The sequence below is a fragment of the Mycobacterium sp. RTGN4 genome (genome assembly GCF_033804635.1).
GTDB lineage: Bacteria > Actinomycetota > Actinomycetes > Mycobacteriales > Mycobacteriaceae > Mycobacterium.
Genome location: NZ_JAPZLB010000005.1, coordinates 1 through 57,671 on the forward strand (window position 1 = coordinate 1; position 57,671 = coordinate 57,671).

Here is a 57,671-nt window from a genome sequence, read left to right on the forward strand (position 1 = left end):
GTTCTTTCTCAAGACGTCTCGCGTCGGGACCCAGCAGACGTCACCTGACAGCAGCCCTCACCAGGAACGACCCCGGTCTACGACCGGCACCAATCCCAACTACCGATTAGGGCGCTAGTTGGTCAGGATCCGGGGCCCGTCGGCGGTGACGGCCACGGTGTGCTCGCTGTGCGCGGCGCGGGCGCCGGTCGCGGTCCGCAGCGTCCATCCGTCGGAGTCATGGAGGTAATCGTCGGTGCCGTCGGCGATGAGCATGGGTTCGATGGCGATCACCAGTCCGGGCCGTAATTTCATGCCCTTGCCGGGCTTGCCTTCGTTGGGCACGTGCGGGTCTTCGTGCATGGTGCGCCCGATGCCGTGCCCGCCGTGGTGGGCGAGCAGTCCGTAACCGGCTCTGCGCGCGGTGGTCTCGATGGCGTGGCCGACGTCGCCTAGCGTGTTGCCTGGCCGCACTGCGGCAATACCGGCGGCCAGTGCGGCGTCGGTCGCGGCGATCAGTGCGGTGTCTTCGGGGCGCGCAGTCCCGATGACGAAACTGCGGGCGGCGTCGCCGCACCAGCCGTGCAGGACGGCCCCGAAGTCGACGGACACCAGGTCGCCCTCGCTCAGCACCTCGTCGGTGGGGATGCCGTGCACGACGGCGTCGTTGACGCTGACGCACAGCACTGCGGGGAACGGCGTCGGCGCCCAATTCGGGTGGTAGTTGAGGAACGGGGACGTTGCGCCGTGTGTTGCGAGCACGTCGGCGGCCACGTGATCGAGGTCGGCTGCGGTGCGACCGGGCGCGGCGTGCGCGATGACGGCGCGCAGGGCTTCGGCCACCACGGCGCCTGCGGATGCCATCGCGTCGAGCTCCGATGCGCTCTTCAACTCGACCATCTGGTGTGACCTACCTCACATGTGATGTGGATAACCCTGTTGGCGCACAGCTCCGAAAAGGCCCTGGTTAATTCCTGGGACCATGGGTACTGTGTTTAGACAGCAGACCGATAAATGTAAACCTCACGGGAGGCTTCTCATGGCTGTCAAGACTGCCAAGACCAAGATCATCAGGCGCTGGCGCAAGAACATGGACGTCATCGACGACACCGCGTACGTCGACACGTTGAACACCCTGTCCGAGGGGTCGGTGCGACGCAACTTCAATCCGTACACCGACATCGACTGGGACTCGCCGGAGTTTGCCGTCGTCCCCAATGACGAGCGGTGGATCCTGCCCAAGACCGACCCCATCGGTAAGCATTCCTGGTACCAGTCGCAGTCCAAGGAGCGGCAGATCGAGATCGGCATGTGGCGCCAGGCCAACGTCGCCAAGGTCGGACTGCACTTCGAGTCGATCCTCATCCGCGGCCTGATGGAGTACGCGTTCTGGACGCCCAACGGCTCACCGGAGTACCGGTACTGCCTGCACGAGGCCGTCGAAGAGTGCAACCACACCATGATGTTCCAGGAGATGGTGAACCATATCGGGGCCGACGTGCCCGGTATGCCGCGGTTGCTCAAGTGGATCCAGCCAGCCATCCCGCTGGTCGCAGGGCCGCTGCCGATCCCGTTCTGGTTCGGCATCCTCGCCGGCGAGGAGCCCATCGACCACACCCAGAAGAACGTGTTGCGCGAGGGCAAGACCCTGCACCCGATCATGGAACGCGTGATGGCCATCCACGTGGCCGAGGAAGCGCGGCACATCTCGTTCGCGCATGAGTACCTGCGCAAGCGCGTGCCCCACCTGCCGCGCCGCAAGCGGTTCTGGTTGTCGCTCTATGTGCCGGTCGTGATGCGGGTGCTGTGCTCGGCGATCATCGTTCCGCCGCGTGCGTTCTGGAAGGAATTCGACATCCCGCGCTCGGTGCGCAAGGACATCTTCTTCGGCTCGCCCGAGGCTCGCTTGATGCTCCGTGACATGTTCGGCGACGTCCGGATGCTGGCACACGACACCGGCCTGATGAACCCGCTCGCCAAGTTGATGTGGCGGATCTGCCGCATCAACGGCGCCCCCAGCCGCTACCGCAGCGAGCCTGCGCGCCAGCACCTGGTCTCGGTCGCGTAGGCACATGCCTCATGTGATCACCCAGTCGTGTTGCAGCGACGGGTCCTGTGTCTACGCATGTCCGGTGAACTGCATCCATCCGTCACCGGATGAGCCCGGCTTCGCCACGGCGGAGATGCTGTACATCGACCCGGTGGCATGCGTCGACTGTGGAGCTTGCGTCTCGGCGTGTCCCGTTGGCGCCATCGCCCCCGCCACGAAGCTCGAGCCGGTGCAACTGCCGTTCATCGAACTGAACGCGTCCTTCTATCCGAAGCGCGAGGGCAAGCTGCCGCCGACGTCCAAGCTGGCGCCGGTGCTCGAGGCGCCGTATGTCGAGGCCAGGCCCGGCGGCCCGTTGACGGTGGCGATCATCGGATCCGGTCCGGCGGCCATGTACGCCGCCGACGAGCTTCTGACGCAAAAGGGCGTGCGCGTCAACGTCTTCGAAAAGCTCCCGACGCCATACGGATTAGTGCGGGCCGGTGTCGCGCCCGACCATCAGACCACCAAGCGGGTCACTCGACTGTTCGACGGGATCACCCGCAAGCGAGGCTTCGGCTTTTATCTCAACGTCGAGGTCGGCAAGCACGTCACACACGCCGAACTGCTCGCGCACCACCACGCAGTGCTCTACGCCGTCGGTGCCCCCAACGACCGCAGACTCGACATCGAGGGCATGGGACTTCCGGGCACCGGCACGGCCACCGAACTGGTCGCGTGGATCAACGCGCACCCTGAGTTCACCGACCTGCCAGTCGACTTGAGTCACGAACGAGTCGTGATCGTGGGTAACGGCAACGTGGCCCTTGACGTCGCGCGCATCCTGACCTCCGACCCGGATGCGCTGGCCCGCACCGACATCTCCGATCATGCGTTGGCCGTGCTGCGGCAATCGCGGGTCGCCGAGGTCGTCATCGCGGCCAGGCGCGGTCCCGCTCAGTCCGCGTTCACGCTGCCCGAGCTCATCGGGCTGACGGCGACGCACGACGTCGTGCTTGACGCGGCGGACCACGAGCTGGTGCTGCGGGATCTGGCCGATGAGTCAGACCCGTTGACGCGCAACAAGCTCGAGATTCTCTCCAAGCTCGGCGACGCATCCGCGCCTGCCAGTCGTCCACGCATTCGGTTGACCTACGGGTTGACGCCGCTGCGGGTGCTCGGTGCCCAACGGGTCGAGGGCATTGCGTTCACCGAGACCGGCGGCGACGAGGTGCGCAGTATCGAGGCCGGGCTGGTGCTGACGTCAATTGGCTACCGCGGCAAGCCGATTCGAGACATGCCGTTCGACGACGCGGCGTGCGTCGTGCCCAACGATGGCGGACGAGTCGTCGGAACCGTCGGCGCATACGTCGCAGGCTGGATCAAGCGTGGCCCCACCGGGTTCATCGGTACCAACAAGTCGTGCGCGGCGCAGACCGTCCACAATCTGGTGGCCGACTACAACGAGGGTCGGCTCACCGATCCGGCCGACAAACCGGCCGCGCTGGACCGGCTCATTCGGCAGCGGCAGCCAGACGTGGTGGACTCCGCGGGCTGGTCGGCGATCGACGCGGCCGAACTCGCCCGCGGTGGCACTGACCGACCGCGCGACAAGTTCACCGCGATTCCCGACATGCTCGCCGCGGCAGCGACCGCGCCTGCACCGTCGCTGGGCCAGCGGCTGCTGGGCGGACTGCGCCAGCGCTAGCCCCGCTTACTGGCTCATCGCGGCGGCGATCTCCTCGGGGCTGACCTCGCGCAGCGGTTGGCCAAGCGACCACTGGTGGCCGAACGGATCGCGGACCATGCCGTAGCGGTCGCCCCAGAACTGATCCTCCAGCGGAGCGACCACGACGGCGCCCGCATCGAGCGCCCGTTGGAACGCCGTCTCGACGTCGGGCACCTGCAGGTGGATGGTCACCGGCGTCCCGCCGAGCGCCTTGGGCGTCGACGACTTGCCGTCGTTGTAGTCCGGGAAGCCGTCGTTGAGCATCACCGTCGACCCATTGAGGCTGAGCGCCGCGTGCACCAGCCTGCCGTCCGGATGCGGCACCCGACCCAACTCGGTGGCGCCAAAGGCCTTGACGTAGAAGTCGATGGCCGCCGCGGCGTCGTCGACGACGAGGTGGGGGGACAGTGCGGGTTGTACTTCGATTGCCATGGCGGGTTCCTCTCGAGAGCGGGTGGTATCAGTACCGACTACCCCGCACGTGAATTCTCATCGGAGCAGTCACTGCGGCCAGGACGGACGCTCGGGTTGCCCGCCGTGCTCCTCGGGCTGGCCGACGTGTGTCTGCGCAGGCCGATATCCGGGCAACCCTGGGGGCGGCCCAGCCTGCTGGGCGCCGGCGGGGGAGCTCGGCGCGGAGGCGGAGTGGCCGTATTCACCTTGCGGCGAAACGAATTCGGCGTAATCACCGGACTGGGACGTGCGCGGCGCGCGGTCCGCCGCGCTTGCTCCACCGTAGGCCTGTCCGTAGCCGCTGCGCGCCGACTGCTGCGGCGGTGACGGAGCTGACGCCTGCTGGCTGTGGTACTGCTGGACGGCCTGGTTGTAGTAGTCGACGTAGGCGTCATAGCCGCTGATCGCGGTCTGCTCCGCCGCCTTGGGCGACGAGATCAGCGCAGCGATCGCTGCGGCGGCTTGCACGGCGTTGAGCACGACGATCACCGTCAGTGGCCACCCGCCCGCCGCCGTCACGACGCTCGACAACGCGTCCAGAAAGCCCATCGTGGCCAGTGCCGCGGTCGCGAACGGCTGGGGATTCTGTCTGGGCAGCAGGCTGAAAGCGGCGCACAGCGCGGCAAGCGCGGCGAAGCGGACGTTCCATCCGGTTGCCCCCACGCCGTCCATCACCGGGCCGAAGCTCAAGCCGTACGTGGCCAGCCCCAGTACGACGACTGCGATGAAAAGGCGACGGGGCAGCGGATTCTCGGCGCCCGACCGTCGAGGGCGTTCCGTCGGCGTCGGTTGGTAGACGCGATTGCCAGGTGTATAGACCACGATCACTCCCGCGCTTCGCAGATTCCGAAGGGGCACGACGGGTCCACGCTAGCGCACTGGCGCACCCATCAGTCGATGGCGTTGGCGGACGCCCTGAGGTAGCGCATTTCCTCGTCGGTGGCGACCATGGTGACGACCGCCGACCCGGCCCTGGTGCTGACGTTGACGATGCCGTGCTCCAGTGAGATCAACTCGAGGGCGACGTCGGCGTTGGGCGTGACCGAGGTATTCGGAGGGGCGACCACGATGCTCGTAACTCCTGCGCGGACGGGAGACTCCGCCGTCCCGTCGAACATCTCCACCGAATAGTCGCGGTCGGCGCGCGCTTGGATGCCGCCGCGATTGAACTCGGCCACCCACAGCAGGTCGTGGCGCCCGACCTGCTCCACCATGTCGCGCCACGAAGCAGGGCGTCGGCTGTGCACCAGCACCCTCGCGCCGAGCGCCAACGAGCGAAGCACCGCCTGCTGGGCCAGATGAAGAGTGCCGCAGATCTCGACGCGGCGGACCTGCGGTCCGAACAGTGGGAGCGCGACCGCCCGGCCCGACTCGTCGGCGCCGACCACCTGCCCGCACCCCGACGCAGGCACCGCGAGCTCGTGCAGATCGGACTCGCGCCCGGCGTGCACCCAGTGCCCGACCGACCGGGTCGGCCGCGGAATCGGCAGGCTGGAGGCCAGCGCCGAGAACTGGAGCCCCCGCAAGTGGACGAGTCCGGGCAGGTCGAGGGGGACGCCGACGTCGCTGTCGAAGCGGGCCAGGCCGCGGATCTCGACTCGGTCGTTGCGGTCGTCTTCGCGCAGCGACAGGCACACCGTCGTCGAATAGCTGGGAATTGTCCACAACACGCCAAGCCCCGCGGTGGTGAGCATGTGCGGCTCGATCGCGAAGCTGCATAGGCGGAAGTGGCCTTCACGGCACGTTTCCCACGTTTCGTCGGCGGCGCCGATACCCACCCCGTCGCTGAGTTGGTTGGTGGCGTGCGCAATGCCGCTGGCGGTGAGAATCCGCGGCCGCAGGCCCGCCTCCGTCAGCCGGTTGGCGACCCGTCGGGTGGCCGTGGTGGCGGCCCGCAGGATGCCGTCGCGTCCGCCGCCGCGACGACGCACGGCCTCGGCGCACCGCGATGGATCGAAGCGCACGGCGATCCAGACCGTGCGGTGGGCGATGGCGGGCAGCGGTCCGAGGACGGCGTCATACACGGCGGCGACGTCGGTTCGGCCCGCCGACCGGGCGCCCTGGCTGATGATGTCGATGGAGTCGAGCGTGATGTCGAACTGGCGCAGGCAGTCGATCAGCGTCTGAACCTGCACCACTTCGCCCGAGACCGTCGTGCCCGGTTCCATGACCGTCATCGCCTGCGGGTTCTCGTCGATTTCGACGAGCGTTAGCAGCGTGCTGCCGTCCCAACGGAATCCGATTTGCTCTCCATCGGAGGCCGCCACGTCGAACGGATCGGCGGGTGCGGGCGCACCGCTCCGTCGGCGAATGTCCCGCAGGTAACCCACGCGCAGGCCGATCCATCGCGGCAGCGTCGCGCCGCCAACCCGAGTCACCAGAAGCAGGGCAGCGGCGAGACCGGCGGCGCAGCCCTGCCAGCCGGGAGCCCCCAGGTAGAGCGCCAAACCGAGGCCGGCGGCCACGACGAGTTCGAGCACCAGCAGGTCGGTCAACGGCAGGAACCGCTGCGGTCCGACCGCCGTAGTCGTGCGTAGCTGGTCTGGCCCTTGGCGCGCGCTTTGCACCGCCCGTGACGGGCGTCGTAAGCGATGGGTGCGGGTCGACATAGCCTTTGCTGGTAAGGGCAACTGGCACAGCGTGATTCACTTGACGTGCTATACCCTACGGTGCGCGCCCTGCCCGACGTCGATGGGAGCGGACATGCCAGCGCAAGTCACCACCCGTGCGCAGGTGAACGGCTATCGGTTCTTGATCCGGCGCCTTGAGCACGCGCTCATCCGTGGCGACTCGCGGATGATCCACGACCCGATGCGTGGACAGATGCGGGCGTTGACGGTCGGCCTTGTGATCGCGGTGCTCATCAGCGGCGCCTGTGGCGTACTCGCGTTCTTCAAACCCGCACCGGGCCTCGGCGACGCGCAGATCCTGCTGAGCAAGTCCAGTGGCGCTGCGTACGTGCGGATCGGCGACCAGGTGCACCCGGTGCTGAACCTCGCCTCGGCGCGGCTGATCGTCGGCAAGAACGACAGCCCCAAAGACGTCGACGACAAATTCCTCAACCCACTACCGCGTGGCCCGATGGTGGGCATAGTGGGCGCCCCGGCGAGCATCCACGGCGCGGACGACATGGCGACGTCGTCGTGGACGGTCTGCGACACCCTTCAGATACCCGACGCCACCCAGCCCACCGGCGGGCTCAGCCTGCAAACCACCGTGCTCGCCAACGACCCGGTGCTCGGCGGTGACATCCAGGCCGCCGACCCGGCGCAGGCGATACTCACCACGGCCGGTGGCACCACCTATCTCGTCTACGACGGCGTTCGCGCGCCCGTCGACCTGTCAAATCTGGTGGTGGCCAACGGCCTTCACCTCAACGGCGCCTCGCTGCGGCCCGTGTCGCTGGGGTTCCTCAATGCGTTTCCCCTCGTCGACCCGATCACGCCGGTGACCATCGACGGGGTGGGATCACCCAGTCCGGTGGTCGGGCCGGACTACCCGACCGGATCCATCGTCAAGACCGTCGATTCCCGCGGAGCACAGCTCTACGTCGTATTGCGCGACGGTTTGCAGCCCATCTCGGCTGCCACCTCCGACATCATCATGTACGGCGAATCCGACGCCGTCCGCGCGACGGTTCGGGAGATCGCCCCCTCCGTCGTGGCGGGAGCGGCGATCGTGCACCGACTGCCGGTCGACCACTATCCGACGGTGTCGCCGCAACTCGTGTCTGCGAACCCGGACCGGGTGGCGTGCATGGGCTGGCAGCGCTCCGACGATGCGGCGCAGGCCGGTGTCCGGCTGCTCGTTGGGCGCCGGTTGCCGGTGCCGAACGGGACCGAACCGGTACGGCTCGCGAGCGCGGACGGCAACGGGCCCGGCTTGGACTCGGTGTATCTGACTCCGGGCACCGGTGAGTACGTCGAAGCCACCGGCGTCGAGCCGGACAGTCAGTCGACGGGCCAGCTGTTCTACGTCTCCGATACCGGATTGCGTTACCACATCAAGGATTTGCCGACCGCAGACGCGCTTGGCGTCACGGGAGTCAAGACGTCCGACGGGCCGGCGAGCACTCCACAGCGGGCGCCGTGGCCGGTGCTGTCGTTGCTTCCGTCCGGACCCGAGCTGTCGCAGCAGGCCGCCCTCGTCGCACACGACGGGGTGTCCGCGGACCCGAATAGCGTCGGCCTGCCGCCTGCGCAGCGTTAGATCCGGGTTAGATCCGCAGCTCGCGGAAGAACGCGAAGAGTCGGACGATCCAGAAGCACAAGGGAAACAATGACGCGACGGCGACGTACTCGAGGAGCTCGACCCTGCGCCGCATGACAGGGGAGAAGTCCCGCCGGGGCGCGACGAGCCCACACGCAACGACGAGCGCCATCAGCGCGATCAGCGCCACCACGGAGCGGACCTGCCAGTCGTCGACGTTGATCGCGGTCTTCGCGATCACGGCAATCGCGGTGACCAGACCGCTGCCGATGAGGGTTGCCGACTGCACCAGATCATGGTGGCCGCGCCCGCGCAGGCACAGCACGGTCGCCACCGCCGCCGCGAAAGCCGTACCCTGCCAGAAGAATCCGTCGCTGACGTCGACGGCCAGGTAGCAGCCGACGATTGCGGCGAGCGCCGCGCCGACCAGGATGCCGGTGAGGTACTCGTTGGCGCGTCGGACCCGTCTGATCAAGCCTTCCTCGGTCGGGATGATCTGCTTGCCGACCGCGTTGACACCCTCGACGGTCGTGCCGCCCTGCGTCTCGATGTCGTCAAGCTGCTCGCCGGCAGTGGGCACCCGTGGGATCGGCAGCTTCGACAACAGGATCGTCAAGCGTGGCGCCAGGTAGACCACGATGACCGAGACGGTCGCCAGGACCGCCCCCACCGTCCGCAAGGGCAGCTGCCACAACAACATTGCCGTCGCCGCGCTGCCGCCGAGCGCGCACGTCGCAATCACCCCGGTGTGCAGCGCGCGGCCAGTGCCCGAGATCAGAAGCACCAGTACCGAACTCAGCGCGGTGAGCGCGAATGCCATCGGCAGCGATGTTGCTCCGAATCCGTTGGGCACCACGTACAGCGAGCCTGCGAATACCAGCGGCGTGGCCACCGCGGCGACCCACGCCGATCGCGGCGCGGTCCTGGGCCGGTGACCCACTGCGCAGGCGACGGCGACGCCAAGGGCACCGAGGGCGAGCACCGCCGCGGGCACCACCGCGTCACCTGACCAACGCGGCAGCACGGCCGCCAGGGTGATGGCGGCGATGAGCCCAACGCCGAAACTCGTCAGCGCGGCCGCGTTGCGCGCCAGCCACGACGGCACGGCAGATACCGAGGCGACGTTGTCGATGTCGTCGAAGAGCAGTGGACTAGCGGGCTTGCCCACCTCCCGGATCATCAACAGCTCGCCGTCGTAGATCCCGGCCTCACTCAACGCACGGTGCGGGTCAATCGGGTCGCCACCCAGTCGGGCCAGCGTCCACTTATTGACGGTGTCGTCGAACTTTTCGTCAGATCCACGTCCGCGCAACGCGATCTGCTCGTTCGCGATGTCGATGACGTCGTCGATGTACTCGGCGATGTCGACGTTGGCAGGCATTCCGACGTCAATACTGAGGCCGCCGACCACCAGGGTCAGACGGCTCAGCTCGTGTTCGGACTCGGCGTCGGGATCGAGGTCCGGAAGTGGCCGCGGTAGTGTCAAACCGAGTCAGCCTCCTGCGCAAAGGGATTACTCGGTACTGACCATACCCAGTGCGCCCGAGAGGGTGGTCCCGAGCGGGTCGAGGAGCTAACGGGTGAGCACTCAGGGATTCGTGCGCCGCCTGCGAATAGTGCCACCGCGCATGCCTGGTGGCGAAGTCAATCTGCAACCGCCGCCTGAGGTTCCGAGGGCAATTCCTGGCAACATGCTCCTGCGATTGATGCCGCTCGTCATGATCGTCGCGGTCGTGGGGATGATCGCGCTGATGGTCACGGTCGGCGGCCGCGACATGACCAAGAACCCGATGTTCATGATCTTCCCGATGATGATGGTCATGTCGATGGCAGGCATGTTCGCGGGCGGCGCAGGAAAGACGGGCAAGGCCGCCGCCGAGCTCAACGAGGAACGCAAGGACTACTTCAGCTACCTGGCGAACCTGCGTGACGAGGCCGACGAGACCGGCGCACAGCAGCGCACCGCCCTTGAGTGGAGTCATCCTGACCCGCGCGCGCTGGCGGACGTCGTCGGCACTCGCCGCATGTGGGAACGACGCCCGACGGACCCGGACTATTGCCACGTGCGCGTTGGCGTCGGCACCCACCGGCTGGCGACCCGGTTGCTGGCCCCGGAGACCGGTCCGCCCGAGGACCTCGAACCGGTGTCGACGGTGGCGCTGCGCCGGTTCGTCAACACCCATTCGGTCGTTCACGCCCTGCCCACCGGGGTGTCGTTGCGGGCGTTCCCGACCATCACGTTCGATGGCGAGCGAAAGCTGGTGCAGCAGTTGGTCCGTGCCATGGTGCTCGAGCTGTGCACCTTCCACGGGCCGGACCACGTGCAGGTGGCGGTGGTGACGGCAAACCCCGACGGCGACAACTGGAGCTGGGCCAAGTGGCTGCCGCATGCCCAGCACGCCGCGGTCCGCGACGGCATGGGATCGATGCGGCTGCTGTTCCCCACCCTGGAGCTGATGGAGGCGTCCCTGGGGCCCGAGCTGGCCGAACGGGGCCGCTTCAGCCGCAACGCCCAGCCGAACCAGGGGCAGAAGCACTTGGTGGTGGTGCTCGACGACGGGCACGTCACCGGTGACGAGCGGCTGGTCACGGACGCAGGCTTGGACAGCGTGACGGTGCTCGACCTCAACGGCCCCCGCGACGGCGCGACGGCACGACGGAGTCTGCAGCTGGTGGTGGACGCCGACGACGTCGCGGCCCGCACCGCGGCGGGGGTGGAACGGTTCGCCACCCCCGACGCGATCACGATCGCCGAGGCGGGCGTCACCGCACGGCGCATTGGCCGGTTCCGGCCTGCCAACGCTGCCCACATCGTCAGCCTGGAAGCCGATTCGCGGGCCGTCGATCCGGGGCTGATGGCGCTGTTGAAGATTCCCGATGCGGCCGAAATCGACCCCACCCGGGTCTGGCGGCCGCGGTCACCACGGGAACGGCTCAGGGTGCCGATCGGCACCACGCCGAACGGTCAACCGCTGGAACTGGACATCAAGGAGTCCGCCGAGGGCGGCATGGGTCCGCACGGATTGTGCATCGGCGCAACGGGATCGGGGAAGTCGGAGTTCCTGCGCACGCTGGTGTTGTCGATGGTGACCTCCCATTCGCCGGAGGCGCTCAACCTGGTGTTGGTGGACTTCAAGGGCGGTGCCACCTTCCTGGGACTCGAGGGTGTCGCGCACATCGCGGCAATCATCACCAATCTCGAAGACGAACTGACCATGGTCGACCGCATGCGCGATGCGCTGGCCGGTGAGATGAACCGGCGGCAGGAGCTGCTGCGCTCCGCTGGCAACTTCTCGAACGTCACCGAATACGAGCGCGCCCGTGCGGGCGGCGCCGACCTAGAACCGCTGCCTGCGTTGTTCATCGTCGTCGACGAATTCTCCGAGTTGCTCTCGCAGAAGCCAGATTTCGCGGAGTTGTTCGTGATGATCGGCCGCCTCGGCAGATCTCTGCACATTCATTTGCTGCTGGCATCGCAACGGCTCGAGGAGGGCAAGCTGCGCGGGCTGGATTCGCACCTGTCCTACCGGATCGGGCTGAAGACGTTCTCGGCGGGCGAGTCGCGCAGCGTGCTCAGTGTGCCCGATGCTTACCATCTACCTAACATTCCGGGCTCGGCGTTCTTGAAATGTGATGCGTCAGAACCGGTTCGGTTCAACACCAGCTACGTGTCCGGCGAGTACGTCAAACCGCGGTCGTCCGTGCGGACGGGTCGCAGCGCAGCGCTCGGCGCCTTGGCGCCCAAACTCTTCACCGCGACTCCGGTGAAGAAGGACGCCCCGCCTGCAGCTCCGGCCGAACTGCCCGTCGCTGAACCGCAGTCGGCTCCGGTGACGTCGAAGTCCAAGACCACGTTGCTCGACGTCGTGGTGGGCCGCCTGCGCGGCCATGGATTGCCCGCGCACGAGGTGTGGCTGCCTCCGTTGGACGAGAGCCCCGCCGTCAACGATCTGCTGCCGGATCCCGATTGGGCGGCGGCGCGGAACGTCAACGGGCAGCTGTTGATGCCGATGGGTGTGGTCGACCGGCCGTACGACCAGCGCCGCGACATGCTGATGGTCGACTTGGCCGGTGCGCAGGGCAATGTCGCGGTGGTGGGAGGGCCGCAGTCGGGCAAGTCGACGACGCTGCGCGCACTGATCCTGGCGGCCGCCGCCACTCACGCCCCCGAGGTGCTGCAGTTCTACTGCCTGGACTTCGGCGGCGGTACCTTGGCCAGCCTTGCGAAGCTTCCGCACGTCGGCGGCGTGGCCGGGCGAATGGATTCCGACGCCATCCGGCGCACCGTCGCCGAAGTGGCAGGCGTGCTACGCGCCAGGGAGCAGCGTTTCCGTGACCTCGGCATCGAGTCGATGCGCGACTTCCGGCAGCGCAAGGCGAAGCTGGCCACGCTGCCTCCTGAGGTGGCTGCGCAGGATCCGTTGAGCCAGGACGCCTTTGGCGACGTGGTGCTCGTCGTCGACGGATGGGCGTCGATCAAGAGCGACTTCGAGGCGCTCGAGCAGGTGCTGCAATCGCTGGCCCTACAAGGTCTGTCCTATGGGGTGCACCTGGCCGTTTCGGCGTCTCGGTGGATGGAGATCCGGCCTGCGGTCAAGGACATGTTGGGCACTCGGATCGAGTTGCGGCTTGGCGATCCCATCGACAGCGAAGTAGGTCGCCGATCCGCGGAAATGGTCCCTATCGGTCGGCCGGGCCGTGGCATCAACTCCGAGCGCCTGCACATCCTGATTGCGTTGCCGCGGTTGGACTCCCGTTCCACCGTCGAGGACCTTCCGGCAGGCGTGGCCGATGCCGTCGAGGCGGTACGTGCACATTTCGGCGGGCGGGAGGCACCGCGAGTCCGGATGCTGCCGCACGAGGTCGATCGTGTCGAGGTGGTCAATGCGGCACGGGAGGCCGGGATGCTGTCCCGGTCGCGCATTGCGATCGGGATCAACGAGGAGGAATTGGCGCCGGTCGTACTGGATTTCGACGCCCAACCACACCTGGTCGCGTTCGCCGACAGCGAGTGTGGCAAGACCGGACTGCTGCGCAACATCGCCGCGGGCGTGATGGAGGGCGCCACGCCCGCCGATGCCAAGATCATCCTCGTCGACTTCCGCCGGTCGATGCTTGGGGTCGTCGACGACGAGTACCTCGGCGGTTACGCCACCGCGCCCCAATCGTGCGCCGACCTGATGGCGGCGCTGGCCGGAGCCCTCAAGGATCGCCTGCCGCCCAACGACATCACCCAGCAGCAACTCAAGGCGCGGTCGTGGTGGTCGGGGCCGGAGTTGTTCGTGATGATCGACGACTACGACCTGATCGGCGGCGGCTCGCTCAATCACCCACTCGGCCCGCTTGTGGAATATCTCCCCCAGGCTCGCGACATAGGCCTGCGCGTCATCGTGACCCGGCGCAGCGGCGGCGCGGGCAGAGCGATGATGGACCCCATCATCGGTCGCCTAAAGGACTTGTCCTGCAACGGTCTCGTGATGAGCGGCAGCAAGGAAGAAGGCGGCTTGTTCGGTGGGTACAAGGCGGCCACGATGCCGCCAGGACGCGGAATGTTGGTGTCCCGCACCGTGAAGAATGGCGTCATCCAACTCTCGAGGATGCCGGACCTGTGACCGGGGTCGGCGAGCTGCGCCATATGCAGGTGGTATCGGCCGCACCCGAGCCGGTGCGGGTGTCGGTGCTCGGCGGGCGCACGCAGCTCGACGTCGCATTGCCCGCCGACGTCCCGGTGGCGGCCGTGCTACCCGAGCTGGCGCGGTTGATCGGTTCGCGTGACGCTGACCCCGATAAAGACCTGAACGACCGCGACGAGCGTCGCACGTTCTGGGTGCTCGGCCGCGTCGACGGCGGCGACGTGCTGGCGCCCGACCAGACGCTGCGCGACGCCGGCATCACCAATGGTGAGGTGCTGCGCCTCTCGTCACGGCGCGCGTTGTCACCACCGCCGCTCTACGACGACGTGGTCGACGCCGCCGCCCGGCTCAACAGGGCGGCGTATGCCGCCTGGAACGCAACCGCTGCCGGGGTGATGGCGTTCGTCGGGCTGTGTCTGTGTGCGGCGGCGTGGATCTTCGTGCTCTTGGCGGACGCGCAGTCGCCGCACCGCTGGGCGGTCATGGCCGGGGCGGCGTTCACGATCGTCACGATGTTCGGCGGTGTCGTGGTCGTGCACCGCGTCATGGGGCTTGGCCGCAACCGAGAGCTGCCGGCGATCGCCACCGCCGTCGGCCTGCCGATGCTTGCGCTCAGTGGGGCGCTCGGCTGGGTGCTGGCCGCGCCGCACGGGGCATACGGGCTCGCCATTGCCTGCGCGATGCTGCTGGTGCTCACTGTCACGTACTACCGGGTGATCGGCGCGGGTCACTGGGTATCCACCACGGCGGCAGTGGTATTCGCGTTCGGCGGGCTTGTGTTCCTCGGGCGCGCGGCGGGTGGCGGTGTCGAGGTGCTTGGCACGGTCGCGGCCACCGCGGCCGCGCTGGGATGCCTGGCCGTGCCCGCCATGACGACGAGGTTGGGTCGGGTTCCGGCACCGACTGTCGAGAGCGAGGCGGAACAGCGAGACCACTCCCTCGCGGACCCGTTCACCCCGACGTCCGCCGACCCCAGCGCCGATGCGGCGATGCCGAGCGCCGAGCAGGTGTGGGCCAGGGTTCGCGCCGCGGCGCTGACCCGGGCTGGCATGCTGACGGGCCTTGCGGCAGTGGTCGCGACGGGCGCGACGGTGCTTATGTCCACGCGTCCGGCGTGGCCGGCGTGGGCGTTTGCGCTGTTGTGCGCGGCCGTGCTGGCGCTGCGCAGTCGCTGGGTTGCCAGCACGGCCGAACGCGCTGCGCTTGCCGTACCCGCGACGGTGCTGGTCGTGATCGCGTGTACGCAAGCACAATTCGGTGCCACGCCGCTACGGCTGGCAGGTGTCGGCGTGCTCGCCGCGGTCGCCGTGGCTGCCGCGGCGGCCGGCCTCTTGGCTACCGGCGGCCGTCATCGACGGTGGGTGCCGACTGCGGCCGGCTACCTGGACTACGTGACGGTGGCGGCGCTCCTGCCGGTGGCATTGTGGCCACTCGGGGTCTTCGACCGGTTGGGGTTCTGATGAACGGTGGCCGGCGTTGCGCAGCGCTGGCAGGCGCCGTGCTGCTCGTTGCGGTCAGCGTTGGAGCGCCTGCGCCCGCTGGCGCGATCACGCCGCCGATCGTCGACCCGGGTCCGCCACCCAGTGGCCCGGTCGGTCCGCCGCAGCCGACCGAGATGAAGGCGATTTGCGGGATTCCGACAGGGGTGTTGCCCGCCACCGACTTTGCGAAGCAGACGAGCGCCGACGCGATGCTCGAGTATCGCTCGGCGTGGCGGTTCTCCAGGGGCGCGGGGCAGAAGGTCGCGGTGATCGACACGGGTGTCAATCGGCATCCTCGGTTGCGCGCGCTGGAGGGCGGTGGCGACTACGTATCGGACACCGACGGGTTGTCGGACTGCGACGCGCACGGCACGCTGGTGGCCGGGCTGATCGCGGGAGCGCCTGCCGCCGAGGACAGTTTCGCCGGAGTCGCCCCCGACGCGACCATCCTGTCGATTCGGCAGAACAGCGGCGCCTACGGGGTCCGCGGCGCCAGTTCCAATCAGAACGATGATCCCAACGCGACGTCGTCCGGCTACGGCACCACCGAGACGTTGGCGCTGGCGATCACCAGGGCCGTTGATCTCGGGGCGACCGTGATCAATCTGTCGGAGGTTGCGTGTGCTCCGGTGGCCGCGGGCCTGGACGACGCGGCACTCGGGCGCGCGGTGCGAGATGCGTTCGACCGCAACGTCGTAGTCGTTGCGGCAGCAGGCAATTTCAACAATCAGAGCATGTGCAACACCCAGAACGACGTGACCGACCCCAACCAGCCACTGGACGCAGGCTGGAAGACCGTGCGCACCATCGCCAGCCCGGCGTGGTTCGCCGACTACGTGCTGACCGTCGGGGCGGTGACCACGTCAGCGGCTCCTGCGGAATTCAGCTTGCACGGGCCGTGGGTCGCCGTTGCGGCCCCTGGCGAACGGGTCACCTCGCTTGACGCCAACGGGCCGGGCCTGATCAACGGCGAGCTCACCCAGCAGGGCATGGTTCCGCTGAATGGGACAAGCTTCGCGACGCCCATCGTCTCCGGCGTCGTGGCGCTGATCAGGTCGCGCTTCCCCGCGCTGAACGCACGTCAGGTGGTGGACCTGATCAAGCGAACCGCGCGCACTCCAGGAGCGGGACCCGACCAGGCCACCGGGTACGGGGTTGTCGATCCGATCGCGGCGCTGACCCGCCAATTGACGCCTGACGAGACCCGAACCCGGTCCGACGCGGGGACTCCGATCAGCGGCCGACCACGCCCGGATCCCGGCAACGTGCGGGCCCGCACGATCATCTTCGGCGTCACCGCCGCCAGCGTGGCCCTGATGGCGGGGGCCGCGGCGATCGCGGCGGCGAGGCGACGCGGCCTGTGAGGACTCCGTACGATCTGTTGTGGAACTCAGCGCACGATCGCGAGGGAGAACGATGCCGCAGGGCGGAATCGACGACGTCGAGGCGCGGGCCGCGGCTCTGCAGGAGCAGATTGCCGCGCGGCGGGCCCGGCAGGTCGACCATGGGCCCCCACCGCCGTCATCGGAAACGTCCGCGAATGGTGCGGCCGACGAACGCGCCGCGCCGCGGCGCCTTCCGCTGCCACCCTGGCAGATTCCCAACGCGGCGGTGTCGAGAGACATAGGTCAGCGGTTCGAACAGGACAACTCACCGCCGCCCCCCATCGATCCTGAACCTGTCGAATTGCCACTACCGCAAGGAGATTGGCAGCCCACGCTGCCACCACCACCGCCAGGCTTGCTGCTGCCGCCACCGCCGGGTTGGCTCCCGCCGCCACCGCCAGGTTGGGTGCCGCCGCCACCGGCTGCGGCCGTTCCGCCTGCGGGTTACCGCGTGCCTGCCCCCTCGCTGGACGAGGCCAAGGCGGTCGGCCGCCGAGGCGCGCCGCAGTCAGGCTGGCGCGGTGCACTGCACCGTGCCAGCGGCGGACGCATCAACCCCGGCGAATCACGCAAGGAGCGCGACCGGGAAGACCTGATCGCCCAGATCCGCGCGCCCATCGTCGGCGACTTCCGCATCGCCGTGCTCTCGATCAAGGGCGGCGTCGGGAAGACCACCACGACGCTGGGGTTGGGATCGACATTGGCGTTGGTGCGCAGCGACCGCGTCGTCGCCGTGGACGCCAACCCGGACCGCGGCACACTGGCCGAGCGTGTCGGCGACATGTCGACCCAGTCCACCGTGCGTGATCTCCTGTCGGACCCAAATGTCAACCGCTACGCGGACGTTCGCAGTCACACCCGTATGGCGAGCAGCCGACTGGAGGTACTGGCCAGCGAGCAGGAACCCGCGGTGTCGGAGGTGTTCGGCGAGCCCGACTACCGGCGCACCGTCGACATCCTTGGGCACTACTACAACGTCATCCTCACCGACTGCGGCACGGGCATCATGCATTCCGCGATGGCAGGCGTGCTGGATCTGGCGCATGCCATCGTCCTGGTTAGCTCACCCGCGATCGACGCGGCCCGGAGCGCGTCGGCGACGCTGGACTGGTTGATGCAGCACGGCCATTCGGCGTTGGTCCGCGAAGCGCACGTCGTGCTCAGCTCGTCCCGTCCTGGATCGGCGGCCTTGAACCTGGACAAGATCTACGAACACTTCGAAGCACGATGCCGCTCCATCCATCTGATCCCGTTCGACCCGCATCTTGCCGAGGGCGCCGACGTCGACTTCAGTTTGCTGAATCCGTCGACCGCCCAGGCTTACTTGGAATTGGCAGGCGCGGTATCCGAGAAATTCCCCCGGTTACGCGCCAGTCGCCATTAACGCTGACGTACCCGGAATGTACTGACGATTGCGTAAATGCCGTTGCCGACCAGTTTGCAGGCAAAGGCGGTGTTCGGAGCAGTCCGCCCAACCTCCGGAGTGCTTGTGGCTCAACGGCATAGGCTGGGTGAACGTTCGGGGTAATTTGCGTTGACCAGCATGAGCGCCCGTGCGATCGTGGACGCTTGAACATGCAATCAATCGCCTGTGCGTGGCTGAGCTTTCCGCGCGTTGGAGGGAATGGATCGCGACGTTGAGTGTGAAGTCGGAGTACACGGCGTTCGCCGACACGCCGCCGAATTTGCTAGGTCCGGCATGATCACCGATGACGTGGCGCCGCTGCGCCATGGCGTCGAACCCTGGTTCATGGGTGGCTTCGACTTCCGATGCATCTGGGAAGCGCTCGGCCTTGACTACCTCCCCTTTCCGCTTGCGTATCGGAACCGGCAGCAGTACGTGGCGGACGTCGAGGCCGACAGGATGGCCGCCCTTGCGCGCCAGCGCGCCGAGCTCACGGAGAATCGGGTACGCATCCTCGAAGCGCTGCGATTTCCAGCGTTCATCGTGCAGGGATTCGGGCGGATCGAGGGCGGTCAGCTCTACCGTCTCTTCGCCGTGATCGGGACGACGGGATACTGCCCCGTCATCACCCAGGACCCCAGTGCGCAGCCGCTATTCGGAGAAGACGTACAGATCATCGGCTGTGTGAACGACGACTTTCCCCAAGTCGTATTGGAAGCCCTACCCGACTACAAGCCAGGGACCAAACCACGCAGGGATGCGCTGCTCGAGGATGAAACTCCTGCGGACCTCTTTCGCGATTCGACGATCACCGCGTCGATCCTGCTGGCCGGCTCCGCCGACTTCACGTTGGATTATGAACTCCGGAACGCGAACTATCTGACGCTGGTGAACGTCGCCGATGATGGCGCGTATTTGGTGAACGAAGGGGTCGATGCGTTTCAGATCATTCCCGCCACGGTTCCGAATCTCTTGAACGCCTTCGAAAGGGTAGAGGAGCGTCAATCGACGGCGGCGGAAAGACTTTCGGAGGCAAGATCGGATCGAGACTTCAATGGCGTACCTTAGCGCCCTTTCGGTCTACGTTCCGGAAGGTACGGATGCAGCTGGTCATCCGAAGCACCTGTCGACTACGGCTGCTGAACTGGCATCGGTTCACGAAATGGTGGACATCGCGGCCAGCCAGCTCGACCCCTCGATACTGTCCGAGGCCGCCGACGGACTTGCGGCCTCGTTCCATTGCGGCTCGTTGTACCAAGGCGAACATTTCTGGCCAATACAGAATTCACTCCAGCAATCGGTGCTCGACAGAGCGTCTGCAGGCGCCGCCACGGAGCTCCGGCAGTTCTGTTCTGGCGGGCTGTACGGCCTGATGCTCGCCGATGCCGTACTCGACGCGGGCTGGTCCGGTGACTACGCGATGGTGACCGGCGGTGACAGCAACTTCATCTTCGACCGAACCGACTATGCGGCAAGTCCAATGACCGAAGGTTCACTGATGGGCGATAGCGCGTTCTGCGCGGTGTTGAACCGGCATGAGGGCTTCGCACGAATTCTGTCGGTCGCCGCACATTCCTACAATCCGTCGGCCGACATGATGCGTAGCAGGGCAGATCGTGGCATCGACGACCCGTCATTTCCGACGTTGGGGGATTGGGTCGCCAGGTTCGAGCGGCATGACGCCAAGCACCCGGGGGACGCCGAACGCAACGCGGTGGCCAGCTTCAAGACGGCCATCGCGACGGTGACCGAGTGCTACCAACGAATCGGGCTAGATCCAGCCGAGATCGATTGGTTCGCACCCTCATTCATCGAACCGGGCCATGTCACGGACATGCTTGCCAAGCACGCGCAGCTGCAGCCAACCCCTGGACTCCACTCATTCGCCGCGCGATTCGGACATCTGACGGTGTCGGACTTCTGCGTGAACCTCGCCTACCTGCTGAACGAGAAGATCGTGCAGGTGGGCGATTTGGTCTTGTTGTTCGCCGCTGGAAACTTCGTCAATTCGGCAGCGGTCCTGATTCGCATCGAGAAAGAGGTGACCCTGCCGTTCAATGCGCCAATGTCTTAGTACCGATGATCGAACAGGAGCACTATGACCAACCCTTGGAATGCACTCGATACCGCTACCGGAGCGAAGAAGCTCTACCTCGAGCTCGATGAGGGCGTGATTGCGGACGTCAACAAGGCCTCCACGACCTACCAGGACAGTCTGCAAACACTCATCAACGATGCGCTCGACGACACCACGGGATATTTCGGCACGGCGGACAATCCCCTTGCGGTGCTGCTGGAGAAAGCCTTCAATGCGCGCGGCACCGTGCTGACGAAGTACCTCACGGATCAGCTCGCTCAGACACAGGGTTTCGTCAAGACGGCTGGTGACGCGGTCGCCGCGATGCATGCCGCAGACGGCAAGTAATCGCCCGCCAGGGTCGGACGGAAACGAGATCATGGGCAGCTTTGGAAACTACGTCGGCGCCACTATGGGTGGAGAGTACGACGACTCCTACGTGACCAACACCTACTATCCCGAGCGGCAAGCGCTGCTGGACAAGAACGGTCACCTCCTCGATCTCTCGGATCCGTCCGCTGCACCGGATACCGACCCGAATAAGTACAAGCCGAACAGCGCGCTGCTCGGCGAGGTTCCCGGCTTGATTTCCGACAACAGCACCTACCAGGAGGTCGGGAAAGAGCTCCGTGGCGGATCGGCCTGGAACTGGGAGAGCCGGTCATTCCTCGAACTACGCCAGGAAAGCGATGCGCTGAAACCCGACAAGCTCCAAACGCTGGCAACGGCATGGACGCAACACGGCAACACGCTCAAGACCAATTCGGAAAACTTCAAGACGTCTGTCCGGCACGTGATTTCGGGGAAGTGGTCGGGCGAAAGCGCAGACGCCGCCGACGCAGCGACCGAACAGGTCACCAAAACCTCGATCTTCGACTTCACGCCGTCCTCGGACGCAATCGCCAACCGGCTGACGGTGCTGAAAGAAGCCTTCACCAGCATCCAGTCGCGGTTTCCCAACGACGCGAACGGCCAGTTGATCGACGGTGGCGACTTTGACAAGGCCAAACTCGACCAGGAAGTGCAGTCGTTCAATTCGAGGTATCACCTCGACGGTAGCGGTCGGCTGCGGAACAACAGCGACGGTTACGTCGCTGCGTCGCAAGCGATCAACGAGATGAATCAGCTCAAACGTTCGATCAAGGACTACCAGCTCGCGGTGCAGCTCTTTCGGGATACCTACACCCCGACCGTCGAAGCGGTGACGGCCGACTTTCCCAACCTGCCCGCCCCACCCGACATGACGTTCGGGCAACCGGGCGCTGGTCCTGGTGCTGGCCCGGGTGCCGGCCCCGGCGGCTCCGGTCCAGGGGTGCCTGGCGGCGGCGGTGGGGGCATGAGTCCATTCGGCGGGACGACACCGCCAAACACCAACGGAACAAAGGCCTTTGAGCCGCTCAAGATTCCCGAACCGAAGGCGTCGGATACCACTGCGGTTGGCAACATCGCCGATCCCACGTCGCCGATGGGGCAGGACGCGCTGAACGGCCTCACCAGCCCGCTCAGCGCGGCCATGGACGCCGCCAAGGACGCGGCCGGTCAAGCCGCCGATGCAGCGAAGAACGCCGCCCAAGGCGGGCAAGACCCCACCGGGGCGGGAGCGCAGACTCCGCCGGAGGGCGTGCTCGGGCTCGGGCCGCAAGGTCTTGGCGGTGCCGGCCTCGGCAAGGGCGGCGGTGGTGCCGCCGGCGGAGCAGCGGTCCCGCGCGCCCTGTCCAACGCCAAGACCATGGACATGCCCGCGTCGGCCGCGGCAAAGGCGTCCACCCCCGCCGCAGGCACCGGGGCGGGCCTTGGCAGCAGCGGCGCAGGTAGCCCTGGCGCGGGCGCGCCGGCCGCAGGTCAGCGCGGCGATCAGAACGGCAAGGGGCACCAGGTAAACAAGGCGCTGCGACGGAAGAAGAACGGCAAGGACGTCGTCGGTGATCCAGATGCGGTGGTCGCCGTGGTCGGTGCGCCCGAAAATCAGGGCGTATCAACCGAATCGCGTGTCGATCAACCCGACCGGGCCGAGCAGCCAGATCGGGTAAGCCCCAACGTGCGACGGGTCCCGCGTGGCGCCCCGCGAGTCGAGCAGCCACTGCAGGTGCCGGGCCAGTGAGCAATGACGACATGCGGCATGAGATGACCGAGGTGCTGGCCCTCGTTCAAGAGCAGATGGCCGACATCGCAGCGGTGCAGAAGAAGCAGGCGGAAGTCACTGCGACGGCCGCGGTGGCCGACGGCATGGTCGAAGTGACCGTCAATGCTCGCGGTCAGCTGATCGAGACGGTGATCGACGAGTCCTACCTCGACGAGCACGAATTCGACGAGCTAGGAGGTCACGTCACGGAAGCGGCGGAGGCGGCGGCCAGCGACGCGGCCCGGCGCGTGGCCGAGATGATGGTGCCGATCAACGAACGGCGCAAACGGTTTCCATCGCTGTCGGACATCGTGGACGGCGCTCCCGATCTGCGGGAGCTGACGGCGCCGTGGAGCCAACCCGTCGGTGCCGCGCTGCGGCCCGAGCACGACGACGACGATGGTAGCGAAGAGCACGCGTTCCCCACGGTGAGGAGATGAATCGAATGGCCGAATTCCTTGGGGTGACACCGCCCGAACTGCGCGGGACGTCTCAACACCTTGAAGAAGTCAGCGGCAGGATGAAGGGTGTCCTGTCGGCGTTGCAGGAGCGGCTGAGCGCCGAAGGCCCCGCCTGGGGCGATGACAAGACGGGCGATCAGTTCGCCGACGGCAGCGGCGGGTATCTGGCCCAGCTGCAGTGGGTGCACGGGTCGGTAGCCGCCAAAACCGAACTGCTCGACTACTATTCGCGCGCCCTCAAGGACGCTGCGGACTCCTTCGAGCGCGGCGACCAGGCCTAGGCTCGGCGGCTTGGTGCGGCGCACCGCCGCTCCCGATTCCCATGGACATTCAGATTCCGCCCGACCTGCAGTGGGTGTCATACCTGGCAGGAGGCGAATGGCCGCAAGGCAGCGAAACCAAGATGTTTCGCATCAGCGAGCACTTCGCCGATGCCGCACGTGAGCTGCAAGACCTGATACCGGACCTGAACAGGGTTCGCAACGAAACCCTGTCGGTACTGTTCGGTGACACCGCCATGGCCGCCCAACATCAGTTCGCCATGCTGTTCGGCGGCGACTACTCGGTCGACAAGCTCGCCCAAGGCGCGGTGGCGCTCGGCGACGGGGCGAACAACTTTGGCTCCGAGGCTCAATACGGCAAGCTGTCGATTATCGCCGGGCTGGCCATGGCAGCAGCCGAGATCGCCTGGTGCCTGGCTAACGAGGTTCCGACGGGGGGCGCCTCGACGGCGGCCATCCCCGCCGTCGAGGCGATGACGAGAATGTCGATCCGCCGGATCGTCTGGGAAATGTTGCGGCGCATCGAGACCAACCTCGGCCAGATGATGACCCGGACGACGATCAAGCACCTCGTCCACGAAGGCATCAAGGAATCCTTCCAGGAACTCGGTCAAGGGCTACTGCAAGAGGGGGTCGTCCAGGGCATCCAAGTCGGGCAGGGAACCGCGAAGTACCGACCAGACCTGTTTCGCCAGAACGCGATCGCCTCCTTCGTCGGCGGAGCCGCTGGCGGTGCAACCGCAGCCCCGGTGGCGCGCGGTCTGGGGCCTGCGCGTAGCCAACTGGGCGCCGCCGTCAAAGGTGTCACCACATTCTTCTCCGCAGGCGTGGCAGGCAATGTCGCGGGCACGGTGTCGGTTGGCGGCGAGTTCGACACGATATCGGTGCTCGCCGGTTCGGCCTCCTCCAGCATCGGCGGAATCAAGGGCGGCGGTGTACACGCCGAGCACGGGGGCCACCAGGGCGCCGATCCGCATGCCGAACCCCCGCCCCCCAGCGCCCCGACGCCGGAGGGTCCGCCGCCGGACCTGTCCCCGGTGGGACCATCGGACGGGTCCCAGGATGGATCCCAGCGCGCCGACTCCACGACCGCGGCGCCCGAACCCCGCGTCGACACGTCGTCGACCAACGGCCACACAACACACGGTAGCGATGGCGCCGGTGTGGCAGGTTCGCCCAGCCCCGCGCCACTGCCCGCTGCCGCACGACATACTAATGATGCAGCGGCCCAGCATGATTCGCCTGCACATCCGCTGGACGACCGCAAGTCGACCGACGACGACGCTGGTGGCTCTGATGCCGCGCCGCCGTCGAAACACACTGAGCACACTGGGGACGCCGTCGACCCGCCCACCCATTCGCCCGACGCCCACCCGGAGTCGGGTGCGCCCGTCACGGACACCACGCCTGCGCCCACCCACAACGTGCACTCGCCCGACGTGCATGCGTCCGCCGAGACCAGCCAGTCGTTCGTCGACCCGCCCGTCGCGTCGCACGCCGACACCGCGCCCGCGGTTGACCCGTCCACCCACGCGGACGCGAGTCCGACCGCGAGCGACGTCGATCCGGCTGTCGCACAAGATCATCCGGCGGCCACACCCGCTACACCGGCCACATCGCTGACATCCGGCTCGCCGGCCACGCACACACCGACACCCGCCGCGGCAGCGCCGCCAACAACACATGTCCAGACCCAGGCTTCCGAGGCGCCGAAACCCACTGTGCGCAACGAGACGTCGTCAGCTCCACCCCCCGCCGCATCCACGTCGAAGGCTTCGGAAACACCTGCCGCGCGCGTCCAGGACAACACCGCGGCACGGGCGCAGGCGACCGCACGGGGCGACGATGTGCAGGCTGCGGTCGCCCGAGTCACCGCGGACGACCGAACCAGCACGCCCCGCGTCGACCAGGCGACCGTTGCCGGGGACGCACCGGTACGGCCGCGCGCGGACTGTGCGGACCGCGTCGCACAGGCGCTGTCGCAACGGTACGGCAGGCGGATTGAGCTCGCGCCGTTCTCGACATCCGAAGGCGCACCAGCCCGAGTACTGTACGAAACCTTCGGCTCCAGAGCAGAATTCGCGAGCTATTCCGAAGTCGGTGCGGTGTTGCGGCAAATGGAGCCGGGGTCGTCGGCGATAGTGACGTCGTCGTGGGCCGGAGGCCCGAGCCGTGGCGGGCATGCCTATCTCGCGGTCAACGAGGGCGGGCACGTCTACTTCGAGGATCCACTCACTGGGACGCGTTCCGGATGGCCACCGCACTGGGGTGAAAGCTCCGTATCCCGTACGGCCGTCGGTTATCTGAATTCCCATGGCGAGGCCGTGCATCCGCTGCGGGAGCGCGCCGGGGAGCTCGCCGCTGCGGGTGTCGTGGGCCATGTCCAAGGCCTTCCCGGCGACGGCGACGCCGCCCACCACGGCGATCACGACCCGGCTCTTGACCATGGGAACCGGTCGTCGGAGCAGTCACCAGATGTCAGCGATACGCGTCACCAACCGCCCGAGGGCACCTTCCATGGGAAGGCTGTCGCCGATGAGGCATTGGCGCACAGAGGGATATCCGCCGACCAACTGGTCAACGATTTCCGCCACCGCGACGAGGCACTGGCGCGGGCACGCGACAACGCCGCCTGGTGGGCGGGGCTCACCGACGTACAGCGCGACGCGCTGATTCACTCGTACCCACGGCAGGTCGGCCTTGCCGAGGGCATATTCACCGACGATCGCGATACGGCGAACCGCCTCAGATTCAAGTACTTTCGCGACAAGGCCGACGAGATTCAGGCCCGGCTGGACAGGGGTGTGCGTCCGGACAAGGAAGAGCTCAAATTCCTGCTGCGGGTCAACAAGATCGATACTGCGCTGCACAACGGCGCGATGGAGGCGGCGCGCGCGGGAGTCGGTGGTCCCAAGTTGCTCTACTTCGATCCGCGCGAGTTCGGCAGGGACGGTCGCGTCATCGTCAGCTTCGGCGAAGACCCGTACAAAGCGGACGTGGTGGCCTGGCTGGTGCCCGGTTTCGGGACCACGATCGACAAGCTGAACAAGAACATGCGTAACGCGTTGCACCTTCTGCAGTCCACATTACGGGAGGAGCCGACGGTGTCGGCGTCGTCGATCACATGGATCGGCTACGACGCGCCCAATGACATGCATGCTGCGCGCGTCATACGGCCCGGCCTGGCGCGCGCCGGAGGTGAGTATCTGTTCAGCGACATCACGGCCTTCAACGCTGCGCGGGACACCTTGGCCGGCGATGGCAGCCACTTCACGGGCAATCACGTCTTCGCCCACTCCTATGGGTCGACCACCGCCAGTTACGCCGGGCAAGGCGAGCGGCTGGCCAACCACGTCCGCACGGTCACATTGTTGGGCTCGCCTGGCGCCGGCCGACTGCATCATGCCGACGACTTCGGCATCGGCGCCGACAATGTCTTCGTCGCGTCGTCGTCGAGGGATCCGGTCACGTCCTTGGGCGGTCGGGTGCCAGGCCATTTCGGTCGGATCATTCAGAACCTTGGGCTCGGACTTGACCCTGCGATGAGTTCCTTTGGCGCTGTGCGTGTCACCGCAGAGTTCCCGGCAGCGCTGAATACCACGGGGACCATCGGAACTCATACTGCCTACCTCGATTACGTTGATCAGGTCACGCATCCCCCGGTGCGCACCGAGTCCCTTGCCAACTTCGGCCGGGTGATCGCCGGGCATTCGTACGACGTTCACACCGATGAGCACCGCACGGTCGACGAGTCCCGACGCCGACCGGGCACCCTTGAGCCTGCCGCCGACCGGCAGCTGCGCCTCGACGGCGACACGGGTCTCCGACACTCGCGAGATCGCCACCTACTGAACCGGCTCAATCCGCGGTGGCGTGGAGGGGATGCACGTGAGGCCGACCGCGTCACCGGAGAGCTCGCGGCGATCGACGAGGACGCCGAGCCGACGTCAGAAATCGACGTGGACACCCCGCCGGGGTTGGACCCCGAAGTTGCCCGAATTGCGAATGAGGCACTGGCCCAACGGGTGCCGCCAGTGGCGGCTGACGGATTGGTCAATCCGCTCGACCGGGCCGTAGTGGCCGAAGCGCGTGCGCGGCACAACGCGGCTTGGTGGTCCGGACTCACCGACGAGCAGCGCCACGCTCTGATCCGGACCCATCCGCGCGAGATCGGCAATGCCGAGGGCGTATACGCCGAGGATCGAGACACGGCGAATCGCAACAGGCTGGACGGGTTCCGCGATCGTGCCGCGCAGGTGCAGGCCAAGCTCGCCGAGGGTGTAAAGCTGACACCCCGAGAGCTCGATTTTCTACTTCGGATGAACAAGCTCGACATTGCGCTCCACAACGCGGCGGTCGCGGCCGATCGGGCAGGCGTTGGGCGCCCGCTGCTGTTGGCGTTCGACCCGCTTGCGTTCGGCGGCGACGGTCGTGCGCTCGTCAGTTTCGGTGAGGACCCGTACAAGGCAGATGCGGTGGCTTGGTACGTCCCGGGTCTGGGGACCACGCTCGACAAGCTCGACTACAGCATGAACTGCGCACTCAATACGTTGCAGTCCTCCCTGCGCGAGGAGCCGACACTGTCGGCGGCGTCGATCGCCTGGATCGGGTATGACGCGCCGAACGACGGACACACCTGGCGGGTCATGGGCAAGGGTCTGGCGCGCAACGGCGGTGAAATCCTGTATAGCGATGTGCGCGCCTTCAACGCGGCACGCGACACGTTCGCCGGCGACGGCACCCACTTCACCGGCAATCACATCTTCGGACATTCCTACGGGTCGACCACGACCAGTTTCGCCGGTCGCGATGGGCGGCTCGCCGGCCACATCAGCACGGTCACACTGGTGGGCTCGCCCGGTGCAGGGCCGCTGCGCCACGCACGTGACTTCGGTATCGACCAGGGCCGTGTCTACGTGGCGTCCTCATCGCGGGATCCGGTCTCGATGGCTGGCGGGCGCACGCCCGGATCGCACGGTCGTGCAGGCATCGGCCTCGGCATGGACCCCATGATGAGATCGTTCGGCGGCACGCGGGTCACCGCCGAGTTCCCGGCGTCGATGGACCGAAAGGACACCACCGCAACACACAACGCCTATTTCGACTACCTCGAAACCGACGGCCCCCGCGAATGGCTGGTAACGCCGCAGGCAGCGGCTCGGACCGAATCGCTGGCCAACTTCGGCCGCATCCTCGCCGACCATACCGAACGGCTGCACCACGAGCCGAACCGCACGATCGACGTACGCCCACGGTGGAAGTTGGGCTGGCGCACGATCGAACCCGCCGGTGACCGACCCCTGCGCCTCGAAGTCGACCCCGGCGGCCAGTTCGCCGGTGACCGCGATGCCCACCACCGCTTCAACCCGCGCTGGCGACAGAGCCACGATTGCGCGCACCTGGTGGCCGACCAACTGTCCGAGATGTACGGCCAGCACATCCATCTCGATGAAGGGTCCTCGCAAAGAGGGGTGAGCGCCCGCGCATTGTTCGACGCCGTCGGATCAAGGTCGCAATTCGCGACGTACGACGACGTCGCCGAAACCCTTCGGCGGCTTGGCGACGGTTCATCGGCACTGATGGCGTCGCGCTGGGCACGAACAGGCGGACGGTACAGCGGCCACGCTTACCTCGCGGTCAACGTCGACGGTGAGATCCACCTCCACGATCCGTTCACGCGCGAGCGCACGGGTTGGCCACCGTACTGGGGCCAGGACGCCGTCGCCCAGACCGCCGTCGGTTACCTCGATGCCGACGGCCGTCCCATTGATCCGGCTGGCAGCGCTCCCGCTGGTCGGAGCGCAGTCGACAAGATCGGTTACGTCCAAGGGCTGCAAGGGGAGTACCACGCGCAGGACCCAACCACCCGCGACGTGGACACCCGTTGGGCGGAGCCACTAGGCACCGTCGTCGACAACCCGTCGGAGGCCCGCGTCAATCAGCTTGCCGAAGACTTGTCCGGCGTGTACGGGCCGCACCGTATCCGGCTGGAGGGCGAGGTGGTCAACGGCGACGTGATGTTGACTGGGCGAATCTTCCACGGCGACACGGAGATCGGCACCATCCAGCGCGTCTTCTACCGTGACGGCGATGGCAATCTCGTCGCCTATCACTCCGGACTGGTCATCTCCGAAGAGTTCGCGCATTTGCGCGGCCAAGGCTTCTCCAAGGCGCTCACCTCGGAGCTGGAGCGTTACTACGTGCACTCCGGTGTTGATCGGATCGAGTTGCACACTCATGACAAAGGTGGCTACTCGTGGGCCCGAAGGGGTTTCACCTGGGATCCGGATCCGCTCGCGTTGCAGAAGTCGCTCGCCGCAATCAAGGTTTCGGCGCACCAGTTGTCAGACCAGGTCGGCCCGGAGGCTCGGGCGGCCCTCGATCGGGTCGTGCGTCAGTTGGATCCCCGGAACCCCCGGTTACCAGAGCCTGTCGATATCGCGAACCTTGCCACTCCCGACGAACCCGCGCTGGGCCGCCGGCTGCTCGACGGCCTGGGTCTGCGCCGCGACGGCAGTGGTTTGGATCTCGTCAGGTACATGCCGCGTGGCCCGGCCGCCGACGCAACGGCGCAGTCGCACAGCGGTTTCGGGGCACGGCTGAAACACATGCTCGGACTGGGTTCCGGCGCGCGGTCCAACCAGGACTGCGCGCACGTGGTGGCCGACGAGTTGTCGACCATGTACGGCCGCGACATCAGTGTCGCGACCGCCCGCTCGCTCATGGGGGTGCCGGCCTGGGCGCTGTTCGAAGCCGTCGGGTCGAATTCCCGGTTCGCGACGTACGACGAGGTGGCCGACAGGCTACGAGAACTGGGCGACGGTTCGTCGGCCGTGCTGGCGTCGCGTTGGGCCGGTAGGCGCTCCGGTGGGCATGCATACCTCGCGGTCAACGACGGTGGCCGGATCCACTTGTATGACCCGAGTACCCGGGAGCGTTCGGGGTGGCCACCGCATTGGGGCCAGGATGCCGTCACCCGCACCGCCGCCGGCTACCTCGACGCCAACGGCAATCCCGTCGACCCCATTGGTTTGGACGTTCCCCTGCGGCTGCATGCCGCCGACTCGATCGGCGATGTCCAAGGCCATCCCAGTGAGCCGGACCCCGCAGTCACCACCGAGCAATACCGCGCCCAGGATCCGGCGACCCGCCAGGTGGACACCCGCCACGCCGAACCGCTCGGCGACGTCGTCGACAACCTCGACGGGCAGCAAGTCCGCAGGCTCGCAGACGATTTGGAAGGTGTCTACGGGCCGTATCGCGTCGAGATGTGGCGGGCGGAACCAAATGAGCGCAGGGGTGAAGTCATCATCGGCGGTTCCATCCTCAATGGTGACGAGGAAGTCGGATTCCTCCAGCGCACGTTCTACCGCGATGCTGCAGGCAATCTCGTCGTTCATGACGACGTAGTCGACATTCCCGACGACCAATTCAGATTCAAGGGGTTCTCCAAAGCGCTCACCGATCAACTGGAGAGCTACTACGCGCGCTGCGGGGTCGATCGCATCGAGATGCGCACCGAGCAGGACGGCGGCCATGCCTGGGCCCGTCGGGGCTTCACCTGGGCTCCCGACCCGGCGCGGCTGCAGGACTCGCTCCGCAGCATCAAGGAATCTGCCCTTCAACTGCGCGAGACGGTAGGCCCAGAGGCCCGGGCGGTCATCGACGAGATGGTGGAGCGACTCGATCCCACGCGCGCCGATCTTCCCGAGCCCATCGACCTCGCGGCGCTGGCTACGCCCGACACACCCGACCTGGGCCGTCGACTGTTGACCGACACGATGTGGCACGGGGTCAAGTACCTAAGCGCGGATGTCGATGCACCGTCGCCAGACGTTCCCCTTCAATTGGGCACCGTCGCGGCGCTGCCCGATCCGGTTGGCGAACTCGGCCTGCCGGACTACCCGTCGGGGTCGCTGTCGGATGTAGAGGCAAGCGCGGTCCACAGCAACGGTGAGCTCCGGTTGCGCGAGCTCAACGAGCAACTCGTTGGCGACGGCGTCGGGACCGAAGACCGCGCGAGAATCCTTGCCGGGCACCGCAACTCGCTTCGCGAATGGGTGCGCGAATTGATGAGCAATCGGGTGACCGCGGAGGTGCTCGCCGCCAACGAAAGCAATCCCACCTTTGACGACCTGGTGGCCCGAAATGAGGAAAGGGGATTGGTCGGGGAAGCGGCTTATCAAGCCATCATCAAATCCGCCACCCACGGCCGCTTCACGCCGGGCACCCTGTCCGATGTCGAAACCACTTCTGTGTACTCCGATTTCGAACTCCGCCTGCGTGAGCTCAACGAACAGCTCGTACGCGACGGCGTGCGCGCCGACGAGCGGGCGAGGCTCCTATCGGAGCTGCGCGGCTCGCTCCGTGCCTGGACGCGCGAGCTGATGAGCAATCGGACTGCGGCGGATTGGCTTGCCGAGAACGAAAGCAGCCCCTCCTTCGAGGAGCTGGTCGCCAGGAACGAGCACAAGGGGCTCACCGGCGACGCGGTCTACGAAGCCATCGTCGACTCGGCTACCCACAGTCACTATGCCGCGGAAACCCTGTCGGACCCCGAGGCGCGCACGGTGTACACCACGTTCGAACTGCGGATGCGGGACGTTCGGGAGCAACTCCAGCGCGACGGCGTCGGCCTCGAAGAGCGAGCGCGGAGCCTGTACGCTCTTCGAGCGTCGATCCGAACCTGGACACGCTCGCTCATGGCCAACCGTGAGACAGCGGAATTCCTGATCGCCCACGAGCCGAATCCAACGTTCGAGGAGCTCGTCGAACGACAGCGCACCAGGGGACGGGTCGGCGACGAGATCTACGAAGCCATCATCGCCAGCGCCACCCGCAGCCGCGCGAGCGTGAACGAGGCGATGGGTGTCGACCCGGAGCACCCACCCGATCTGCCGCCGATGCGCGGTCCGACCGGTAGACAATGACTAGACGAGGGAGTGTGCATCACATGACCGAGAACGAGCGATACACGCCGCTGCGCTACGGCCAGAAGGGCCTGCGCGGAAAGCTCGCGCGGGTGCTCGTCGACGAACCCACCGATGAAATCGATTGGCCCGCTGACCTACCCGCCGGAATCCAAACGGTGGTGATCCTCGACGACGAACCAAACCCCCATCACACGCTGCGGGTGCACCCGCCGGACGATCCGACGCGGATCGCGTTGGTGGTCTTCGATCAGCTGGCGCTCAGCGGAGATCAGTGATGGACCCGCGACGAATCGAGATGAACCGCACGCACAGCCGGGAGTTGGGATCGCTGTTCGCGCAATTCCTCGAGGCACATCCCGACGTCGAATCCGAAGTCAACGGGGTCCAGATGACGTCAGACCAAGAGGCTGCTTGGACTGCTTTCAGCGCGGAGGCCCTCGCCCGGCACCAGGCAGAGCGAGCAGTTCTCGCCGACGCGATCGAAGCCGAACAACGGCAGTCGTAGGGTGATGACGAACGCAGGAGAGGGTAACGCAATGGAAGCGACGCAGGCGATCTCGTTGGTGTCGGATTGGATCCGGTCCCGAGGCCTGGACTACCCCACAGAGGGCCTGGAGGCCGATCGCTTCGACGCCGGGTGGAGTGTCTATGCGCCGGTGGACGTCGACGAAAGCGATCCGATGGCGTTTCTGGACATGCCAGTCGGGCGGTCGGTGTTCCTGGTGGGCGATTCGGGCCGCATCGAGGAGGTGTCGTCGTCGATTCCCCCGCAACAGGCGGTGGCGCAGTTCATGTCCGGCGAGCCAGCCGGAGGCGACAACCGCGGCGAATCCGCCGAAGCGGAGTTCATCGCGGAGTTCGAGCGGCAATTCAACGAGGCCGCATCCGATGGCCCCGCCGCGATCGCCGACTTCACGGTCGTCGGCGCCCCACCGGTGTCCGGTAGCCCCACCGACCGCAGCGACGTGGAGGCCACCGCGGAGGATGCCTCACGACTGATCGAACCGATCGTTCAGCAGTTGGCCCAGCTCGGCCCGACCGGCTGGGAGGAGTTCTCGGCGGAGTTCGCGTTCACCGCCACAGCGCAGATCGCCCAGTTGCGCTTCTGGTCGGCCGACCGGACGGGCCTGGTGCCGGTGCCACAGTCGATCGCCGATCTGATCCGGCGGCAGCGGGAGGCCGCAGCGCGGCTGCCGGCCGGGCCGTGGTGGCGGCTTCTGCTGAGCGTCACCAACAGTGGCGAGACGGCCGTCGACTACGACTACGGCGATCAGCCATTCCCCGAAGACCAACTGTTGGCGCCTGAGCACTACCGCAGCGACCTGGAAGCTTATCCGCGCGAGCACATTCCGGTGTGGCTGGCCGGATACATCGAGGGCCCAGAAGCCCAGGGCAGGCCGCCTCGCGAGGCCTCGGTCTCGTCGGGCGCCGATGCGGCCGCCGGCCGATTGGCCGTTCCCACCGACGAATTGCCCTCCCTTCGCGACGTGTGGGCGCGCTGGACGGTGCTGTCGGCGGCCTACGCCGGTGTCGAATCGCAATGGGGGCCACGCATCTACCCCGGCTACGCATGGTACGAGGGCGACGAGCGCGGCGGGTCAACCCTTTACGTGCTGCCGGGCGACCGTGCGGTGCTGTCCGGAGGGAAGTGGAACTCCGAACTGCTCGACGCCGCCTACAACGGTGGCCAACCACTGCCCGAGCTCTACACCGGGGCGCCCGCCTGGGTCAATGACAGCGTGCTCAATACGCGAAACCGCAACGGATTGTTGTCCTTCTGCTTCTGGTGGGCCAACGGCCAGTGGTATCGCGGTGCCACCGACACGACGGGCGAACTCGACGGCCCGATCCCGGAAGTCCTGACACCGGACGACACCGCGCGGGTGATGACGACGCAAACCGGTCCCGGCACGAAAGACGCGTGCGAGGCGCTACTGACCGCGGCTGTCAACCAGGGCGTGACGCCCGCTGACGTGGAGGCGGTCTTCCGCGACCGGCCCGATGCCGACGTCGACACCGCGAGCAACCAGCTCAGCCTGGCGGGATTGCTCACCACCTGAGCTCCGAAACGGCTGCGGTTCAATGCATTAACACATCAGCCCAGTCGACGTTAAATTAGCCGGCAACCAAATTCTTGGTAAACAAAGCCGTCCGGGATGGCTCGACCGCCCGCCACGCCATAGCGTGTATTGCTATGCGAGCTGGGGGCTTTCGATGACATTGAATGTGGAAATGGATCGCCTTGCTGGCCTCGGGCCGGTGTTGCAGGGGTTGGCCGGTGAGGCCGCGGTGTTGCGGACGGGGCCGTCGGCCGGGCCGTACCTTTCGGTGCCGGGCGGCATGGAACCCGCAGTGCTGGAGGCGTCCAGCATCGCCAACGACCTGGTCGACACGACGTTGGTGGCCGCGGTGAAGGAGCGCCTGTCGGAGACCGGCGAAATCATGGTCAACGTCGCCAACCAGTTCCACAACGGCGACGACGAAGCGCTGGAAGTGGCCATGACCACCTACACCGAGGCCACCGGTGACTGGGTTGTTCCCGAGGTGCCGCGTTGAGTCTCAACCGAACTCAGGTCGAGTCGTGGAACCCCGGCACGCTGACCGACATCGGCAACGCATGGAAGGCGATGGCCTCAGGCGTCGAAGGACTCTTCAATCGATACAAGTCGGCTGTCGCAGACGTCAACGGTGGGCATTGGGAAGGATTGGCTGCGACGGCGGCGCTTAATCGCGCCGAATCCGACCGGCGCGCTGCGGTTCTGGTCGCTGATCACCTCGAACGGGTCGCCCAGATGGCCCTGGACGGCTTTCACGAGGTCGATCCGCCGCTGCAGCGCGCACGCAACGCGATAACGGGTGCAGAGGGTGCGGGTTTCACGGTATCGGAGAATCTGACGGTTTCGTACAGCGGAGACGTCACCCCGGAGCGGGAGACCGCCAGGGCTCAGTGGCAGGTCGCGATCGGCAACGCCGCAAGCGATGCCGAGCGCGCCGACAATCAGGTGCGTACGTTGCTCAACGGTGCGCGCGCCGATCTGCGGGTGACATTCGTGGCGCCCGCCGCGCTGGGGTCGGATCAGGCCCGTAGCGACGCCAGTCAACTGCTGAACGATCCGTCGCATCTGACGCCGGAACAGCTGCAGCGGCTCATCGAAGCGGGCTCGCTCACGCCCGATCAGTTGGTGGACCTGGCGTCCGGGGACATGGTGAACATCCCGGCCTCGCAGATGGAGTACATCAACGGGCTGGCCCGCGCGCTCGATGGCAAGTCGTCCAAAGAGATCGAGGACATGCTCAATCGGCTACCACCCGATGCGCGCAAGGGGGTGGCGAACGCGCTGCAACTGCTGTCGACGACGAGCGTCACCGCCAACGTGCGCGGGGACCGCGAAGTTCCCACCACCGGTAGGGCGGACCTGTTGCCGCACAAGATGTATGAGTCGCTGACCCGCGACGATTTGGTCACCAACGGTTGGGAGACCGTGGGCGGGTGGAGCTACAACACCTGGAATCTCAACGGGGTCGCCGACAACCAAGCCGCGGCCCGCATTGCCGACATGAGCGATACGACGTTCAAGCACGGCACCGGGCTCGACGCTGCGGTGCTCGACACCGCGGGCAAGTATCTGCATGCCCAGAACGCCGCGGATTCCGACGACCTGTTCTTCGTCGACGGGCGGGGCGAGCACGAGGATGCACCGTTGACCGATCAGATGTTCCACGCAGTCGCCGACGACAGGGCGGCGGTTGCGAACGCGGTGTCCGGCCAGCATGGCCAGACGTTGATGGCCGACGTCTTCAACCACGAATGGAGCGACAACGGTAAGGGCATCTCGGAGTTGTTCGACATCAGCGAACAGGATGCGATCGCCGATCCCGGCAACCGCCCGGATACCGCACTGGCCACCCAATCCGGCGACATCGCCGAAAGCGTGGCTCGGTACATGTCGGATCACCACAGTGACTTGCTCCATCTGCCTGGGGACCCCAGTACGTCTGCGGGCGAACGCAATCCGGATCTGATGATCAACGTTGCGGACGATCTGGCCCCGTACTACAGCACGTTCGCCGGCTCGGAGTCGATCCCCAACGTTGGCCATTTCCACACTGCCAACGAGCTCGCAGACATGTACTCGGTGCTGGCCACCAATCCCGATGCGGGAGTGAAGGCCGCCCAGGCCACGTATGCGCAAGAGAATGTGTTGGCCGCCATGTACGGGAAGGGTGAGGGCCCCAGCACGTACGCGCAGGTCGCCGGTCAGATGCAGCACGCACTGGAGAACGGAACGGCCTCAGCCTGGAAGTCGCTCGACCAAGGCGATGTGTACAAGGCGAACTGGGACGCCGCGGTAAACGCCGCCACGTGGGATACCTCGTACAAGGCCGCCGGCGCCATCATCAACTACCTGCCTGGTGGTAGCGAGATGAAGGCGCTCATCGATGTGGCGGGCCCTGCGCTCAAGCCAAGCATCGTGGGCATCGTGGACCCCAGCACGGTGACCGACCCGGGCAATGCCGTACCCAACCAAGCCGCCACCACCATGGTCGACTCCAACATGACGGTGGAGAACATCGCCAACGGGCTCGTCTCGAAGGACCCGTCCCTCGTCAACGATCCGGCCTTCGCGCCGTATCGCGACGTCAATGGCGATGGCGATGCCTACATCAACGTCGAGAACCTGAACGACCAAGCGGCCATTAGGGATCTGCTCTATTCGCGCTATGGCATCAACGTGGACAGCTGGTACACGAATTACTCCCTCGGCATGCAGACCGGGACGATCGCCGTCACCGGACCGCATTGATCGTCCGGCGCGGCATCGTCATGCTCGCTGCGATGACGATCGCCTGCGGCGGTTGCAGTGCCGAACCCGAAACCGCGCAGGCCGTCGGCGACGGGAAGTTCGATCGGTCGCAGTACACGATCGTCTGGAGTGATCCGGCCGGGCTCGGCCTGATGTCACCAGAGGCCACCTTTGTGCGGGGGAGCATCGAATCCCTCGATGCGAGTGCGGTAAACGGCCGCGCCGACGCCGCCGCCCCTGGGTTTTGGGACAGTCTGACCGGGACGGCGAAAGCGCGGGCGCGGGCGTTCTTCGAGATGGGACCAACCCGGACGGAATTCGGCGTCAAACGCTACGAAATTCTCGATCATGCCGACCACGGCAGCTCGGTGACCGTGACGGTGTGTGCCTATGACCAACAGGTCGGGCACCAGCTCGCCACGGACAGCTATGAGTTCGGCAGCGGCGGTCCGTACGGCACGGTCATCACCTTCGACCGGGCGGGTGCCACCGCACCACCCGGACACCTGGCGGGACCCGAGACCTTCACTGAAGAGCCGGTTTTCGGAAGCTGGCGTACCACCGGCTGGCAGACCGGATACTTTGCCGCCGGCGATCCTTGTGCGGGGCGGCCACTGCCCGACGTCGCGCCCGGCTCCTGGCACAGGACGCGAGGGGCCGGTCCATACGTGACGGACCAGCCTCCACACGCACGCAGTTCCCCGGGCTGGCCTACTCGCTGAGCAGACACAAAGGGCCTTCAACACGTCGTGTTGAAGGCCCTTTGTGCCTGTTCGCGTGGCGGCTCAGAATCCGCCGGCGAGGTGCTTGTCGAGCGCCGAAGCGTCTTCCTGCGACTGGTTGCCGCCGGACCGCGTCTGGGTGATCTCGTTGAGCACGTTGTCCATCATCGAAGAGATCTCGATGTGCTTCTGCTGCAACGCACTAGCGGCCTGACCTTCGTATACGCCCGTCAATGCGCTGAAGACCTTGTTCACCTCGTCGCGCAGCGCCTGCGCGTCGTTGGTCCGGCCCTGGATGTCGTCCAGGGAGGCGTAGTTGGATCCGTAGTCGTAGCGAATGGTGCCGTCCATGGTGAAGCCCTTTCGATTGTTAGGGGGTGTCGTGGCTGACGAGTGTTTGGATGTCGCCCTTGCCCTTCTCGGCGACCTGCGTCAATTGGTTGATGACGTAGTTGAAGTCATCGTGATGCTGCGACATGATGCCGCGGAACGTCTGGGCCCGGCCACCCTGCCAGGAACTACCGGTCATGGTTTCGGTGCTGTCCAGAATCTTGCTGGCCAGCGTCCGAAGGTTGTACATCGCCTCGTCTACCTGCTGGACCTTGGTTTGGGCCTCGCTAGGTGTCAGATGGAGCGTCATAGTTTCTCCTCGTATGAGTTGGTAGAGACTTCGCAACAAAGCGCTAATTCGCAACTAAGCGCCACCAGGAACTAGAACTCCTCCCATCTCTCGGTGGAAAGCTCGACGAGCTGGCCGATGGCTTGCTTGATGGCGTGGTCGGAACCCGCCTTGAGCGTCGTCCACAGTTGGCCGCTTGGCGACGCGCTTGGGGCGCCGACGATGCGCCCGCGCTTCGTGTAGAACACGCCAACGGCGATGGGACGGCGCGAAACCCGGCCCTCGGCCCCGTCCAGTGCGTAGTAAACGATCTCCGCAAACGCCTGGCGGGTGGCGAAGGCCGAACCGAGCAGCATCGCGGTGCGTGCGTCGGCGCCGAGCGCTCGGATGCGGTCAGAGGTGAGCGCTGCGTCGTGCGTACCCGACAGCGCGTCGCTGGCAGCATCCAACGGTGCACCGACGGCAACGACGTCCGCGGGAGCCGAGGCCGGCAGCGCACGAAGCAACGCGCGGGAGGCCTGAGCCAGCGTCGGCTGCCCTTCGACGGCCTCGATGACGATCTGGTTGTCCACTCGCACCACGGAGATGCATTGTGCGCCTTGGCGAAGGACTGCTACCCGCGCCGTTCCATCTGGGGTGACGAGGCGCATCGCCAGCTCGCGCTCGGGCCGCTGCAGTGACGTCACCAGCGGCACGAGCTCGGGGCTCACCTCGCCGTCGTAGATCAGTCCTCGTCCGGCCAGCGCGCGGGTGGCATGGTCGACAGCAGCGGCGAGGTCGGTTTCGGTGCCATGTCTGGGGCGCAGACCCAACACGACGGGCAACGCCTGAATGCCCAATCGTGAAGCGATGACCTGCATTTCGTCGTCGGTCAGTAGGAAATGCGGTGAGAGCGTTGCGGTCACAATCTGAGCTCCCGGTCGACTCCGAGCACTGGCGGCGACACCCAGGTGGTGTCCACCTGCTCGAGCGTGCCCTCCGGCGCCTCGGCGAAGCCCTCGGGCTGCGGCTGATCCGGTATCGCGAGTTCGTCGAACACCGCGGTATTGGGCCCCCAGCTGACGCTCGACACCGTGAACGGTGAGTCGTCCTGCTCGGCTGCCGGCAGCCAGGGCTGCCCCGAGTCCGACACTCCCGCACCTTGTTCGCCCGCGCCTTCGAGCGTCGCGTCGGGTTGGCTGGATTCGTAGCCGCTGCGCTGGTCACCGCGGGCCATCGCACCCATCGGGGCATAGGGGGCACCGGACATTCCGCCTGCCGCAGCGCCACCCGCAGCGGCAAACCCCGTCTTCTGCAGGGCCTTTGCCTCTGTGGTCGATTTGACGGCGGTCGCCGTCATCGGCGCCAACGGAACCGCAGGTGCTCCGCCCGCGGCTCCGCCCGCGGACCCGCCGCCGCCTGACTCGCCACCCGTGCTCTGTTCAGCGTTGAGCGCGTTGCCCTTTGACACCTCGGGCGGCAACGGTTGCTCCCATGGCTGCGCGAGCTGCGAAACGGCGTCTTCGTACTGCGTCATCACGGCCGCGGCGTTGGCCTGATCGGCGGTGGCCGCTTCTTCGAACTCGGCGAAGTTACCGCTGAGCACGGCGCCGTTGTAGGCGGCCAGCGATGCCATCATGTCCTGTGTTGTCTTGGCTTCGATGGCCTCGGACACGCTCGGCATTGCCAACACGGCAACGGTGTTGGCGACGGCGGCCTCTTCGGCCCGCTGGCCGTTGGCCGCAGCGTTGAGGCTGACGGCCTGCAGCCATTTGCCGAACTCTTCCAGTCGTTGTACGGCTGCGGTGGAAGCCTGGCTGTCCCACGCGGTCTGTAGGCGAGTCATGAGTTTGTCGAAATCACCTGAGATGGAGGCGAATTCGTTGGCCACCCGAACCCAGGCGGCACCGGATCCGCCAACCGAGCCCGGGCCCGGCCCGTCGGTGAGGTCGCGTGCCAGTTGTTCCGTGCTGCGCGATGCCCACACCACGTCGGTGAAACCCACACTAAGACCTTCCTTCGCCGGTCACCCGAAAGGCTGACCGACGTCTTTGGTGACCGTTAGCCGACGAAGTCCTCGTCGGCGGTCACGATGTGCTGCGAATGGCCGCGCAACGTCGCGGCGACCTGATGGAGCTCGCCGAGCCCCTGGTCGGCTGCGGTGCCGAAGGACGAATGAACTTCGTTGAGAGTGGCGGCAACCCGCTGCGACACCTCGTCGCGCCCGGATGCCGTCACGGTGAGGTTGGCCGCCTCGTCGGTCATCACACGCTGAGCGCGATTGGCGAGTTCGTCGAGTTGACGGCTGACGTCGGCCACCTCGTCGGGCTGAATCGACATACCGGCGCTATCGGCCATTGCGGTTCTCCTTACTGGTAACTAGATCCGGAGTTCGATGTCCGGAGGCTCACTGGGGTCGGCCTCGCCGAGCACGGGCGGCGCCGCCGTGCCGAGATCGCCGACGATCTCGTCGCCCTGATCCGTGGTGTGTAGGAACGCTGCCGCCGTGTGGCTGTTCGACGAGTTGTTCGCGCCCTGACCGGCCATGGGCCCCATCGGCGCGCCGCCGCCCATCATGCCCTGGCTTGACGTTCCCATCGCTGCGCCCGATGGCCGCATGGCCGCCGCCTGAACCGCAGCAGCCGTTTCGGGCTGGACCATTGCCGAGGTGGCGATTGAACGAGGAGCGGATATCCCGCCGCCGCCGCCGATGCCGCCACCACCACCGCCACCGCCAACTCCGGCTCCCACACCCGCATTTGGCGGCCCTGCGACACCCGCAGCCGCTTCGGGGTCGGTCGATGCCTGCTGGGCGGCTTGACCGGCGGCCGACGCCGCGCTGGTACCTGCCTGGATTCCCGCCTGGGCACCCTGGGTGGCCATCGACATCAACGGAGACAACAAACTCGACATCGGTGACGCGGCCGCCATCTGCGGGGCGGCGGTGACGTTCACGGGTGCGCCCGTAGCCGTTACTTGCGCGGCTTGCGTTCCCAATGAAGTCTGCAGCTCCGTCATCGTCTCGGCGGTCATCGCAATGGCCTTGTTCGCCGCAGCGATCGCCGAGGCCCACCCCCACGGGAAGGCGATGTTCGGACCGATCGCGGCCATGGTCGCCTGGAATTCGGCGATGATCTCGACGAGTCGGGCACGCGCTTGCGCGACGTTGGCGGCCGCCATCGCCAGACTGCTCTTCAGCGCATCGGATTGGGCGCCGACGTCCGCGGCGTTGGAGAGCGCGGTAGCAGTCTTCGCCGTTGCGGCGGTGCCGGAGTCGCCCTGCCACGCGTCGGCCACCGAGTCCATCGCCGGCTTCAAGGAGCCCCCGGTGGATTGGAGCGCCTGCGAGATGCCTTGCAGCATCGCCGTCGGGTCGGCTCCTTCGAAGAGGCCGCTGCCCAAGGTGCCAAGCGCATCGGTGACGGGGCTGATCAGCGCGCTGGGGTCCATCGGGCTGCCCTGGGGCGGCGCAGCATCCGGCGGTGTTTCCGGCGTCGGGGGAGCGTCAGGTGGTTTGCCATCAGCAAATGGTGGCAGGCCCAGACGTTCAAGAATTTCCTTGACTGGCAAATTCAGATAATCTTGCAGACTTTGCTCTTGAGCAGCGATTACCGGCGCTGGGTCGTAGCCGGGCATGTACTGAGCTAGCTGACCCGTTGGATTGACCGGCGCGGGAGGCAAAAGTGCGGCCATCGGTATCGTCCGGTCAGGCGCTGTCGGTGGTGACGATGGCGGCCTGGGAGGCGCCGGTGGCGGCGCTGACGCCCGCGTGAACCCCGCCGACGAGCAGTGTGCCAGCCAAATTGTTTGACTGCGCAGGGCCGTACGCCATCAAATAGCTCGCGCCGATCGGTCCGAGCGCGACTGCCGCGGTGGTAAGCATCGCGGCAGAATCGGCCGAACCAGCGGTCGTGATCGCTTCCGACGCGGCCGCGCTGGCGGCGGCGAACGCCGCCATGCCGTCGGGAACGGCGGCAAAAACCTCAGCCATTGTGTCAACACCTTCCCGGCGCGGGGTTCGCATGTGTCTTGCAGCGGATAATCAGACTATAGCGGCGAAGTTCGGTCACAGCTAACTATTTTCGAGCGCAATTGGAATTTCAATATTGACGAGCAAACAATTGACGGGCGGTCTAATTGCTGAGCAAATGGGGGCCACGTAGTTGATGGCCTGCGAATAGGCGAACTACCTCGGCGCAATGGTCGGGCTGGTGAAGTCGCGGCCTTTGCCCGCTGCGCGGGGCGGCCAGTCGAGCAGCGCCAAGGTCGCGTCCGAACCGCCTGTCCAGGACCGTGAAGTTGGCGAACTTACGGTAACGGGTATCCAATCGGCGGGCCAACACCGTCCCGTGGAGTTTCCGTGCTCGTAACTTAGTCATTCGAGCAAACTTGCTGGAACGACGACTCGTATAGCGCGAGTACCGAAAAGTGTTGCACCACAGTGCGGTTGCTTGGGGCCGCGGCAAACGTTTCGAAGTGCCCACCGCAAATCTAGACCGGCTGCCGTACCAGGCTCGTCGGATGCGTCACTCGGACTGTGGCAAACGTCGATTAAGTGCGGCGGTTACGTTAGGCGCGATCACGCTCGAAAGTGGTGCCATCCCAACGGGTTAGGGGTGCCTGTCGTAGCTCGTCCATACGGCTGCGGAACTCGTCGGAGAGGAATCCGTGCCGTACCGTCGCCACGCCCGCGGCCGCCTGCGCGGTCTCGACGATGAGCTTGGCCAACGCGTCGGCACCGAGCTTGTGGGCACCGGCGCCCAGCCACAGCCCCGTCATCGCGCCGTATCCGTCGACTTCGACACTGACGTTCTGGTCGCGGCTGGTGACGCGGGCGGAGATGGATCTGCAGTGCTCGTCCATCGCGGCCACCAGGTCCCGCTGCTTGACGATGCGGGCGATCAGCGCATCGGCCAGTCCGGTCACACCGACCTCCTCCAACTCGTCGGCAGGTCGTCCTCGTCGCCGAGCACCTCTTCCTCGGCCCGCGCGAGGTCCTCTTCGGTGGCCAGCGGTAGAGCGCGGACAACCGTTGCGCTGTATCCCTTTTCGACCAGGTCGCGACGCCGGGCTACCTGGGCTCGAGCCGCCGAGAGCCGGCACAACGCCATGATGTCGCGCGCAAGGTGCTCCGGCGGCTTCTTCAGTTCGAGGGCGTCCAGGCGCAGCGCGAGCGGAAGTCCGCGCTCGGTGGTGAGCACCGAAATGGTGCCACCGCGTGATTGCACTGGCTGCGTCATGCGCTGGCCTCCTTGCGGCTGGCGGTCCTGACCGACTCGATGAACGGCGCCGTGTTGTGCCTTCAAAACTTAGTACAATCACGGGCATCCGTTCGCTGCCCGGCGGGACGGAAGTAATGTGCAAATTGCTCATGTCGCACAAACTGTTCGGATCGCAACGGTCCAGCTCTCGCGTACTCCGCATGGGCGCACCTCGCAGTGAGGAGACAGGTCGCCGCCGATGAATGGCACCAGTGACGTCCAGAGAGTGTTCGACGCGGGCGTGCTGTCGCTCGGCATTCCGATCGACGGGCTGGAGACCGAGCGAGACGTGGCGTACGCGGCGCTCGCATTCAAGCGCGCCACCGAGTACGACCCCGACATGTGCGACGCGTGGTTGGGGCGGGCCGCGGCCGGTGACACCAGCCCGGAGGTCATCTATCACCTGTACCGGACAAGCACCATCTCCTTTCTCCGCGAGCAGCGCCGACTCGGGTTGCCGCCACGCGCACTGAGTGGGCGATTCCAGACTGGGCTGTACCTGGACTACCCGCTGAGCACGAACACCGAGATCTGGCTTGCGTACGCGGCCAGCATGATCAACGCCAACGACTACGACGAGGCCGAGCAAGTCCTCGACGAACTGGACACCCGACGGGCGGCAATGGCTGGCGGTGACGCCGCATCCGATCAGATCTGTGCATACATCCGCGGGGTGCTGCATTTCACCACCCAGCGGTGGACCGATGTGTTGACCGCGCTTAGCGATTCGGCGTCGTTCGAGGACGAGTACATCGCGGCGGGTGCCCATCTCATGGTGGGATCGGCGTGTGCGCAGATGGGTTTGTTCGGTGAAGGAATTCGCAGGCTGGACAAGGCGATCGACGGCCCGATTCCGGCCGCCCGTCGAGCCGCAGAGTTCTGCAAGGGCCTGACGCTGCGCGAGCAGGGCAATGCGCAGGAGGCGCGCGTCATCTTCGAGCGCATCTACAGTGAGGAACCCGAATTCGAGGCGAATGCCGCGGCGTTGGCCGACCCGAAGTTCCGGCTGATCGTCACCAGCAAGGAGATGATCGACTCGCGCACCGACCGGTGGGACCCGGCCAGCGCCCCCAGCGCCGAGGACCTGCTCGCGGACGACGGTTCCGAACGTGGCAACGAGTACCTACGCGTCGCGCAACAGGAATTGGATCGGCAGATCGGCCTCTCAGAGGTCAAACTCCAAGTCGCCAAACTGAAGTCGGCTGCGATGCTGGCCAAGATTCGCGGCGACAAGGGCCTGACCGCGGCGGCCCGCAGCCTGCACCTTGCGTTCACCGGTCCGCCCGGCACCGGCAAGACCACCATCGCGCGCGTGGTGGCCCAAACCTATTGTGGGCTCGGGTTATTGCGGACTCCGGCAATCGTCGAGGCCAAACGTCATGACTTCGTCGGGCAGCATCTTGGCAGCACCGCCCTCAAGACCACCGCGCTGATCGACTCGGCGATGGACGGAGTGCTCTTCATCGACGAGGCGTACACGCTGATCCAGACCGGGCTGTCCGGTGGTGACGCCTTCGGGCGGGAAGCGGTGGACACGTTGCTCGCCAGGATGGAAAACGACCGCGACCGACTGGTCGTCATCATCGCCGGCTATGACGCCGAAATCGATCGGTTCCTGGTGTCCAACGAGGGATTGGCGTCCCGATTCTCCAAACGGATTCGGTTCTCCTCGTACGACGCACCGGAGTTGGGCGACATCGGGCGGCTGGTCGCACGCGCGCGTGACTCCGAACTGTCCGAATCCGCCTACGAGGAACTGGTCGCGACGTGCACGGTGCTGTGCCAAGGCGAGGCGCTCGACTCGACGGGGCAACCGCGCCGCAGCATCGATCTCGTCGGCAACGGGCGGTTCGTGCGAAACGTGATCGAGGCCGCCGAGGAAGAACGCGAATACCGGCTGAGCGAAAGCCACGGCACGAACCTGCAGGCGCTCGACGAGGCTGCGCTGATGCGTATCGAACTCACCGATATGCAGGCGGCGCTCAAGCAAGTGCTCGGCATGCTGACTCCGAACTGACGAGGACAAGCGGACATGACTCGGATTTATCACCCGCCGACGAACGGCGCAGGCCGACCGTTGCGCGACGACGACACCGTGCCCATCCGCCCGGTGGTGGAGCCACCGAGTGGTCCTGCAACGCCCCCCTCGCCGTCGACCCCGTTCACGAGCGCCACACCGAACACCCATCGGGCGCTGGCACCGACCAGCAGCGAGCTGGGTCTGATCTCCGCTCGGCCTGCGCCCAAATCGGGTTGGCGCAAAGCCGTGCACCGCGCCACTGGGCTCAATCCGGGGGTGTCGGCCAAGGAGACCGATCGCAAGTCGCTCATCGACCGGGTCAACCAGCCCGTGCGCGGCCCGTTCCGCATCGCCGTGCTTTCGCAGAAGGGCGGCGTCGGCAAGACCACAACCACCGTCGGGCTGGGTGCCACGATGGCGGCGATGCGCGGCGATCGCGTCGTCGCGGTCGACGCCAATCCCGACTTCGGCACCTTGGCCCAGCGCGGGCCGGACGAGACCGATTCGACGGTTCGCGATCTGTTGCTCGATGGCGGCATCGTTCGGTATTCCGACATGAGGCGGCACACCTCGCAGGGCTCGAGCCGGTTGGAGATTCTGGCCTCCGAGCGTGACCCGGCAACGTCAGAAGTGTTCTCGGAAGCCGACTTTCGTGCCGTGCTTCGTGTGCTGGAGCGCTTCTACGACATCATTCTGACCGACTGCGGCACCGGGCTGGTGCACTCGGCGATGGCCGGGGTGTTGGCCGAGGCCGACGCCATCGTGATCGTGGCGTCTCCCGCAGTCGACTCGGCTCGCAGTGCGCTCGCGACCCTGGATTGGCTTGAGCACAACGGCTATTCCCGGCTGATTCCGGGGGCGACGGTTGTCATCAGCGCTTCGCGGCCGGGTCCGCTCGGACTCGACGTCGACAAACTGGCCGGCCATTTTCTGCCCCGCGTACATGCGCTGCACATCATTCCGTTCGACGACCATCTGGCCGAGGGCGCCGAGATCGACGTCGACCGGTTCAATCGCCGGACCCGACAGGCCTTCCTGCAGCTCGCCGCCACCATGGCCAGCAGCTTCGTCAGGCTGAGCACCACGCCCCGCTACTCGCGAGCTTGACTTCCCATTGACCCGAAATATAAGTAGTCCACTACTCAGTGCCGCGTCGCCATCCGCGGTGATGCTGCATCCATGCTCAAGACCGATGGCAAGTCCGACATCACGGCGCTACCCGTCGTGCCCCTCAACCCGCTGCCCCTTCGGCACGCGCTGAAAGTGATTCGCCGGTTCCATACCGGCCTTGAAGAGTTGCGTGACACTGGCGGGCCCGTCACGCGGGTCAAGCTGGGGCCGTCGTGGCTCGTGCCGGAATTCGTGTTCACCACCTCGCCGCAAGGCGCTCACGACGTGCTCGGCACTTCCGACGCGATCGTTGAGCGCACCATCATGCACCACGAGCTTCGAAAGTCCATCGGCGCCAGCCTGTTCGTGATGAAGCACGAGGAATGGTTGCCCCGCCGCCGGATGCTGCAACCGCTCTTCACCAAGAAGCACGTACGTGCCTTCGGCAATGACATGGCCCAGGCCGCCGAGACGGTGGCCACGAGTTGGGGCTCCGATCGCGACGTCGACCTCGACGTCGAATGCCGGAAGTTGACCATGCGCGCGTTGGGGCGTTCGGTGCTGGGCCTTGATCTCGACGAGCAGGTGGATCGGCTCTCAGAACCGCTTCGGGTCGTCATCGGGTACATCGCGGATCGGGGGATGTCACCCGTGCACGCGCCGCGGTGGGTGCCCACCCGCAAGAATCGTCGGGCCCGCGCCGCGAGTGCGGCGCTGCGCAGCCTCGCCGCGGACGTGCTGAAGGCCTGCCGGGAAGATCCGGAGCGTGATGCGCCCCTGGTTCGCGCACTCATGGCCGCCACCGATCCCGCGACCGGGCAAGGCCTGACCGACGCGCAGATCCGCGACGAACTGATCGTCTTCATCAGCGCGGGCCACGACACCACCGCGACGACGATGACGTACGCGCTCTGGCAGCTCGGCAGGCATCCCGAACTGCAGGAGCGGCTTCGCGCCGAAGTGGACGCCATCGGAGACCGTCAACTCACCCCCGAGGACGTACCAAACCTTGGCTACACCATGCAGGTCCTACATGAGGCGCTGAGGCTCTGCCCTCCCGGCGCGGCCAACGGGCGGCTCGTCATGCAGGACATCGAGGTCGACGGCTACCGCGTCAAGGCGGGGTCACTGGTGACGGTCGGCGTGTACGCCCTGCAGCGTGACCCGCGGCTCTGGGACAGGGCGGCGGAATTCGACCCCGGTCGGTTCCGTCCCGAACTGGCGAAGAGCATTGACCGCTGGCAGTACCTGCCGTTCGGAGCCGGACCGCGGACGTGCATCGGTGACCACTTCGCGATGCTCGAACTCGCACTGGCGCTGGCGACGATCGTCCGTACGGTCGAACTCGGCTGCGCGCAAGATGAATTCCCGATGGCGACGCCGTTCACCACGGTCGCGGACGGCCCGGTGACTGCTCGCGTCACCCGTCGGGCCGGCTACACCACGGAGAACGGGTCGGGGAGCGGTGCGCGCCCGGTTAGCGCCAAGAGGACCGGGGTGGCCTGTCCGATTGCCGTGGCGACACCTGCGGCCAGCACCGTCGCCTGATCGAGCACGTCGTCGGGAAGCGTGAACTGAACGCCCGACGCGCGCACGATGTCGAGCCCGTGCACGGCCAGTTCGAACGTCCGGGTCGGCAGGTAGTTGCTCAGTCGGATGCCGAGGCCGCCGATGACCGCGATCAGCGGGTCGCCTGCGCCGTCCAAGTCGCCGAGCGCCCGATCGACCAACGCGTCGACGGTCGCCGCGGGATCGGGCCCCAGGTCGCGCCCGGCCTGCCTACCGCGTTCGATGATCGCGGCCGAGCCGGCGTTGGAGGCGTACTCGCGGATCTTCGCGTAGTAGTCGTGCGGGCTCGTCACGTCCTCTTGCGATGCGGTCGTTGTCAGGTACGTGCTCACCGTGATCAGCGAGCGCGAGGCGTGGCCGACGAGCGCGCGCAGGTCCCAGTCGCCTAGCCCCTGCCCATCCCACGCCGACGCCGGGAGTTCATGTACGAGGCCCGCGAAAGCTTTTGCCGCCGAGCCAAATACGGTGTCAATCATGGCTGTCGCAGCTGATCCCAGCCGTCGACGGACTCGGGACTACGCGGCGCAGGCCCGACGTAGATGGCCGCAGGCCGCACCAGCTTGCCGAGCCGTTTCTGCTCGAGAATGTGTGCGCTCCAGCCCGCGGCGCGCCCGCACGTGAACATGGCGGGCATCATCTTCGAAGGCACGTCCGCGAAGTCGAGGATGACCGCGGCCCAGAACTCGACGTTGGTTTCGATGGCGCGGTCGGGCCGCCGCTCCCTCAGTTCGGCGAGCGCCGCCTGCTCAAGCGCGAGCGCCACGTCGAAGCGCGGGGCCTCCAGTCGCTTGGCGGTGGCCCGCAGTACGCGGGCGCGCGGGTCCTCGGCCCGGTACACCCGGTGCCCGAAGCCCATGAGCTTGTCCTTGCGGTCGAGGATGCCCTTGACGACGGAGCGTGCGTCGCCGGTGCGTTCGACCTCTTCGATCATCGGAAGCACGCGCGCGGGGGCACCGCCGTGCAGCGGACCGCTCATCGCGCCCACGGCACCGGACAGCGACGCCGCCACGTCGGCGCCCGTCGACGCGATCACCCGTGCGGTGAACGTCGACGCGTTCATGCCGTGCTCGGCTGCACTCACCCAGTAGGCGTCGATGGCCTCGATGTGCTTGGGATCCGGATCGCCCTGCCAACGCGTCATGAAACGCGCTGTCACGGTGTCACATTCGTCGACTCGACGCTGAGGCACGGCGGGCTGGTAGATGCCGCGGGCCGACTGTGCGACGTACGACAGCGCCATCACCGACGCCCGGGCCAGTTGATCGCGCGCGGTGGCGTCGTCGATGTCCAGCAATGGTGCGTAGCCCCAGATCGGCGCCAGCATCGCCAGGCCGGCCTGCACGTCGACGCGGACGTCTCCGGTGTGGATCGGAAGCGGAAACGGCTCGGCTGGCGGCAGGCCGTGGCCGAACCGTCCGTCGACGAGCAGGGCCCACACGTCGCCGAAGGTCACTCGGCGGTCGACCAGGTCCTCGATGTCGACGCCGCGGTAGCGCAGCGCACCGCCGTCCTTGTCGGGTTCGGCGATCTCGGTGGTGAAGGCGACGACGCCTTCAAGCCCCTCGACGAATCCGTCGGGCACCGGGGAAATAGCTGTCATGAAGCCGATTCTTGCACCACGGCGACGGCTGATTTCTTCCGGCCGGTAACGGCTCGGAGAATACGCGGGCGTAGCGTTCCACCGGTGACTTTGGAGGGCGGTGAACACCTCGCGCGAATGCGGGTGGAGTACGGATCGGTGGAGAAGGACGGTAGCCCCGACCTCGATGCGGACTGGCTCGCCGATGGCTGGGTTGTCTTGCTGCGCAACTGGTTGTCCGACGCTGAGCGCGCGGGTTGCTCCGAGCCCAACGCCGTGGTGCTCGGGACGGTCGACGAGCGGGGAAGACCCGTTACGCGCACGGTGTTGTGCAAGGGCGTGGACGAAAACGGCCTTGTGTTCTTCACCAACTACGACTCCGACAAGGGCAACCAGTTGGCCGCAACGCCGTACGCGTCGGCGACGTTCCCGTGGTATCGGCTCGGCCGTCAGGTCCATGTGCGTGGGCTCGTCACCAAGGTCTCGCCGGAGGCGACCGCCGACTACTGGTCGAAGCGGCCGCGCGGTTCGCAGTTGGGGGCCTGGGCGTCGCACCAGTCCAGCCCGATCGCCTCGCGTCAGGCGCTCTTGAGCCAACTCGCCGACGTCACCGAACGGTTCGCCGACCTCGAGGCCGTACCGGTGCCGCCGAACTGGGGCGGCTACCTCGTCGCGCCGGAGGTCGTCGAGTTCTGGCAGGGCCGAGAGAGCCGCGTGCACAACCGAATTCGCGTCGACCAGGGCCGCGTCGAGCGGCTGCAGCCGTAGGGGTGGCCGGCCTCTTCGCCGACACCACACCGCTGCGGACACCAGACTTCCGCAGGCTGTGGTTGGCGGGCATCGTCACCGTCATCGGTGGAAACCTGACGATCTTCGCCGTGCCCGTCCAGCTGTACGCGCTGACGCAGAACTCCGTCTATGTCGGGCTGTCGGGCCTCTTCGCGCTGGTACCGCTTGTGGTGTTCGGCTTGTGGGGTGGCGCGTGGGCAGACGCCATGGATCGCCGACTGCTGCTGATCATCACCTCCTGCGGGCTTGCGGTGGCCTCGGTCCTGCTGTGGGTGCAGGCCGCGCTGGAGCTGAACAACGTGTGGGTGGTGCTGTGCCTGCTGTCCCTGCAGCAGGCGTTCTACGCGGTCAACTCGCCCACCCGCTCGGCGGCCATCCCGAGGATGCTGCCCGGCGACCAACTGCCCGCCGCCAATTCCTTGAACATGACGGTGATGCAGTTCGGCGCCATCGTCGGCCCGTTGCTGGCCGGGCTGATGTTGCGCTGGGTGGACCTGTCGACGCTTTATCTGATCGACGCCATCACGTGTGTCACACCCATCGTCGTGACCTTCCAGCTGGCCGCGATGCCACCGACCGCGCGCCAGGATTCCGCGTCCGCAGGCACCAAGTGGGGGTTTGCCGCGGTGCTCGACGGATTCCGCTATCTCTCGGGCAACCGGGTGGTGCTGATGTCGTTCGTGGTGGACCTGATCGCGATGATCTTCGGCATGCCGCGCGCGTTGTTTCCGCAGATGGCGCACCAGAGCTTCGGCGGGCCGGTCGAGGGCGGTACCACCATGGCGTTGCTGGCCGCGGCGATGTCGGTGGGCGCCGTCGCAGGCGGGCTCTTCTCAGGGTGGCTGCCTCGAATCCGGCGCCAGGGGCTTTCCGTGGTGTGGTCGATCGTCGTCTGGGGTGCCGCGATGGTGGGGTTCGGCATCGCGAGCGGGCTGGCAGGGGGCCACGCTGGGGTCTTTCTATGGATCGCGCTGGCGTTCCTGGCCGTCGGCGGTGCCGCGGACATGGTGTCGGCCGCATTCCGCTCGACGATCCTGCAGCAGGCCGCGTCGGACGAACTGCGCGGAAGGTTGCAGGGCGTCTTCACGGTCGTCGTGGCGGGCGGGCCGAGGTTGGCCGACGCCGTGCACGGCGCGGCGGCCGCCGCGGTCGGCACCACGATGGCCGCCGCGGGCGGTGGCGGGTTGGTCGTGATCGGGGTCGTCATCGCGTCGCTGGCGGTTCCGGCGTTCGTTCGCTACCGGGTGTGAAGGGGGGTCGGGATTGATTAACTCTTGGCGTCGCGGGTTAACATCCATTGGTGGGCAATGTCCTCGGGGAGGCCCCGGCTGGGCTGCGGGAGCGCAAGAAGCAACGCACGAGAGCGATGCTGATCGATGCTGCCATCGAGTTGTGCCTTCGCCACGGTTACGAGCAGACCACCGTCGAGCAGATCGCGGCCGCCGCCGACGTGTCGCCGCGCACGTTCAGCCGGTACTTCGCCACCAAGGATGCGGTGTTCCTCACCCTCATCGAGGACTACGTCGAACAGGTCACCCTCGAGTTGGCGAGTATTCCACCGGACGTCGGTGCGCTCGAAGCGCTGCGCGTCGCACACGTTGCGACCCTGACGCGGGTGGCCAAGCGCCCCACCAGCCGACTGTCCGAGGATCGGATCGTGCTGATGCTGCGCGTCATCAACGCGTCAAATGCGTTGCGGCAGGCGGCCTTCGACTACAAGCACGAACCTTCCCACGTGTTCGTGGCTCAGCGGTTGGGTGTTCCGGTCGAGGATCGGCGGGTCCAACTGGTTGGGGCCATCTTCTCGTCGGTGATCGTCACCGCGTGTGGTGACCTCATCGAGCACACCGACGGTGTACGACTCGGAGCCGACGTCATGATCGACCGCCTGAATGAGACCTTCGCGCAGTTGGCACTTCTCGCGGCCGAGCTGCGGCCGCCCGTTGAGGAGCCGTCGTACGCGGCGGTGAATGGCTGACCCAGCCGGATCGGGCATCCGGGAACGCAAGAAGGTTCGGACCCGGGAGGCCTTGGTCGAAGCCGCAACCGAGCTCTGCCTGCGTCAGGGCTTTGACAACACCACCGTCGAGCAGATCGCGACCGCCGCCGACGTGTCCACGAGAACGTTCAGCCGGTACTTCGCCAACAAGGGTGCGGTGGTCGCTGCCATCGCGGACGAAATGGACGTGCACATCGCTACGGCGTTGAGCCGACAACCCGCCGAGCTCACCGAATATGAGGCGTTGCTGGCAGCTCACCTGGCGGTCTTCGCGCCCGACACGGGCCGGCTGACGCCGGGCTTCCAGCGCATGGCGGCGCTCATTGCGATCGTCAACGGTTCGCACTCGGCCAAGGCGTCGGCGTTCGCCCATCAGCGGGGCATCTCGCAGAATGCCGCCATGACGGTGATGGGCAGGCGGATGGGCGTGGCTTTCGACCATCCCGCGGTGCGGCTCATCAGTGACATGTGGACGATGCTTTTCGCGACGTCGTTCAGCGGGCTCGGCCTGCCCGGGAATGATCCGATCGAGCCGAAGGTGGTCTGCGATCGCCTGTGTGCAACGTTCGAGGTGTTCCGTCGATCCTGGTCGCCCTGGAATGACCCCGAGCATGACCCCGAGCATGTTGCCGGGGATGAAGAGGACAATGGACTCCAGCATCGCCAACCCCCCGCAAGCGCTCCGGGTTGAGAGCGACTACCTTCCACTAGTGACGGAAAGCTTCGTCGAAGATCGTCAACGCAGAAGGGGTTACCGTGCCCGACACCTCCAGTTCCGACGAGGTCGCCAAGCTCAGTTATCCGGGGGGCGAGATCGACCTGGAGATCGTGAAGGCCACGGAGGGCTCTGACGCGATCGCTCTTGGGTCGCTGCTGGCCAAGACGGGATATACGACGTTCGACGGCGGTTTCGTGAATACCTCGGCCACCAAGAGCGCCATCACCTACATCGACGGTGACGCGGGCATCCTGCGCTACCGCGGCTATCCGATCGAGCAGCTTGCCGAGAAGTCGACGTTCATCGAGGTCAGCTACCTGCTGATTTACGGGGAGCTGCCGACGACCGATCAGCTGGAGAAGTTCACCACCCAGATCCAGCGGCACACCCTGCTGCACGAGGATCTGAAGCGGTTCTTCGACGGCTTCCCGCGCAACGCGCATCCGATGCCGGTGCTGTCCAGTGCGGTCAACGCGCTGTCGGCCTACTACCCGGACTCGGTGGATCCGCTCGACAACGAGCAGGTCGAGTTGTCGACGATTCGGCTGCTGGCCAAGCTGCCGACCATCGCCGCGTACGCGTATAAGAAGTCGGTCGGCCAGCCGTTCCTCTACCCGGACAACTCGCTGACGCTGGTAGAGAACTTCCTGCGGATGACGTTCGGGTTCCCCGCCGAGCCCTACGAGGTCGACCCGGAGATCGTCCGCGCGCTGGACCTGCTGCTGATCCTGCATGCCGACCACGAGCAGAACTGCTCGACGTCGACGGTGCGGCTGGTCGGCTCGTCGCAGGCCAACCTGTTCACCTCGGTGTCCGGCGGCATCAACGCGCTGTGGGGCCCGCTGCACGGCGGCGCCAACCAGGCCGTGCTCGAAATGCTGCAGACCATCAAGGAGGATGGCGGCGACGTCGACACCTTCGTCAAGAAGGTGAAGAACCGCGAGGACGGCGTCAAGCTCATGGGCTTCGGACACCGCGTCTACAAGAACTACGATCCGCGGGCGCGCATCGTCAAGGAGCAGGCCGACAAGATCCTCGGCAAGCTCGGTGTCGAGGACGACCTGCTCGACATCGCCAAGGCGCTCGAAGAGGTCGCGCTGACCGACGACTTCTTCGTCGAGCGCAAGCTCTATCCGAACGTCGACTTCTACACCGGTGTGATCTACCGCGCGATGGGCTTCCCGACGCGCATGTTCACCGTGCTGTTCGCGCTCGGCCGGTTGCCGGGCTGGATTGCGCACTGGCGTGAGATGCACTCCGAGCCCAGCAAGATCGGCAGGCCGCGTCAGATCTACACCGGGTACACCGAACGGGATTACGCCGGCATCGACGGCCGGTAGGGTCGCGCTCCGCGGCTGAGCAGGCTCGTTAGCGCGCGCCGCAGCTCGTCTGCGGGATCTGTAGGTTCGTCGCTCGAACGCCATGCGACGAAAGCGTCGGGACGGACTAGCAGTGCCTGCCGTGCTTGGAGTCCCGTGGTCTCGGCCCACGCGCCGTCAAGGTCCACCGCGTCGCCGTCGGGCCCGATGGAGCGAACCGTTAAGTCGATCTCGGCGCGACGGGATCCGGACGCCCATCCGCTCGCGTCGCCACCGGTGAGCAGGGTGAAACCCGTTCCCAGGAGGTCGAGCGTCGACACCCGGCGACCTCGGTATTCGACCCAGGTATGCGGCACCCGCGTGCCGGGTTGCCCCCGTAAGACGTCGACGAGTTCGGGGACGGAATCCGTCGAGGCGAACGGGTCCGACGCGATGACCGCCGAGGAGCGGTACCGGTAGCCGGTGAGCAGCGCGAACATCGGCACTTCGTCGTCAAGATGCGGAGGTGGGCGTTGAGGGTCGGAACGGAGTAGTGCCGCCGGTGGCCCGGTTAGCGACTGGTGCGCGCTGAGCGCCCCTACAGGATGCCGCTCGGCGTGGTACGTGTCGAGCAGCTTGGGCCCGGCCGAGTGCCGCAGGACACCGGCGAGTTTCCAGGCCAGATTGTCGGCGCTCTGGATCGCGACGTTGGCGCCGCCCGCCTTGAACGGTGGCATCGCGTGTGCGGCGTCGCCGACGAAGAAGACACGGCCGCAACGAAACTGGTCGGCGACCCGCTCGTAGGGCTGCCAGGTGGCAACCTCGATGAGCTCGAGCTCGATCGGTTGTCCGAGTGCGGCGAGCAGAAGTTTGCGGCACCGCTGTTCGGTGAACTCAGCCGCCGTCTCTCCTTGGGTGGGCAGGTAGGTGGTGACGAACATGGCGAGATCGCCGTCTGCGGGTACGAACACCCCGTCGACGTCGGGGTTCTTGACACCTACTCCTGCGCCCTCGTTCAGGTGTGGGAACGACGTCCGCCAAGGCGCGCGGAAGTAGATGAAGATCACGTAGATGGGCAGCGGCCCGTAGCCGCTCGTGGTCACGCCGAGGTCCGTGCGAATCCCCGAGTGGACACCGTCGGCGGCGACGAGATAGTCGGCGCGAACGCGGGTGCGGCGCGACGACTTCAGGTCGCAGATGACCGCGGTGACGCCAGCTCCGTCCTGCTCGAGTGTTTCCAGGGCAGTGCCGTACCACGCTCGACTTGCACTGTCGCGCAGGTAGTTCAGCAGGATCGGTTCGAGTCGGCTCTGCGGGCAGTACAACACCGGTGGCTCGGGACTAACGCTGTCCAGGCCTTCGAAGACCGCGTCGACGTCTAGGCCCGGCGTCTCGTCTGCGCTGTTAAGGCTGGGCTTGACGACCATGTTGGACACACCTGCGCCGACATCGTGCACCGCGTCCCCCACGCCGAGGCCCCGAAGAATTTCTAGGCTGCGGAAGCTTAGATTGCGCGCCTTGGGATAGCGGAACACTTCGTGGCGCTTTTCCACCACCAGCGATTCCACCCCATGTTTGGCGAGCAATGCCGACGTCGAGAGTCCGCCCGCGCCCGCGCCCACGATCAGGACCGGTACCTCGATCGAGTCGCCGGGTGTACGCATACGCCACCTCCGAGAGTTACGGAACTAAATAGTTCCGTATATACATCGTGAGGCATGGTGCGACGAAAGCGCAAGGCCCTACTGCCGTCGATTGGTGCTATTTGCGACTCGCGGTCAGCGGGATGATGACGTCTTCGAGGACGCGCCGGACGAACACCCGGTCGACCGGGCGCCCGCTCACCATCCGCACCATGTTGAGGCCCAGGACGACGTCGGGAAGTAGGGACAGGTCCCGTCCCGCCGGGATCTCGCCGCGGGTGACGGCCCGGTCCAGGATTGACCGAAGGATCTGGCGCGGCGTCGACAACACATAGTCGTCGATGGCGGCGGCCAGCACAGCGTCCTGTACGGCTGCGGTGGCGACGCCAAGGATCACTTTGATTGTGCTGATGTCATTTTCGCTGTAGTGCGGGACGGCTTGTACGAGCGCCTCGATGTCCGTTCGAAGCGACCCGGTATCGATGGATTCGCCGGGGCCGTGTTCGCGGCGCCAGTGCGCGATCGCATTGGCCACCACCTCGGCCTTGGACGTCCACCGTCGGTAGATCGCCGCCTTGCCCACCCCGGCCCGTGCGGCGAGATCGTCCATCGTCATCCGGTCGTAGCCGACCTCGGCGACTCCGGCGAGGGCGGCGCCCAGGATCACGACGTCCAGCGATCGATCCTGCCGACGCCCTCGCGGTCCCGGCGCTGGCGAGGATGCCTGACCAATCGCTGCGCCGTGCGTTTCCATCCCGCTCCTATCGGAACTAGCCCGTTCCGACAAAGGATAGCCGAGCGACGAAGCTCACCCCGCAGTCGTTTGCCAAAGTAATAGTTGTGGATTCACAATAGTTGTGTGAACACAACCATCGATACGCTGACGCCGCGGCGTAAGGCCATCATCTTGGTGTCCTGTTGCCTGAGCCTGCTGATCGTCTCGATGGACGCGACCATCGTCAACGTCGCGATACCGAGCATCCGCACCGACCTGCATGCGTCGCCGTCGCAGCTGCAGTGGGTCGTCGACGTCTACACCCTGGTGCTGGCGTCGCTGCTGATGTTGTCGGGCGCGACGGGCGACCGCTTCGGCCGCAGGCGGATCTTCCAGATCGGGCTCGTCGTCTTCGCGATCGGCTCGCTGCTGTGCAGCCTCGCGCCCAACATCGAGACGCTGATCATCGCGCGACTACTGCAAGCGGTCGGCGGCTCGATGCTGAATCCCGTTGCCCTGTCCATCATCTCGCAGGTCTTCACCGGTCGCGTCGAGCGTGCGCGCGCACTGGGCTTCTGGGGCGCAGTGGTGGGCATCTCGATGGCGCTCGGACCGGTCGTCGGCGGTTTCCTGATCGAGTTGATCAGCTGGCGCGCCGTGTTCTGGAT

46 protein-coding genes and 1 pseudogene (1 of these 47 running past the window's edge) are annotated in these 57,671 nt (G+C 66.4%); 29 read left to right on the plus strand and 18 right to left on the minus strand.

The window, feature by feature from the left end:
- Positions 1-114 precede the first annotated feature (114 nt).
- On the minus strand, positions 115-879 hold the full coding sequence (map, locus tag SLQ30_RS12010) for a type I methionyl aminopeptidase (RefSeq protein ID WP_319446522.1): 765 nt from the start codon (positions 877-879) through the stop codon (positions 115-117).
- Positions 880-1,018: 139 nt separating this feature from the next.
- On the opposite strand from map, the gene SLQ30_RS12015 reads away from it, so the two are divergent.
- Together SLQ30_RS12015 and SLQ30_RS12020 are read left to right on the plus strand one after the other, a co-directional pair.
- Entirely contained in the window at positions 1,019-2,047 is a 1,029-nt protein-coding gene (locus tag SLQ30_RS12015) for a diiron oxygenase (protein ID WP_319446523.1), read from the plus strand.
- A 4-nt stretch (positions 2,048-2,051) separates the two neighbouring features.
- Positions 2,052-3,716, plus strand: coding sequence for an FAD-dependent oxidoreductase (locus SLQ30_RS12020; protein ID WP_319446524.1), 1,665 nt, complete (start codon positions 2,052-2,054; stop codon positions 3,714-3,716).
- 6 nt (positions 3,717-3,722) lie between these two features.
- Here the strand turns inward: SLQ30_RS12020 and SLQ30_RS12025 are convergent, their stop codons facing one another.
- From SLQ30_RS12025 to eccE, 3 genes are all read right to left on the minus strand, one after another.
- Positions 3,723-4,169: a VOC family protein gene (locus SLQ30_RS12025; protein ID WP_319446525.1), complete on the minus strand. Its 447-nt coding sequence runs from the start codon at positions 4,167-4,169 to the stop codon at positions 3,723-3,725.
- A gap of 69 nt (positions 4,170-4,238) precedes the next feature.
- Entirely contained in the window at positions 4,239-5,048 is an 810-nt protein-coding gene (locus SLQ30_RS12030) for a DUF5336 domain-containing protein (protein ID WP_319446526.1), read from the minus strand.
- A gap of 32 nt (positions 5,049-5,080) precedes the next feature.
- Entirely contained in the window at positions 5,081-6,799 is a 1,719-nt protein-coding gene (eccE, locus tag SLQ30_RS12035) for a type VII secretion protein EccE (RefSeq protein WP_319446527.1), read from the minus strand.
- A 94-nt stretch (positions 6,800-6,893) separates the two neighbouring features.
- On the opposite strand from eccE, the gene eccB reads away from it, so the two are divergent.
- Positions 6,894-8,399: a type VII secretion protein EccB gene (gene eccB, locus SLQ30_RS12040; protein ID WP_319446528.1), complete on the plus strand. Its 1,506-nt coding sequence runs from the start codon at positions 6,894-6,896 to the stop codon at positions 8,397-8,399.
- Between the two features lie 7 nt (positions 8,400-8,406).
- On the opposite strand, the gene eccD (SLQ30_RS12045) is transcribed toward eccB, so the two are convergent.
- Complete coding sequence (gene eccD, locus SLQ30_RS12045; protein WP_319446529.1) at positions 8,407-9,885, minus strand: type VII secretion integral membrane protein EccD; 1,479 nt, start codon at positions 9,883-9,885, stop codon at positions 8,407-8,409.
- 94 nt (positions 9,886-9,979) lie between these two features.
- Between eccD (SLQ30_RS12045) and eccCa the strand changes: the two genes are divergently transcribed.
- The 17 genes and pseudogenes from eccCa to SLQ30_RS12130 all read left to right on the plus strand — a co-directional run bounded on the left by eccCa (position 9,980) and on the right by SLQ30_RS12130 (position 37,704).
- Positions 9,980-14,011, plus strand: coding sequence for a type VII secretion protein EccCa (gene eccCa, locus SLQ30_RS12050; protein WP_319446530.1), 4,032 nt, complete (start codon positions 9,980-9,982; stop codon positions 14,009-14,011).
- Entirely contained in the window at positions 14,008-15,492 is a 1,485-nt protein-coding gene (eccD, locus tag SLQ30_RS12055) for a type VII secretion integral membrane protein EccD (RefSeq protein WP_319446531.1), read from the plus strand. Before eccCa ends, eccD (SLQ30_RS12055) begins: the two co-directional genes overlap by 4 nt.
- Positions 15,492-16,877, plus strand: a complete 1,386-nt coding sequence (mycP, locus tag SLQ30_RS12060; RefSeq protein ID WP_319446532.1) for a type VII secretion-associated serine protease mycosin — start codon at positions 15,492-15,494, stop codon at positions 16,875-16,877. The genes eccD (SLQ30_RS12055) and mycP overlap by 1 nt, the downstream gene beginning before the upstream one ends.
- A pseudogene (locus SLQ30_RS12065) lies at positions 16,864-18,282 on the plus strand (MinD/ParA family protein); the annotation flags it as partial. The gene mycP and the pseudogene SLQ30_RS12065, both read left to right, overlap by 14 nt.
- 315 nt (positions 18,283-18,597) lie before the next feature.
- Positions 18,598-19,371, plus strand: a complete 774-nt coding sequence (locus tag SLQ30_RS12070) for an ESX secretion-associated protein EspG (RefSeq protein ID WP_319446533.1) — start codon at positions 18,598-18,600, stop codon at positions 19,369-19,371.
- Positions 19,358-20,377, plus strand: a complete 1,020-nt coding sequence (locus tag SLQ30_RS12075) for a 3-oxoacyl-[acyl-carrier-protein] synthase III C-terminal domain-containing protein (protein ID WP_319446534.1) — start codon at positions 19,358-19,360, stop codon at positions 20,375-20,377. Before SLQ30_RS12070 ends, SLQ30_RS12075 begins: the two co-directional genes overlap by 14 nt.
- Before the next feature lie 24 nt (positions 20,378-20,401).
- The gene (locus SLQ30_RS12080; protein WP_319446535.1) at positions 20,402-20,728 is read left to right on the plus strand and encodes a hypothetical protein; all 327 of its coding nucleotides are present in this window, start codon (positions 20,402-20,404) and stop codon (positions 20,726-20,728) included.
- A gap of 31 nt (positions 20,729-20,759) precedes the next feature.
- Positions 20,760-22,481: a hypothetical protein gene (locus SLQ30_RS12085; protein WP_319446536.1), complete on the plus strand. Its 1,722-nt coding sequence runs from the start codon at positions 20,760-20,762 to the stop codon at positions 22,479-22,481.
- On the plus strand, positions 22,478-22,942 hold the full coding sequence (locus tag SLQ30_RS12090; RefSeq protein ID WP_319446537.1) for a YbaB/EbfC family nucleoid-associated protein: 465 nt from the start codon (positions 22,478-22,480) through the stop codon (positions 22,940-22,942). Before SLQ30_RS12085 ends, SLQ30_RS12090 begins: the two co-directional genes overlap by 4 nt.
- Positions 22,939-23,244 (plus strand): hypothetical protein, encoded by a 306-nt coding sequence (locus SLQ30_RS12095; RefSeq protein WP_319446538.1) that lies wholly within the window; start codon positions 22,939-22,941, stop codon positions 23,242-23,244. Before SLQ30_RS12090 ends, SLQ30_RS12095 begins: the two co-directional genes overlap by 4 nt.
- Before the next feature lie 41 nt (positions 23,245-23,285).
- Complete coding sequence (locus SLQ30_RS12100) at positions 23,286-32,174, plus strand: alpha/beta hydrolase (protein ID WP_319446539.1); 8,889 nt, start codon at positions 23,286-23,288, stop codon at positions 32,172-32,174.
- A 23-nt stretch (positions 32,175-32,197) separates the two neighbouring features.
- Positions 32,198-32,452 (plus strand): ubiD family decarboxylase, encoded by a 255-nt coding sequence (locus SLQ30_RS12105; protein WP_319446540.1) that lies wholly within the window; start codon positions 32,198-32,200, stop codon positions 32,450-32,452.
- Positions 32,452-32,682 carry a hypothetical protein gene (locus SLQ30_RS12110; RefSeq protein WP_319446541.1) on the plus strand — a complete coding sequence of 77 codons (231 nt, stop codon included), beginning with the start codon at positions 32,452-32,454 and terminating at the stop codon, positions 32,680-32,682. The genes SLQ30_RS12105 and SLQ30_RS12110 overlap by 1 nt, the downstream gene beginning before the upstream one ends.
- 31 nt (positions 32,683-32,713) lie before the next feature.
- Positions 32,714-34,237 carry a hypothetical protein gene (locus tag SLQ30_RS12115; protein WP_319446542.1) on the plus strand — a complete coding sequence of 508 codons (1,524 nt, stop codon included), beginning with the start codon at positions 32,714-32,716 and terminating at the stop codon, positions 34,235-34,237.
- Between the two features lie 172 nt (positions 34,238-34,409).
- Positions 34,410-34,733 carry a hypothetical protein gene (locus SLQ30_RS12120; protein ID WP_319446543.1) on the plus strand — a complete coding sequence of 108 codons (324 nt, stop codon included), beginning with the start codon at positions 34,410-34,412 and terminating at the stop codon, positions 34,731-34,733.
- Positions 34,730-36,982, plus strand: a complete 2,253-nt coding sequence (locus tag SLQ30_RS12125; RefSeq protein WP_319446544.1) for a hypothetical protein — start codon at positions 34,730-34,732, stop codon at positions 36,980-36,982. Before SLQ30_RS12120 ends, SLQ30_RS12125 begins: the two co-directional genes overlap by 4 nt.
- A gap of 32 nt (positions 36,983-37,014) precedes the next feature.
- Entirely contained in the window at positions 37,015-37,704 is a 690-nt protein-coding gene (locus SLQ30_RS12130) for a hypothetical protein (RefSeq protein WP_319446545.1), read from the plus strand.
- 63 nt (positions 37,705-37,767) lie between these two features.
- Here SLQ30_RS12130 and SLQ30_RS12135 read toward each other — a convergent pair whose 3' ends face one another.
- From SLQ30_RS12135 to SLQ30_RS12175, 9 genes are all read right to left on the minus strand, one after another.
- Entirely contained in the window at positions 37,768-38,055 is a 288-nt protein-coding gene (locus SLQ30_RS12135; protein WP_319446546.1) for a hypothetical protein, read from the minus strand.
- Between the two features lie 19 nt (positions 38,056-38,074).
- Positions 38,075-38,344 (minus strand): WXG100 family type VII secretion target, encoded by a 270-nt coding sequence (locus tag SLQ30_RS12140; RefSeq protein ID WP_319446547.1) that lies wholly within the window; start codon positions 38,342-38,344, stop codon positions 38,075-38,077.
- Between the two features lie 71 nt (positions 38,345-38,415).
- Positions 38,416-39,228 carry an ESX secretion-associated protein EspG gene (locus SLQ30_RS12145; RefSeq protein ID WP_319446548.1) on the minus strand — a complete coding sequence of 271 codons (813 nt, stop codon included), beginning with the start codon at positions 39,226-39,228 and terminating at the stop codon, positions 38,416-38,418.
- The gene (locus SLQ30_RS12150) at positions 39,225-40,307 is read right to left on the minus strand and encodes a PPE domain-containing protein (protein ID WP_319446549.1); all 1,083 of its coding nucleotides are present in this window, start codon (positions 40,305-40,307) and stop codon (positions 39,225-39,227) included. The genes SLQ30_RS12145 and SLQ30_RS12150 overlap by 4 nt, the downstream gene beginning before the upstream one ends.
- Positions 40,308-40,363: 56 nt before the next feature.
- Positions 40,364-40,660, minus strand: coding sequence for a PE family protein (locus SLQ30_RS12155; RefSeq protein ID WP_319446550.1), 297 nt, complete (start codon positions 40,658-40,660; stop codon positions 40,364-40,366).
- Between the two features lie 21 nt (positions 40,661-40,681).
- A complete protein-coding gene (locus SLQ30_RS12160) occupies positions 40,682-41,752 on the minus strand; it encodes a hypothetical protein (protein ID WP_319446551.1) in 1,071 nt (356 codons plus the stop codon).
- Positions 41,753-42,008: 256 nt separating this feature from the next.
- Positions 42,009-42,293 carry a hypothetical protein gene (locus SLQ30_RS12165; RefSeq protein ID WP_319446552.1) on the minus strand — a complete coding sequence of 95 codons (285 nt, stop codon included), beginning with the start codon at positions 42,291-42,293 and terminating at the stop codon, positions 42,009-42,011.
- Between the two features lie 578 nt (positions 42,294-42,871).
- Entirely contained in the window at positions 42,872-43,228 is a 357-nt protein-coding gene (locus SLQ30_RS12170; protein ID WP_319446553.1) for a hypothetical protein, read from the minus strand.
- The gene (locus tag SLQ30_RS12175) at positions 43,225-43,542 is read right to left on the minus strand and encodes a hypothetical protein (protein WP_319446554.1); all 318 of its coding nucleotides are present in this window, start codon (positions 43,540-43,542) and stop codon (positions 43,225-43,227) included. The genes SLQ30_RS12170 and SLQ30_RS12175 overlap by 4 nt, the downstream gene beginning before the upstream one ends.
- A 220-nt stretch (positions 43,543-43,762) precedes the next feature.
- On the opposite strand from SLQ30_RS12175, the gene eccA reads away from it, so the two are divergent.
- The 3 genes from eccA to SLQ30_RS12190 all read left to right on the plus strand — a co-directional run bounded on the left by eccA (position 43,763) and on the right by SLQ30_RS12190 (position 48,241).
- The gene (gene eccA / locus SLQ30_RS12180) at positions 43,763-45,580 is read left to right on the plus strand and encodes a type VII secretion AAA-ATPase EccA (protein ID WP_319446555.1); all 1,818 of its coding nucleotides are present in this window, start codon (positions 43,763-43,765) and stop codon (positions 45,578-45,580) included.
- A gap of 15 nt (positions 45,581-45,595) precedes the next feature.
- A complete protein-coding gene (locus tag SLQ30_RS12185; protein ID WP_413468016.1) occupies positions 45,596-46,690 on the plus strand; it encodes a MinD/ParA family protein in 1,095 nt (364 codons plus the stop codon).
- Between the two features lie 72 nt (positions 46,691-46,762).
- Entirely contained in the window at positions 46,763-48,241 is a 1,479-nt protein-coding gene (locus SLQ30_RS12190) for a cytochrome P450 (RefSeq protein WP_319446556.1), read from the plus strand.
- Here SLQ30_RS12190 and SLQ30_RS12195 read toward each other — a convergent pair.
- Positions 48,130-48,738, minus strand: coding sequence for a maleylpyruvate isomerase N-terminal domain-containing protein (locus SLQ30_RS12195; RefSeq protein WP_319446557.1), 609 nt, complete (start codon positions 48,736-48,738; stop codon positions 48,130-48,132). The two genes, SLQ30_RS12190 and SLQ30_RS12195, sit on opposite strands and share 112 nt — an antisense overlap.
- On the minus strand, positions 48,735-49,862 hold the full coding sequence (locus SLQ30_RS12200; protein ID WP_413468017.1) for a citrate synthase 2: 1,128 nt from the start codon (positions 49,860-49,862) through the stop codon (positions 48,735-48,737). The genes SLQ30_RS12195 and SLQ30_RS12200 overlap by 4 nt, the downstream gene beginning before the upstream one ends.
- Positions 49,863-49,979: 117 nt before the next feature.
- On the opposite strand from SLQ30_RS12200, the gene pdxH reads away from it, so the two are divergent.
- The 5 genes from pdxH (at position 49,980) to SLQ30_RS12225 (ending at position 54,687) form a co-directional block, all read left to right on the plus strand.
- Entirely contained in the window at positions 49,980-50,609 is a 630-nt protein-coding gene (pdxH, locus tag SLQ30_RS12205) for a pyridoxamine 5'-phosphate oxidase (protein ID WP_319446913.1), read from the plus strand.
- A gap of 2 nt (positions 50,610-50,611) precedes the next feature.
- On the plus strand, positions 50,612-51,880 hold the full coding sequence (locus tag SLQ30_RS12210; RefSeq protein WP_319446558.1) for an MFS transporter: 1,269 nt from the start codon (positions 50,612-50,614) through the stop codon (positions 51,878-51,880).
- 50 nt (positions 51,881-51,930) lie between these two features.
- Positions 51,931-52,608: a TetR family transcriptional regulator gene (locus SLQ30_RS12215; protein ID WP_319446559.1), complete on the plus strand. Its 678-nt coding sequence runs from the start codon at positions 51,931-51,933 to the stop codon at positions 52,606-52,608.
- A complete protein-coding gene (locus SLQ30_RS12220) occupies positions 52,601-53,320 on the plus strand; it encodes a TetR/AcrR family transcriptional regulator (RefSeq protein WP_319446560.1) in 720 nt (239 codons plus the stop codon). Before SLQ30_RS12215 ends, SLQ30_RS12220 begins: the two co-directional genes overlap by 8 nt.
- 65 nt (positions 53,321-53,385) lie before the next feature.
- Positions 53,386-54,687: a citrate synthase gene (locus SLQ30_RS12225; RefSeq protein ID WP_319446561.1), complete on the plus strand. Its 1,302-nt coding sequence runs from the start codon at positions 53,386-53,388 to the stop codon at positions 54,685-54,687.
- On the opposite strand, the gene SLQ30_RS12230 is transcribed toward SLQ30_RS12225, so the two are convergent.
- Both SLQ30_RS12230 and SLQ30_RS12235 read right to left on the minus strand, forming a co-directional pair.
- Complete coding sequence (locus tag SLQ30_RS12230) at positions 54,663-56,309, minus strand: FAD-dependent monooxygenase (RefSeq protein WP_319446562.1); 1,647 nt, start codon at positions 56,307-56,309, stop codon at positions 54,663-54,665. The genes SLQ30_RS12225 and SLQ30_RS12230 overlap by 25 nt on opposite strands.
- A gap of 97 nt (positions 56,310-56,406) precedes the next feature.
- Entirely contained in the window at positions 56,407-57,042 is a 636-nt protein-coding gene (locus SLQ30_RS12235) for a TetR/AcrR family transcriptional regulator (protein ID WP_319446563.1), read from the minus strand.
- A 126-nt stretch (positions 57,043-57,168) separates the two neighbouring features.
- Here SLQ30_RS12235 and SLQ30_RS12240 point away from each other — a divergent pair, with 126 nt between their 5' ends.
- A protein-coding gene (locus SLQ30_RS12240) for an MFS transporter (protein WP_413468031.1) crosses the window boundary here: on the plus strand, positions 57,169-57,671 show its 5' end (the start). Its footprint extends 934 nt past the window's final position; the window shows 503 of its 1,437 coding nt (coding positions 1-503); its start codon is at positions 57,169-57,171; the stop codon falls past the right edge of the window.

What these genes read in the sequence shown, in the direction of transcription:
- SLQ30_RS12085 (WP_319446536.1), top strand. Translation starts at nt 20,760, where the DNA reads ATGGGCAGCTTTGGAAACTACGTCGGCGCCACTATGGGTGGAGAGTAC.
- eccB (WP_319446528.1), top strand. Translation starts at nt 6,894, where the DNA reads ATGCCAGCGCAAGTCACCACCCGTGCGCAGGTGAACGGCTATCGGTTC.
- SLQ30_RS12220 (WP_319446560.1), top strand. Translation starts at nt 52,601, where the DNA reads ATGGCTGACCCAGCCGGATCGGGCATCCGGGAACGCAAGAAGGTTCGG.
- SLQ30_RS12115 (WP_319446542.1), top strand. Translation starts at nt 32,714, where the DNA reads ATGGAAGCGACGCAGGCGATCTCGTTGGTGTCGGATTGGATCCGGTCC.
- SLQ30_RS12095 (WP_319446538.1), top strand. Translation starts at nt 22,939, where the DNA reads ATGAATCGAATGGCCGAATTCCTTGGGGTGACACCGCCCGAACTGCGC.
- SLQ30_RS12235 (WP_319446563.1), bottom strand. Translation starts at nt 57,042, where the DNA reads ATGGAAACGCACGGCGCAGCGATTGGTCAGGCATCCTCGCCAGCGCCG.
- eccE (WP_319446527.1), bottom strand. Translation starts at nt 6,799, where the DNA reads ATGTCGACCCGCACCCATCGCTTACGACGCCCGTCACGGGCGGTGCAA.
- SLQ30_RS12100 (WP_319446539.1), top strand. Translation starts at nt 23,286, where the DNA reads ATGGACATTCAGATTCCGCCCGACCTGCAGTGGGTGTCATACCTGGCA.
- SLQ30_RS12140 (WP_319446547.1), bottom strand. Translation starts at nt 38,344, where the DNA reads ATGACGCTCCATCTGACACCTAGCGAGGCCCAAACCAAGGTCCAGCAG.
- SLQ30_RS12160 (WP_319446551.1), bottom strand. Translation starts at nt 41,752, where the DNA reads ATGGACCCCAGCGCGCTGATCAGCCCCGTCACCGATGCGCTTGGCACC.
- SLQ30_RS12120 (WP_319446543.1), top strand. Translation starts at nt 34,410, where the DNA reads ATGGATCGCCTTGCTGGCCTCGGGCCGGTGTTGCAGGGGTTGGCCGGT.
- SLQ30_RS12195 (WP_319446557.1), bottom strand. Translation starts at nt 48,738, where the DNA reads ATGATTGACACCGTATTTGGCTCGGCGGCAAAAGCTTTCGCGGGCCTC.
- SLQ30_RS12130 (WP_319446545.1), top strand. Translation starts at nt 37,015, where the DNA reads ATGACGATCGCCTGCGGCGGTTGCAGTGCCGAACCCGAAACCGCGCAG.
- SLQ30_RS12135 (WP_319446546.1), bottom strand. Translation starts at nt 38,055, where the DNA reads ATGGACGGCACCATTCGCTACGACTACGGATCCAACTACGCCTCCCTG.
- mycP (WP_319446532.1), top strand. Translation starts at nt 15,492, where the DNA reads ATGAACGGTGGCCGGCGTTGCGCAGCGCTGGCAGGCGCCGTGCTGCTC.
- SLQ30_RS12080 (WP_319446535.1), top strand. Translation starts at nt 20,402, where the DNA reads ATGACCAACCCTTGGAATGCACTCGATACCGCTACCGGAGCGAAGAAG.
- SLQ30_RS12075 (WP_319446534.1), top strand. Translation starts at nt 19,358, where the DNA reads ATGGCGTACCTTAGCGCCCTTTCGGTCTACGTTCCGGAAGGTACGGAT.
- SLQ30_RS12165 (WP_319446552.1), bottom strand. Translation starts at nt 42,293, where the DNA reads ATGGCTGAGGTTTTTGCCGCCGTTCCCGACGGCATGGCGGCGTTCGCC.
- SLQ30_RS12015 (WP_319446523.1), top strand. Translation starts at nt 1,019, where the DNA reads ATGGCTGTCAAGACTGCCAAGACCAAGATCATCAGGCGCTGGCGCAAG.
- SLQ30_RS12070 (WP_319446533.1), top strand. Translation starts at nt 18,598, where the DNA reads ATGATCACCGATGACGTGGCGCCGCTGCGCCATGGCGTCGAACCCTGG.
- SLQ30_RS12190 (WP_319446556.1), top strand. Translation starts at nt 46,763, where the DNA reads ATGCTCAAGACCGATGGCAAGTCCGACATCACGGCGCTACCCGTCGTG.
- map (WP_319446522.1), bottom strand. Translation starts at nt 879, where the DNA reads ATGGTCGAGTTGAAGAGCGCATCGGAGCTCGACGCGATGGCATCCGCA.
- eccA (WP_319446555.1), top strand. Translation starts at nt 43,763, where the DNA reads ATGAATGGCACCAGTGACGTCCAGAGAGTGTTCGACGCGGGCGTGCTG.
- SLQ30_RS12185 (WP_413468016.1), top strand. Translation starts at nt 45,596, where the DNA reads ATGACTCGGATTTATCACCCGCCGACGAACGGCGCAGGCCGACCGTTG.
- SLQ30_RS12155 (WP_319446550.1), bottom strand. Translation starts at nt 40,660, where the DNA reads ATGGCCGATAGCGCCGGTATGTCGATTCAGCCCGACGAGGTGGCCGAC.
- SLQ30_RS12105 (WP_319446540.1), top strand. Translation starts at nt 32,198, where the DNA reads ATGACCGAGAACGAGCGATACACGCCGCTGCGCTACGGCCAGAAGGGC.
- SLQ30_RS12025 (WP_319446525.1), bottom strand. Translation starts at nt 4,169, where the DNA reads ATGGCAATCGAAGTACAACCCGCACTGTCCCCCCACCTCGTCGTCGAC.
- SLQ30_RS12200 (WP_413468017.1), bottom strand. Translation starts at nt 49,862, where the DNA reads ATGACAGCTATTTCCCCGGTGCCCGACGGATTCGTCGAGGGGCTTGAA.
- SLQ30_RS12020 (WP_319446524.1), top strand. Translation starts at nt 2,052, where the DNA reads ATGCCTCATGTGATCACCCAGTCGTGTTGCAGCGACGGGTCCTGTGTC.
- SLQ30_RS12110 (WP_319446541.1), top strand. Translation starts at nt 32,452, where the DNA reads ATGGACCCGCGACGAATCGAGATGAACCGCACGCACAGCCGGGAGTTG.
- SLQ30_RS12175 (WP_319446554.1), bottom strand. Translation starts at nt 43,542, where the DNA reads ATGACGCAGCCAGTGCAATCACGCGGTGGCACCATTTCGGTGCTCACC.
- pdxH (WP_319446913.1), top strand. Translation starts at nt 49,980, where the DNA reads ATGCGGGTGGAGTACGGATCGGTGGAGAAGGACGGTAGCCCCGACCTC.
- SLQ30_RS12230 (WP_319446562.1), bottom strand. Translation starts at nt 56,309, where the DNA reads ATGCGTACACCCGGCGACTCGATCGAGGTACCGGTCCTGATCGTGGGC.